This window comes from Pseudomonas sp. KB-10 (assembly GCF_018221585.1).
In the GTDB taxonomy this organism is placed as follows: Bacteria; Pseudomonadota; Gammaproteobacteria; order Pseudomonadales; family Pseudomonadaceae; genus Aquipseudomonas; species Aquipseudomonas yangonensis.
Map to the genome: position 1 here is coordinate 444996 of NZ_QYYB01000004.1, position 55503 is coordinate 500498.

Here is a 55503-nt window from a genome sequence, read left to right on the forward strand (position 1 = left end):
TGCGCGCGCAGGGATTTTTGCAATAACATGATGGGGGTGCCTCGGAAGCCAGGCGTGGCGGGACGCGCTCAGCCTAGTGGGCAAATGTTGCAGATTTGTGAAAGGTCTAGACGACTTGTCACGATGCCGGGATGCGTCTGGTGTCGGTGAATACCAATGCTTGAATGATTGCGCAATCATCTTAATCTGGCTCGGGTTGCCCATTTTCGGCGGCCCGAGAGGGGCGCCGAGTCATCACGAGGAAGCAGTCATGACCGATAACGCCGCCCCATCCGCCGACGACGACCGCATTGCCTGGCTGAGCATGCGCTCCGTGGCGCTGCCGCTGGCCAACCCGATTAGTGATGCCAAGGTACTGACCGGCCGGCAGAAGCCGATGACCGAGATCGCCATCCTGATCGCTGAAGTCGAGACCCGTGACGGCCACCGTGGTCTGGGCTTCAGCTACTCCAAGCGTGCCGGTGGTCCCGGCCAGTTCGCCCATGCCTTGGAAGTGGCGCCGAACCTGATCGGTGAGAACCCCAGCGATATCGCCAAGTTGTGGGACAAACTGTGCTGGGCCGGCGCATCGGTCGGTCGCAGCGGCCTGGCGACCCAGGCTATCGGCGCCTTCGACGTTGCCTTGTGGGACCTCAAGGCACGGCGCAGCGGTTTGTCGCTGGCGCGCCTGCTCGGCAGTCATCGCGATTCGGTGCGCTGCTACAACACCTCTGGCGGCTTCCTGCATACACCGCTCGACCAGCTGCTGAAGAACACCGATATCTCCCGCGAAAAGGGCATCGGCGGGATCAAGCTCAAGGTCGGCCAACCCGACTGGGCACTGGATATCCACCGCGTCAGCACGGTGCGTGAGCATCTGGGTGAGGGTTTTCCGCTGATGGTCGATGCCAACCAGCAGTGGGATCGCCCGACCGCACGGCGCATGTGCCGTCGCCTGGAGCCCTTCGATCTGATCTGGATCGAGGAGCCGCTGGACTGCTACGACGCCGAAGGCCACGCCGAGCTGGTGCGCCTGTTCGATACGCCAATCGCCACCGGCGAGATGCTCACCAGCCCGGCCGAGCACTGGGAGTTCATCCGCCAGCACGGTGCCGATTTCCTCATGCCCGATGCGCCGCGCGTAGGCGGCATCACTCCGTATCTGCGCGTGCAGACCCTGGCCGAGCAGGCCGGCATGACCCTGGCGCCGCACTTCGCCATGGAGCTGCACGTGCACCTGGCCGCCAGCCATACGCGCGAGTCCTGGGTCGAGCATTTCGAGTGGCTGGAGCCGCTGTTCAACGAGCGCCTGGAAATTCGCGACGGGCGCATGCTGGTCCCGGCCCGTCCTGGCCTTGGGCTGAGCCTGAGCGAACAGGTCGCCGGCTGGACGGTGCAGCAGGCGGAGATTGGCAAGCGCGGCTGATCTTCAGCTCTGCGGATAGATGTCGCGGGCAGCCTGGCGCACGGCTTCGATCACTGCCGGCAGTGCGGGGTTGTCGTTGTCATCGCGCCAGAGCAGATGCAGCTCGCCGCACACGCCTGTAGGTAGCAACAGCTCGCGGAACCGCACCTGCTCGAAGCGAATGGCGCTGGCGCTACGTGGCACCAGCGCCAGCCCCATGCCCGCGTTGACCAGCGACAGGATGGTCAGGGTCGAGCCCAGCGACTGCACGAATTCCGGCTGGATGCCCCTGGCGCGAAACAGGCCGGTGTGAAGTTCGTTGAAGGGCTGCCAGGCGGTATGTGCATAAAGGATGAATGGCTGGCCGTGGAGCATCTCCAGGGTCGGCCGTTCGTGCTGCGCCAGCGGATGTTCGGCAGGTGCGGCCAGCACGAAGGGCTCGCGCAACAGGCATTCGCTGATCAGCCCCGTTTGCTGCAAGGGCGCCCGCACGATGGCCAGGTCAACACGCCTGGCGCGCAGTGCCTGTACCTGTTCGAAGGTGCTCATTTCCAGCAGCGCGATGTCCACGCCAGGGCGTTCACGCTTGGCAGTGGTGATCGCGCGCGGCAGTACGTCATACACCGCGCTGGCGACGAAGCTGATGTTCAGCGAACCGCTTTCACCGATGGCTGCCAGTCGGGCGCTCTGTGCCGCGCGGTGGGCCTGATCGAGCAGAGCCTGGGCTTCTACGAAAAAGGCGCGACCGGCCGCTGTCAATGCAACAGAGCGGGTATTGCGGGTGAACAGCGTGACGCCCAACTGATGCTCGAGCAGCTGAATCTGCCGGCTCAGCGGGGGCTGGGTCATGTGCAGGCGTTCGGCGGCGCGGCGGAAGTTCAGTTCGGCGGCCAGGCTGGTGAAGCAGCGCAGCTGCGCCAGGTCGAACATTGATTCATTCCGGGTATCAATCAAGTGGATGATTAGATTAGACCTGGATCAATGCAAGCGTCCATCATCTGCCACGAGTCGTTGTAGATGGCGTGCCAGAGGGTTGGGCACGGAAAGAGGCGGGAGAGGAAAAAGAACCGCCCCCTGAGCAGAGGGGGCGGTGGAGTGGATCAGGTACGCAGGATCTGGTTGATCGCGCTGGGTTTGGGACGCAGCGCGCTGAACACCTGCCAGAGCACGAACACCAGCGCCATACCGAGGAAGGTCCCGGCAATTGGGTTGGTGAAGAAGTCGACGAAACTGCCGTCCGACAGCATCAGCCCGCGGCGCAGGTTGGTTTCCGCCATGGGGCCGAGGATGAAGCCGATGATGAAGGGGGCCGCCGGCATACCTGCCTTGACGAAGGCGTAGCCGAGCAGGCCGAACAGCAGGATCGACCAGACGTCGAACAGGCGGCTGGACAGGCCAAAGGCACCGACTACGCAGAGCACCAGAATGATCGGCAGCAGGATGTGCTTGGGCACGTCGAGCAGCTTGATGAACAGGCGCAGGCCGTAGAACTCCATGAACAGCATCATGCAGGTGGCGACGATCAGCGCGGCAAAGATGGTGTAAACCAGCGGTCCCTGGCTGATGAACAGCAGCGGTCCGGGTTGGATGCCGTGAATCAGGAAGCCGCCCAGCAGGATCGCGGTAACGGTGTCGCCGGGGATGCCCAGGGTCATCAGCGGCATCATGGCGCCGCCGACGCCGGCGTTGTTGGCGGTTTCACTGGCGACTACGCCACCAATGTTGCCCTTGCCGTAGGTGTCCCCATCCTTGGCGCGCTTCTTGGCAATGATGTAGGAAACCAGGTTGGACGTACCGGCGCCGATGCCCGGCAGGATACCGATGCCGAGGCCGATCAGACCGGAGCGGCCAGCGTTGGGCAGTTGCTCGCGGAACTCCTTGAGCGAAAAGCCAAAGCCCTTGATGTTCTTCATGCTCACCGACTTGGCTTTGCCCTGCACGGCATGGCGGCCGGTTTCAGCCAGCTTGATGATCTCGGCCACGGCGAACATACCGATCATCACGGTCAGCATCGAGAAGCCACCGTTGAGCTCGCTGAAGCCGAAGGTGAAGCGGCGGATGGCCTCGACCGGTGCGATGCCGACGGTGGATACGGCGATACCCAGCGCACCGGCGAACAGGCCCTTGACCATGGAGCCGGCCGACAGGGTGGCGATCAGGGTCAGGGAAAACACCGCGATGGCGAAGTATTCATGCGGGCCGAAGCTCAGGGCCACCTTGGCCAGCTGGGGTGCGATGAACATCAGCGCGACGATACTGAAGATGGTGCCGAGGAAAGAGAACACGATACCGACGCCAAGGGCCTTGACGCCGTGGCCCTGCTCCATCAGCGGACCACCGTCGAACACCGTGGCGATGGAGGAGGGGGTTCCGGGAATTTTCAGCAGGATCGCCGAGATCAGACCTCCGGACGTTGCGCCGATGAACAATGCCACCAACAGCGACAGGCCGGCCTGCGGGCCCATGGTGAAGGTCAGTGGCAGGCACAGGGCGACGGCCATGGTGGCCGACAGGCCGGGCACGGCGCCGAAGACGATGCCCATGGCCACGCCAACGGCCATCAGCATCATGATGTTCAGTGAAAAGACGGCACCGAAGCCTTGCTGCAGTAATTCGAGCATGGTCGATCCTCAGATGTAGTCGTTCAGCAGGCCAGCGGGCAGCAACAGGTCGAAGGCCTCGCGGAACAGCAGGAAAATGAGCGCCGAGCAGCTAACGGCGATCAGCAGATAGGTCAGGTGTCTGGCTTTCTGGTTTGCCGGGGTCAGCACGAGGAACTGCAGATACAGATAAACCACGGTCATGATCGGGAAACCCACAGGGCCGAGCAGGGCCATGTAGCCAAGAATCAGGCCGAGGGTCTTGAAAACGGTCTTGGGTTCGACGATTTCGGCAGCCGGCTCTTCAGCCTCTGTCTGCGCGGGGGCCGGGGTGCTGGACTCGGCGGCAGCCTTGGGCTTGGCGAAGGCGCTGGCCAGTTGCATCAGACCAAGCAAAGACAGGAAGCCGGCCAGCAGTTTGGGCACAGTGGCCGCATCGACGCCAGCATGGCCGGGCAGCTGTTGGGCCAGTACCAGATAGGCAAGGCTGGCGACGAGCATGGCAATGCCGATGATCAGTTCTTTCTTGTTCAGGGTGTTCATCGCGTACCTCGATGTTCTGAGGTGCAGCGCCGGCACGAATCGATCGGGCCGGCGCTGCGTTGTGGCTTACTTGGACTTGCGCAGTTCATCTTTGAACTGCATGAAGTCTTCGCGGGTCTTGGCCAGGATCTGCTTGGCTTCTTCGGTAGGGAAGAAAGCGACGGGTTGCTTGAATTTCTTCAGGTCTTCGGCGTACTCAGGCTTCTCGGTGATCTGCTTCATGATGTCGGACATCTTCTTCACGATGGCCGGATCGGTGCCTTTCGGGAAAGCCACTACGTACGGTTTGTCCATGGTGATGTCGAGGCCTTGCTCCTTGAGGGTCGGCACGTCACCCAGCATGGCGTTGCGCTCGTCGTTAGGCTGGCCCAGTGCGACCATCTGCCCGCCCTGCACATAGTCTTGTACGGAACCATAGGTGATGGCTCCCATGTCCAGACGACCGCCGAGCATGCCCACCACGCGGTCGGATACGGTGCCGCCGTCGACCATCTTCAGTTTGGCGCCGCTGAGTTTCTCCAGCATCAGGCCCTGAATGTGCGAGAAGCTGCCCATTTCGGTGCCGTAGGTGATGCTGCCCGGGTTGGCCTTGGATTTGTCGACCAGGTCTTTCATGCTGGTCACGCCGGACTGCTTGGAGGCGACGAACACGGTGCTCTTGTCGACACCGGCGATGCAGGACACGTCGAAGGCCTCATAGCTGTCTTCGGTCAGGCCGGCGACTTCGTTGACGATCAACTGGCCCGGGTGGGTGAAGAGGATGGTGTTGCCATCGGCCGCAGCGCCCTTGACCTGTTCGGCCGCCAGGGTGCCCCCGCCGCCAGCGACGTTGGTCACCACCATGCTTTTGCCGGTGATTTCGTTGAAGTACTTGGCCATGGTGCGGGCATTGAAGTCGGTATCGCCGCCGGGGTTGGCGATGACCACCACCTGGACCGGGCGAGTTGGCCACTTGACCTCATCGGCGAAGGTGGCGGCGTGGGTGACCAGGGCACCCATTCCGACCAGGGCAGAAAGGAGGGAGGCGCGGAATGTTTTTTTCATTGGAATACTCCGGGTTGGGATGAAAGCCGCGCGAGTCAGTCGCGGCCGAGGCTGGGACGTTTCGGGTCGTACTGCCAACCCGGAACCAGGTACTGCATGGCCATGGCGTCGTCACGCGCGCCGCTGGCCACCTTCTTGTAAAGCTCGTGGGCGGCCATGATCCGCTCCATGTCCGGCTCGATACCGAGGCCGGGCTTGTCCGATACCTGCACCTGGCCACCGATGATCTGCAGCGGTTCGCGGGTCAGGCGCTCCTCGCCTTCCTGCCAGATCCAGTGCGTGTCGATGGCCGTGACGCGGCCCGGTACGGCCGCGGCAGCATGGGTGAACATGGCCAGGGAAATGTCGAAGTGGTTGTTGGAGTGCGAACCCCAGGTCAGGCCGAACTCCTCGCAGACCTGACCGAGGCGCACGGCGCCCTGCATGGTCCAGAAGTGCGGGTCGGCCAGCGGAATGTCGACGGCCTCGAGACGCAGCGAGTGGCCCATCTGCCGCCAGTCTGTGGCGACCATGTTGGTGGCGGTGGGAATGCCGGTGGCGCGCTTGAACTCGGCCATCACCTCGCGCCCCGAGTAGCCGTTTTCCGGGCCGCAGGGGTCTTCGGCATAGGCCAGTATCTGGTTCTGGCCCTGGCACAGGGCGATGGCTTCATCCAGTGACCAGGCGCCATTGGGATCGAGGGTGACGCGTGCATCGGGGAAGCTTGCCTTGATCGCGCGGATCGCGTCCATCTCTTCGGCGCCGCGCATCACTCCGCCCTTGAGCTTGAAGTCGTTGAAGCCGTAGCGTGCATGGGCCGCGTCGGCCAGGCGGGCGATGGCCGCCGGGGTCAGCGCGGCCTGGTGGCGCAGGTGGTACCAGTCATCCGCCGCGCCATTGCCGGCGAGGTAGGGCAGGTCGGTACGCTGACGATCACCTATATAGAAGAGGTAGGCGAGCATCGGCACATGATCGCGTTGCTGGCCGCTGCCGAGCAGCTCGGCAACCGGAACGTCCAGATGCTGACCGAGCAGATCGAGCAGGGCGGCTTCGACCGCGGTAATCACGTTGTCCAGGCGCAGGTTGATCTCGTGCGGTTGCTTGAGTACGCGTGCTTCGGATTCGGAGGTGACCTGATGCTGAGTGGTCTGCGGGCCCTTGGCCGGGCCGGAGATGGCCTGGCGCAGGCGATTGAGCACGCGGTTGTAACGGCCGATCGACTGGCCGATCACCAGTTCACGACAGCGCTCCAGCGCCTGACGGATGCCTTCGCCGCCGGGGACTTCGCCACAGCCGATACGCCCGGCATTGTCCTTGAGCAGTACCAGGTTGCGGGTGAAATAGGGGGCATGGGCGCCGCAAAGGTTGAGCAGCATGCTGTCATGGCCGGCGACCGGAATGACCTGCATCTCGACGATCTGAGGTGTGCTGCTGCGGGGGGCTTCGTACATCTTGGCTGGGGCTCCGAAACTGGCGCGGCCCTTGGCCGCAAAGGCGAAGGTACGGTTCAGTCGTGCACCGGGGTCAGGCGATCCTCGCTGCAGCGAGTGAGAGCATGGGCAAAGACGGCAACGAAGCCCGCGCGGGCAGCGCGGTTCGGGCAGCTGCTGGCATCGTTGCAATGACCCGCACGAGGGCAGGGCAGGGCGGCAGTGAAGGTCTGAGACATGACCTGGGCCTCGTTTGTTTTTATTGGAATGTCATAGGTTGTCGTATGACTTGGTGAAATTAGTACCAGCCTGTTCCTGGCCTGTCAACGCTGCTCAAGGCGAATGATGATTGCGCTGCCATCTCAACTGGCGCCATGATCGAGCCTGCTCTACGCTTGGCTCTAGCGCTTGAGGTCCGGTTTTGTGCTCAGGTCGGGCGACGGTGAAAAAAACTTCGACGAACGGACGATGCGAAAACTGGTGTTTTTTTTGTTGTTGTACGATAACGTATCTCTACAGCTGCGGCTGACGTCATTCCTCACAACTCGCTTTACAGGGTGTTCGCATAATGAATCCACAAGAACTTAAGTCCATCCTCTCCTCCGGTCTGCTGTCTTTCCCGGTAACCGACTTCGATGCTGCCGGTGATTTCAATAAGGCCAGCTACGTGCGCCGCCTCGAGTGGCTGGCACCTTACGGTGCATCGGCGCTGTTCGCAGCCGGTGGTACTGGCGAGTTCTTCTCCCTGGCGCCGGACGAATACAGCGCCGTGATCAAGACGGCCGTCGACACCTGCGAGAAGTCCGTACCTATCCTGGCCGGCGTTGGCGGCCCCACCCGCGTGGCCATTCAGATGGCTCAGGAAGCCGAGCGCCTGGGCGCCAAGGGCCTGCTGCTGCTGCCGCACTACCTGACCGAAGCTTCGCAGGACGGCGTTGCCGCTCACGTCGAGCAGGTGTGCAAGTCGGTGAACATCGGCGTGGTGGTTTACAACCGTAACGTCTGCCGCCTCAATGCCAACCTGCTGGAGCAACTGGCCGAGCGTTGCCCGAATCTGATCGGTTACAAGGACGGTCTGGGTGACATCGAACTGATGGTCTCCATTCGCCGCCGCCTGGGCGAGCGCCTGACCTACCTCGGCGGCCTGCCGACCGCTGAAGTCTACGCCGCCGCCTACAAGGCGCTGGGCGTGCCGGTTTATTCCTCGGCCGTGTTCAACTTCATCCCGAAAACCGCCATGGACTTCTACAAGGCCATCGCTGCGGAAGATCACGCCACCGTTGGCAAGCTGATCGACGACTTCTTCCTGCCGTACCTGGATATCCGTAACCGCAAGGCCGGTTATGCCGTGAGCATCGTCAAGGCCGGCGCCAAGATCGTCGGTTACGATGCCGGCCCGGTACGCGCGCCGCTGACCGATCTGCTGCCGGAAGAGTACGAGGCCCTGGCCAAGCTGATCGAAGCGCAAGGCGCGCAGTAACCGATCGGCTCGCCGCTCACCCCGGTGAGCGGCCAGACCTGAGTGTCGCGTTCGCAGAGTCGGGCGCGACAGTCTGCAACATTTGTCGAACCCATAAGAACAACAGGGTAACGCTCATGAATTCATCAACCCCTGCCGCTGTCGGCACTCCGCTGATCACCGAGCTGCAAGTCGTACCGGTCGCCGGTCAGGACAGCATGCTGCTCAACCTGAGTGGTGCCCACGGCCCTTATTTCACCCGCAACATCCTCATTCTCAAGGACAGCGCCGGCCACGTCGGTGTCGGCGAAGTCCCCGGCGGCGAGGGCATCCGCAAGACCCTCGAAGACGCCCGCTCGATCCTCGTCGGCCAGCCGGTCGGCAACTACAACGCCTTGCTCAACCAGGTACGCCGTGCGTTCGCCGATCGTGATTCCGGCGGCCGTGGTTTGCAGACCTTCGACCTGCGTATCACCATCCATGCCGTCACCGCGCTGGAGTCGGCGCTGCTCGATCTGCTCGGCCAGCACCTGGGCGTGCCGGTGGCCGCCCTGCTCGGCGAAGGCCAGCAGCGCGATGCGGTGGAAATGCTCGGCTACCTGTTCTTCATCGCCGACAAGGACAAGACCGATCTCGGCTACCGCGACGAGCGCGACGCCGATGACGCCTGGGAGCGCGTGCGCAACCAGACCGCGCTGACCCCCGAGGCCATCGTCCGCCAGGCCGAGGCTGCGCATGCGCGTTACGGCTTCAACGACTTCAAGCTCAAGGGCGGCGTGCTGCATGGCGAGGCCGAAGTCGAGGCGATCCGCGCCCTGGCTGCGCGTTTCCCTGACGCCCGCGTGACGCTCGACCCCAATGGTGGCTGGTCGCTGGATCAGGCCATTGCCCTGTGCCGCGATCTGCATGGCGTGCTGGCTTATGCCGAAGACCCGTGCGGTGCCGAGAACGGCTACTCCGGCCGCGAGGTGATGGCCGAGTTCCGCCGCGCCACCGGCCTGCCCACGGCGACCAACATGATCGCCACCGACTGGCGGCAGATGGGCCACACCATCTCCCTGCAGTCGGTGGACATCCCGCTGGCCGACCCGCACTTCTGGACCATGGCCGGCTCCGTGCGCGTGGCGCAGATGTGCAACGACTGGGGCCTGACCTGGGGTTCGCATTCCAACAACCACTTCGACATCTCTTTGGCCATGTTCACCCACGTCGCCGCCGCGGCTCCGGGGCGCGTGACCGCCATCGACACCCACTGGATCTGGCAGGACGGCCAGTACCTGACGCGCAATCCGCTGCGCATCGAAGGTGGTCTGGTACAGGTGCCGAAAACGCCGGGCCTCGGCGTCGAGCTGGATTGGGACGCGCTGGCCAAGGCGCACGAGCTGTACCAGGCCAAGGGCCTGGGTTCGCGCGATGACGCTATCGCCATGCAGTACCTGATCCCCGGTTGGACCTTCAATAACAAGAAGCCCTGCCTGGTACGCTGACGGAGAAGGTCGCCATGCGACCTTCATGTTGACTCTATGGCCCGGTGCACTGCGCCGGGTCTGTCATATCCCTGTGCGAGCCTTGCCGATGCCAGATGCCAAACCGGGGCGGGTGCGCTACAGCATCCTGCTGATGCTGTTTCTGGTCACCACCATCACCTTCGCCGATCGCTCCAGCCTCTCCGTCGCCGGTTCGGCGATGCAGGCCGGCCTGGGTATCGACGCGGTGACGCTCGGCTACATCTTCTCGGCATTCGGCTGGGCCTACGTGATTGGACAGATTCCGGCAGGCGCGCTGTTCGACCGCTTCGGCACCAAGCCGGTGTATACCCTGGCGCTGTTCGTCTGGTCCTCGCTGACCCTGCTGCAGGGCTTCGTCGGCTGGCTGCCGGCTACCTGGGCCGTAACCTCGATGTTCCTGCTGCGGCTGCTGGTGGGGTTCGCCAGCGCGCCGTGCTTTCCCGGCAATGCGCGGATTACAGCCTCCTGGTTTCCCACAGCCGAGCGCGCTACCGCCACGGCTATTTCCAGTTCGGCGCAGTACGCGGCCACGGCATTGTTCGCGCCGTTGATGGGCTGGGTGGTGCAAACCATGGGCTGGCAATCGGTGTTCGTCGTGCTCGGTTGCCTCGGTCTGGCGCTGTCGTTGCTGTGGTTGAAACAGCTACACGGGCCGCGCCAGCACCCGCGTATCGAGGCGGCCGAGCTGGCCCATCTGGAGCAGGGTGGGGCGCTGATCGATCTGGAAGGGCAGCGTGGCGGCAGTGGCGGTTCGCAATGGCGCTACCTGGGCCTGCTGTTGCGCCAGCGCACCATGATCGGCATCTACCTAGGCCAGTACTGCAACAACGCCATCACCTACTTCTTTCTCACCTGGTTCCCCGTTTACCTGGTGCAGGCGCGCGGCATGAGCATTCTCGGCGCCGGTTTCGCCGCCGCCTTGCCGGCCATCAGCGGTTGCGTCGGAGGCGTACTGGGCGGCTTGCTGTCCGACGGCATGCTGCGCCGTGGCCATTCACTGACTCTGGCGCGCAAGGTGCCGATGGTGCTCGGTCTGCTGCTGTCGAGCGCCGTGGTGCTGTGCATTTTCGTCGAGAGCGACACGGCTGTGGTGGCGCTGATGGCCCTGGCGTTCTTCGGCAAGGGCCTCGGCTCGCTGGGCTGGACGCTGGTGGCCGACACCTCGCCACGGCAGATCCTTGGCCTGTCCGGTGGGCTGTTCAATACATTCGGCAACCTGGCGGCGATCACCACACCTATCGTTATCGGCTACCTGGTCAGCCGTACCGGATCATTCGACTGGGCATTGGCCTATGTTGGCCTCAATGCCCTGCTGGCGGTCGTGAGCTTCGGCCTGATCGTCGGCCGTATTCACAGGGTCGAGCTGGACGCCGCGTCTGGCTCGGCACCCTGAACGCACAACAGGAGCAAGCGTCATGCAGTTGATTCCCCATCAGGATTCGCCCCGTTACATCCGCCTGCACCCGAGCGACAACGTCGGCGTGGTGGTCAATGACCAGGGCGTGGCCGCTGGCGGTCAGTTCGATGATGGTCTGACGGCTATCGAAGGCATCCCGCAGAGCCACAAGGTGGCGCTGGTGGATATCGCCGAAGGGCACGAGGTGGTGCGTTATGGCGAGGTCATCGGTTATGCGCTCAAGTCCATCGCCGCCGGCAGCTGGGTGACCGAGCAGGTGCTGCGCATGCCGGAGCCGCCCGTGCTGGACAACCTGCCCAAGGCGACCATCAAGGCCACGCCGGGCGAGCCGCTGCAAGGCTATACCTTCGAAGGTTTCCGCAATCCGGATGGCAGCGTCGGCACGCGCAATATCCTGGGTGTGACCACCACCGTGCAGTGCGTGGTCGGTGTGCTCGATCACGTGGTCGAGCGCGTGCGCAAGGAAGTGCTGCCCAAATACCCCAACGTCGACGATGTGGTGGCGCTGTCGCACAGCTACGGCTGCGGCGTGGCGATCAACGCGCCGGACGCCGTGGTGCCGATCCGCACCCTGTATAACATCAGCCGCAACCCCAACCTGGGTGGCCAGGCACTGGTGATCAGCCTCGGCTGCGAAAAGCTGCAGGCCAGCCAGTTGATGGATGGCGACCAGCTCACCAACGGCATGGACGAGGAAGACTGGCTGTTCCGCCTGCAGGATTCCGGCACCGGCTTCGCCGGCATGGTCGAGCAGATCATGGGCATGATCGAGGAGCGTCTGAAGGTGCTCGATCAGCGTCGCCGCGAGACCGTACCGGCTTCCGAGCTGGTGGTCGGCATGCAGTGCGGCGGCAGCGACGCCTTCTCCGGCATCACCGCCAACCCGGCTTTGGGTGTGGCCGCCGACCTGCTGGTGCGCGCCGGCGCCACCGTGATGTTCTCCGAGAACACCGAAGTGCGTGACGGCATCCACCTGCTCACGCCGCGCGCCGCCAGCGTCGAGGTGGCCGATGCGTTGATCCGCGAGATGGACTGGTACGACCGCTATCTCGCGCGCGGTATGGCCGATCGCAGCGCCAACACCACGCCGGGCAACAAGAAGGGCGGGCTGAACAACATCGTCGAGAAGGCCATGGGCTCCATCGCCAAGTCCGGTAACGGCACCATCGCCGGCGTCGTTTCGCCGGGCGAACGCATTCGCGGCAAGGGCTTGTGGTTCTGCGCCACGCCGGCCAGCGACTTCATCTGCGGCACCCTGCAACTGGCAGCGGGCATGAACCTGCATATCTTCACCACCGGCCGTGGCACGCCCTATGGCCTGTCCATGGTGCCGGTGATCAAGGTGGCCACGCGCACCCAGCTGGCCGAGCGCTGGCCGGATCTGATCGATGTCGACGCCGGGCAGATCGTTTCCGGGCGCATGACGCTGGAGGAAATGGGCTGGCACATCTTCCAGCTCTATCTGGACGTGGCCAGCGGGCGCAAGCAGACCTGCGCCGAACACCTGCGTCTGCACAACGATCTGGTGCTGTTCAACCCGGCGCCGGTGACCTGAGATGAGCGGCCTGTCCGATGACCTGCTCCAGGCCTTGCGCGACGCAGTCGGCGAGGCTGGCCTGATCCTTGACGCCGAGCGCATGCAGAGCTACCTCAGCGACTGGCGCGGCGCCTACCGTGGCCAGGCGGCTGCCGTGCTGCGCCCGGCCTCGACGGAGGAGGTCGCTGCCGTGGTACGCCTGTGCGCGCAGGCTGGCGTTGCTCTGGTGCCACAAGGCGGCAATACCGGCCTGTGCGGCGGCTCGATTCCGGATGATTCCGGGGCGCAGATCGTGCTGTCGCTGACGCGCATGAAGCGCATCCGCGAAGTGGACGTGGCCAACGCCACCATCACCGTCGAGGCCGGCGTGATCCTGCAGCAGCTGCAGGAGGCCGCCGCCGAAGTCGGCCGGCTGTTCCCGCTGTCGCTGGGCGCTGAAGGCAGCTGCACGGTTGGTGGCAATCTGGCGACCAATGCCGGCGGCACCGCGGTGCTGCGCTACGGCAACATGCGCGACCTGACGCTGGGGCTGGAAGTGGTGCTGCCCGACGGGCGCGTCTGGGACGGCTTGCGTGGGTTGCGCAAGGACAATACCGGCTACGATCTCAAGCATCTGTTCATCGGCAGCGAAGGCACCCTGGGCATCATCACCGCTGCCGTGCTCAAGCTGTTCCCGGCCGTGCGCAGCCTGACCACCGCCTGGGTGGCACTGCCCAGCCCGCAGGCGGCCGTCGAGATGATCGGGCAGATGCGCGGGCTGTGCGGCGACCGCCTGACCGGCTTCGAGCTGATGTCGCGGCAAAGCGTCGAGTTCGTCCTGCGTCATGTCGCCGGTGTCAGTGATCCGTTCGCCGAAACGCATCCCTGGTACGTGCTGATCGAGCTGAGCGACACCCAGCCCAATGCGCCCCTGAACGAACTGCTCGAGCAGGGCCTCGGCGCCGCCTTGGAGCAGGGCGTGGCGCTGGATGCCGTGGTCGCCGCCAGCGACGCGCAGGTGCGCGCCTTGTGGGCGCTGCGCGAAGGCATCTCGGAGGCGCAGAACCATGAGGGGCCGAGCCTCAAGCACGACATCAGCGTGCCGGTCAGCCGTATCCCCGACTTCATCGAACGTACCGATGCCGCACTGCAGCAAGCCTTCCCCGGTGTGCGCATCGTCGCCTACGGCCACGTTGGCGACGGCAACCTGCATTACAACATCAGCAAGCCAGCCGGCGCCGAGGATGGGGCGTTCAAGGCGCAGGGCGAAGCGATCATGCGCGTGATCTACGACCAGACCCTGCGCTATGCCGGCAGCATCAGCGCCGAACATGGCCTGGGCCAGGCCAAGCGCCTGCCCGCGCAGCATTACAAGGCGCCACTGGAGCTGGAGTTGATGACCCGCGTCAAGCAGGCGCTGGATCCGGCCGGACTGATGAATCCGGGCAAATTGCTGTAAATCGCATGTTTGAGACAGGAGGTTCCATGAGCAAACCCAAGGTGCTGCAGGTCGGCCCGCTGAGCGAGCGCTTCAACCGCGAGCTGGCCGAGCAATACGAGGTCAGCGCGCTATGGCAACAGGCCGAGCCGCTGGCGTTCCTGCGTGAGCACGGCGAGCAGTTCATCTACATGGTGTCCTCGGCGCGGTTCGGCTGTACGGCCGACCAGCTGGCGCTGCTGCCGAACCTGCGCGCCATCTGCAGTTTCGGTGTCGGCTACGACCCCTATCCGCTGGATCTGCTGCGCGATCGCGGCATCGTGCTCAGCACCACGCCGGACGTGCTCAACGATTGCGTCGCCGACCTGGCCATGGGCCTGATGATCGACAGCGCGCGGCGCCTGTCCGAGGCCGATCGATTCGTGCGCAGCGGTGCCTGGAGCAGCACCACGGGGTTCCCGCTGGCGCGCCGGGTCAGCGGTAAGCGCCTGGGTATCGTTGGTCTCGGGCGCATCGGCGAGGCGGTGGCACTGCGTGCCTCGGGTTTCTCCATGCCGGTGCGTTACCACAATCGCCGTGCGGTCGAGGGCAGTCCTTACCAGCATGAGCCGGATCTGCTGGCGCTGGCGCGCTGGGCGGACTTCCTGGTGCTGACCTGCCCGGGCGGCAAGGCCACCCACCACCTGATCAACGCCGAGGTGCTCGAAGCGCTGGGCCCGGATGGTTTTCTGATCAACGTGGCACGTGGCTCGGTGGTCGATGAGGCCGCGCTGATCTTGGCGTTGCAGCAGAAGGTGATTGGCGGCGCCGGGCTGGACGTCTTCGAGCGCGAACCCCAGGTGCCGGCGGCGCTGCGCGAACTGGACAACGTGGTGCTGCTGCCGCACGTCGGCAGCGCCAGTGTCGAGACGCGCCAGCAGATGGCCGATCTGGTGCTGGACAACCTGCGCGCCTTCATCGCTACCGGCAAGCTGCTGACCCCATTGTAGAGCGGGGCAACCCACCAACCCTAGGGCGGTTTACAGCCGCCCTAGGGTTCTGTTCACCACTGAATATGTCGGGTAGCACGCGCTGTCTGGCCTATCGTTACATCGCCACAAGCGCTGTAATCGTTCCCAACTCACCTGCAGCATCCCCGGCGCACCACAAGTGCGCCGTTTTTTTCTCTCATGCGCTGATGTCGGTGCCTGTAAACTGTGGTGTTTTCTGCAGGCAAGGGGCCATCCACCGTGCAGTCGGTCATTTCCATTTCGCAATTGAACAAGATCTATGCGTCCGGGCATCCGGCCCTGCAAGGCATCGATCTGGATATTCGCCAGGGCGAGATCTTCGCCTTGCTCGGGCCCAACGGCGCCGGCAAGACCACCCTGATCAGCATCATCTGCGGCATCGTCAATCCGGGCGAGGGCAGGGTACTGGTCGGCGGCAAGGACATCGTCCGTGACTACCGCGCTGCCCGCTCGCAGATCGGCCTGGTGCCGCAGGAGCTGGTCAGCGACGTGTTCGAAACCGTCTGGGCGACGGTCAAGTTCAGCCGTGGCCTGTTCGGCAAGAAGCCCGATCCGGCCTACCTCGAGCAACTGCTCAAGGACCTGTCGCTGTGGGACAAACGCAACGCCAAGATCATGGAGCTGTCCGGCGGCATGAAGCGCCGGGTGATGATCGCCAAGGCGCTGTCGCACGAGCCGCAGATTCTCTTCCTCGACGAACCCACAGCCGGTGTCGACGTGGAGCTGCGCCGCGACATGTGGAACATGGTCCGGCGTCTGCGTGAGCGTGGCGTGACCATCATCCTCACCACCCACTACATCGAAGAGGCCGAGGAAATGGCCGATCGCATCGGGGTGATCAGCAAGGGGCGGATCATTCTGGTGGAAGACAAGCAGGTGCTGATGCACAAGCTGGGCAAGAAGCAGTTGACCCTGCAGTTGCAGCAGCCGCTGTCCTGCGTGCCGGCCGAGCTGGCGCGCTATGGCCTGGAGCTGGCCGATCAGGGCCATGCCCTGGTGTTCACCTTCGATGCCCAGCACGAGAACACCGGCATCGCCGAATTGCTGCGTGATCTGGCCCAACACGGCATCGACTTCAAGGATTTGCAGTCGAGCCAGAGTTCGCTGGAGGAGATTTTCGTGTCACTGCTGGAGGAGTCGCGCGCATGAACCTGTACGCCATCAAGGCCATCTACCTGTTCGAGCTGGCGCGCACCTGGCGCACCCTGCTGCAGAGCATCGCCACCCCCGTGATCAGCACCTCGCTGTACTTCGTGGTGTTCGGCTCGGCCATCGGTTCGAGCATGACCCAGGTGCAGGGCGTGAGCTACGGCGCTTTCATCATCCCGGGCCTGATCATGCTGGCGCTGCTGACCGAGAGCATTTCCAACGCCTCGTTCGGCATCTACATGCCCAAATACTCGGGAAGCATCTACGAGATCCTCTCGGCGCCGGTTTCCTATCTGGAGATTCTGATCGGTTATGTCGGTGCGGCAGCGACCAAGTCGGTGATTCTTGGCGTTGTCATTCTGCTCACGGCAAGGCTGTTCGTCGATTTCGAAATCCAGCATCCCATCTGGATGGCGGCGTTTCTGGTGCTGACGGCGCTGACTTTCAGCCTGTTCGGCTTCATCATCGGCGTCTGGGCCGATGGCTGGGAAAAGCTGCAGATCGTCCCGGCGCTGATCGTCACGCCGCTGACCTTCCTCGGCGGCGCCTTCTACTCGATCAGCATGCTACCGCCCGCCTGGCAGACGGTGACCCTGTTCAATCCGGTGGTGTACCTGATCAGCGCCTTCCGCTGGAGCTTCTACGGCGTCTCCGACGTCAATGTCGGCTTCAGCCTGGCCATGGTGTTGGGCTTTTTGCTGCTGTGCATCGCGCTGGTGGGCTGGATCTTCAAGACCGGTTACCGCCTCAAGAGCTGAGCCTCCGCATAGCAGCATTCGCGGCTGAAGCCGCTCCTACAGTCAGAGGCGTACGCGGCCTATGTAGGAGCGGCTTCAGCCGCGAAGCGCGTGAGCGAAGGGGCGCATGAGCGCCCCTTGTTCGTTTTCAGCCTGTAGAGCATGTGCAAACCGCCAATGAATAGGTGGTGGCACGGAACCGTGGGAGGCGCTTCAGCGGCGATTGTCGAGTCGTCGCGGCTAAAGCCCCTCCCACAGAAGCAATTCCGCTCACTTCACCCGCAATTCACAGTCGAAGGTTTCCGCGGGCGGCACGTTTGGCTCCCACGGCTGCTGGTAGGTCAGCAGCAGGCGGCCCTCGCCGGCTTCGCGAGCGGTGAAGCGCCAGGTTGAAATACCGCCAGCGCCCACCACTCCGGCGTCTTCCGGGTTGCTGTAGACCTCGGGGCCGAGGCTTTGCAGCACGTTCGCCGCACCATCACGGACCTCCCAGCGAAAGCCGGTGGTGGGGTTGCTGGGCAGGCTGAGGATCAGTTGCTGACCCTTGTTCAGCGTCAGCGGGCATTGCCGATCCTTCTTCAGCTCCAGCGTGCCGGATTGATGAGCACAGGCCGTGAGCAAGGCCAGGGCGGGCAGGGTAAGCAGGCGCAAGGTGGCGTACATGACGAACTCCAGTCGACGAAACCTGGCCCAGCATAGCCGCATCGGCTTGTCGGTGGCGACCGTCGAGGCGCGCGGTTTGCTGTAGGAGCGAGCTTTGCTCGCGAAGCTTTCAGGTTCGCCGACATTCGCGAGCAGAGCTCGCTCCTACATTGGGCCTGTTTAGTCGAACAGCACTTTCGCCACATCTCCATAGCGCTTGGCGAAGTGCACGGTCAGGCCTTCCTTGAGATAGTCCGGCAACTCCTCGTAACTGCCGCGGTTGGCCTCCGGCAGGATCAGCTCGAAGATCTTCTGCCGGCGTGCCGCGATCACCTTCTCGCGCACGCCGCCGATGGGCAGCACCTGGCCGGTGAGGGTCAGCTCGCCGGTCATGGCTACGCCCTTCTTCGGCGCCTGGTTGCGTGCGAGCGAAAGCAGGGCGCTGGCCATGGTGATGCCGGCGCTGGGGCCGTCCTTGGGCGTGGCGCCTTCCGGCACGTGCAGGTGGACGAAGGCCTGGTCGAAGAAGCTCGGGTCGCCGCCGAACTGCTTGAGGTGCGAGCTGACGTAGCTGTAGGCGATCTCCGCCGACTCCTTCATCACCTCACCGAGCTGGCCGGTAAGCTTGAAACCGCGGTTGAGCGTGTGGATGCGCGTCGCCTCGATCGGCAGGGTGGCGCCGCCCATGCTGGTCCAGGCCAGGCCGGTGATGACGCCGACGCCGGCCAGCACCCGCTCGTTGCGGAACACCGGCATGCCGAGGGTTTCTTCCAGATCCTTGGTGCCGATGCGGATTTTCGCTTCGGGATCTTCCAGCAATTTGACCACCGACTTGCGCACCAGCTTGCCCAGCTGCTTCTCCAGCTGGCGTACGCCGGCCTCGCGGGCATAGCCTTCGATCACCGCGCGCAGCGCCGCATCGCTGATGGACAGGCGCGCCTTAGGCACGCCGGCCTTTTCCAGCTGCTTGGGCCACAGATGGCGCTTGGCGATGGCCAGCTTTTCCTCAGTGATGTAGCCGGAAAGGCGGATCACTTCCATGCGGTCGAGCAGCGGGCCGGGGATGGAGTCGAGGGTGTTGGCGGTGCAGACGAACAGCACCTTGGACAGGTCCAGGCGCAGGTCCAGGTAATGATCGAGAAACTCGACGTTCTGCTCCGGATCGAGGGTTTCCAGCAGCGCCGAGGCCGGGTCGCCCTGGTAGCTGGTGCCCATCTTGTCGATCTCGTCGAGCATGATCACCGGGTTCATCACCTCGGCTTCCTTCAGTGCCTGCACCAGCTTGCCGGGCATGGCGCCAATGTAGGTACGGCGGTGACCCTTGATTTCCGCCTCGTCACGCATGCCGCCGACCGAGAAGCGATAGAACGGCCGGCCGAGGGATTCGGCGATGGACTTGCCGATGCTGGTCTTGCCCACGCCAGGTGGGCCCACCAACAGCACGATGGAGCCGGCGATCTCGCCCTTGAAGGCGCCGACGGCGAGGAACTCGGTGATGCGCTGCTTGATGTCGTCCATGCCGGCGTGGTGCTTGTCCAGCACCTTGCGCGCGCGGCCGAGGTCGAGCTTGTCCTGGCCGTGGACGCCCCAGGGCAGGGCGGTAGCCCAGTCCAGGTAGTTGCGCGTGACGGCGTACTCCGGCGAGCCGGTCTCGAGGATCGACAGCTTGTTCAGCTCCTCGTCGATGCGCTTTTGCGCAGGCGCAGGTAGGGTCTTGCCTTCTAGACGGGCGAGGAATTCCTCGCGGTCGGCGCTCTTGTCGTCCTTGCTGATGCCCAGCTCCTGCTGGATCAGCTTGAGCTGCTCCTTGAGGAAGAACTCGCGCTGGCGCTCGCCGATCTGCTTGTTCACCTCGGCCGACAGCTCCTTCTGCAGGCGGCCGACTTCGACCTCCTTGCGCAGCAGCGGCAGCACCTTCTCCATGCGCTTGAGCATGGGCACGGTATCGAGCACTTCCTGCAATTCGTGGCCTGGCGCGGTGGTCAGCGCGGCGGCGAAGTCGGTGAGCGGCGACGGATCGTTGGGGCTGAAGCGGTTGAGGTAGTTCTTCAGCTCCTCGCTGTACAGCGGGTTGAGCGGCAGCAGTTCCTTGATCGCATTGATCAGCGCCATGCCGTAGGCCTTGACCTCGTCACGCGGGTCGTTGTGGGCCTGTGGGTATTCGACTTCGGCCAGATACGGGCCGCGGCGGCTGAGCCAGCCACGGATGCGTACGCGGGTCAGACCCTGAGCGACGAACTGCAGCTTGCCGCCTTCCTCGCTGACATGGTGCACGCGCACCAGGGTGCCGTGCTCGGGCAGGCTGTCCAGATCGAACTCGCCGTGCTCGTCCGGCGGGGTGTCGACGAAGAACACCGCCATGCACTTGTGCTCGGTATTGCCGACGCGCGTCAGGGTGCGGCCCCAGGGCTGCTGATTGACGATCACGGGCAACACCTGCGCCGGGAAGAAAGGGCGGTTGTGAATGGGGATGATGTAGAGCTTGTCCGGGAACTGCTGCGCGGGCAGTACCAGGCCAGTACTGCTGGCTTGGACGTGAACTTCGACAGCTTCCGGCGTGTTGTCCTGATCGTTCATGGAGCACCTTTGCGTGTACGTTGGAAGCTACATGGGGCGACCTGGGGATTTTTTCAACGCTTCACACAAGGTGGTTGCGCATTGATATCTCAAGTTGGCTAGGCGACTCGATGGCGGTCAGCTGGGGTTGGATTCAGGTTGCTATAGGTGCAACCGTTTCGCTGATAGGTGGTTGCGGCGTTTTTGTCGGGAAAGGAGTAAAGTGCAACCCTTGTTCCGTGCCGCCAGTTTTTAGCGATGCTGCAAGCCCGTGTGATTCGCCTGGATGAACAGGCTCATGAACATGCCCACGATCATCATCAGTTGGTGATGTCCCTGGTGGGCCGCGCCGAATTTGAGGTCGGCGGTCGCGGTGGGGAGGTCTGCCGGATGCGTGCGTGTCTGGTGCCGGGTGATGCCGCTCACCAGTTCGCCGGCATGGGCGACAACCGCATGCTGATTCTCGATCTGGACGAGCAGGACACCCCCAGCGAAGACCTGGAGCTGCTCCATCGTCTGTTCGAAACGCCGCGTTATCCCGCCCTCGATGTGGATTTCCAGCACCTGCTGACCTATGCCGGCGCCGAGCTGGAGCGCTATGGCAGCGATTCGATACTGGCGCGTTCTCTCGGTGGTGTCCTGCTGCGCGCCCTGCACCTGCGCCTGTTCGGCGAGCAGCGTCGGCAGCCACAGGGCACGCTGGATCTGCAGCGTCTGGACGACTACATCGGTGAGCATCTGGCGCGGCGCATCAGTGTCGCCGAACTGGCGCACGAGATGTGCCTCAGCCCCAGCCACTTCCACGCTCAGTTCAAGGACAGTGTTGGGCTCACGCCGCACCAGTATCTGCTCAAGACCCGCCTAGACCGCGCCGCGCGCATGCTGCGCGAGAGCAATCTGCCATTGGTGCGCATCGCCGAGGAATGCGGCTTTTCCAGCCAGAGCGCCCTGACTACGGCCATGCGCCGCTACATGGGGCTGACCCCGAAGCGCCTGCGCAGCGCCTGAGCGGAAGTCGAGTAGGGTGGGCTTCAGCCCGCCAGTCGCGTAGCCCGGATGCAATCCGGGGGCAAAAAACTCCCGGATTGCATCCGGGCTACGGTGTTCAGGCGTAGTTCTGCGGGCTCAGTTTGCGTTCGATCAGCTCGATCAGAATGTGCAGGGTCTTGATGTGCAGTTCCTGCACGCGGTCGGCGAAGTCGCCGCCGGGGGCGCAGATGCACACGTCGGCCAGGCTTTCCAGCAGCGAGCCGGGCTTGCCGGTCAGGGCGATCACCTTTACGCCCAAGGTCTTGGCGGCTTCGGCGGCCTTGACCACGTTGGGGCTCTTGCCGCTGGTACTGATGGCGATCAGCACGTCACCTTCGCGGCCGTGCGACTCGATATAACGCGAGAAGATGAAGTCGTAGCCGAAATCGTTGGCCACGCAGCTGATGTGGCTGGGGTCGCTGATCGATACGGCGGCGATGCCGGGGCGGTTCTTGCGATAGCGTCCGGTCAGTTCCTCGGCGAAGTGCATGGCGTCGCACATCGAGCCGCCGTTACCGCAGGAAAAGGCCTTGCCCTTGTTCTCGAAGCTCTCGACCAGCAGTTCGGCGGCCTTCTGGATATTGCCCAGGGTCTGTTCGTTGGCGAGAAAGGCCTCCAGCGCGCGCTGGGCCTCCAGCAGGCTGTTGCGGATATGTTCGATCATCGCGTCAGAACCTCAGGGGAGTTCAGGGCTGGAATAGAAAGCCGTCAACACTTTCACCAGGTGATCCAGGTCGTGGCTGCCGGCCAGTTCACGGATCGAGTGCATGGCGAAAGTGGGCAGGCCGATGTCGACCGTGCGCACGCCGAGCTGGCTGGCAGTGATCGGGCCGATGGTGGAGCCGCAGCCCATGTCGCTGCGCACCACGAAGCTCTGCACCGGCACTTCGTTCTCCAGGCACAGGTGGCGGAAGAAGCCGGCGGTTTCGCTGTTGGTGGCGTAGCGCTGGTTGCTGTTGATCTTGATCACCGGGCCGGCGTTGAGCTTGGGCCCGTGGTTGCCGTCGTGCTTGTCGGCATAGTTGGGGTGCACGCCGTGGGCGTTGTCCGCCGAGACCAGCAGCGAGCGCTGGATGGTGCGGACGAAATCGTCGCCACCCGGCAGCACGCGGCGCAGCACCTGCTCGAGGAAGGGCCCGTCGGCACCGCAGGCCGAACAGGAGCCCACTTCTTCATGGTCGGTGCAGACCAGCACACAGGTTTCATCATCGTCCGAGTCGATCAGCGCCTGCAGGCCGGCGTAGCAGGACAGCAGGTTATCCAGGCGCGCGCTGGCGATGAAGTCCTGATTGAGGCCGACGATGGCGGCGCTTTGGGTGTCGTAGAAGCTCAGCTCGTAATCCAGTACCGCGTCCGGGTTGAAGTCGTGTTCCATGGCCAACTGCTCGGCGAGCAGGGCGCGGAAGTCGGCGGTTTCGCTGCTGGCGAGCTGGGCCAGGATCGGCGGCAGTTCGTTCTGCGGGTTGATCGCCCAACCCTGATTGGCCTCGCGGTTGAGGTGGATGGCCAGGCTGGGGATCACGGCGATGGGTTGGTAGAAGTCGATCAGCTGGCTCTCGACCTTGCCGTCGCGGCGATAGGTCACGCGGCCGGCCAGCGACAGGTCACGGTCGAACCAGGGCGCGAGCAGGGCGCCGCCATAGACTTCCACGCCGAGCTGGAAATAGCCCTGGCGCTGCAGTTCGGGGCTGGGTTTGACGCGCAGGCAGGGGCTGTCGGTATGCGCGCCGACCAGGCGAATGCCCCCCTCTACCGCGGGGCGCTTGCCCAGCTTGAAGGCGATGATCGAGGAGTCGTTGCGGGTTACGTAGTAGCGACCGCCGGCCTCAACGTGCCAGGGCGCGCGTTCGTCGAGGTGACGATAACCGGCGGCTTCCAGGCGCATGGCCAGGCTGGTGGTAGCGTGGAAAGGGGTCGGCGAGGCGTTGAGAAAATCGAGCAGGCCTTGGATCAGTTCTTCGCGCATAGGGACTCCGGGCAACGATGGCGCGAGTGTAACCAATTTGCATCGCCCTGTGCCGGCCGTGCACTCGTTTGGAGCGATAGTTGCGGGCTATCTGGCACGGAGTTCAAGCTTGTTATCGTTGCGCTACCACTGAGAACAGATGCCAGTGCTTGGTATGGCCGCGAGCCGTGCTCCCCTGACGGTCAATTTCCTCAAAGTGGATCAGCTCCCAACCGGCAAAGAGGTTTTCTACCGATTGTCTGTCGAAAATGCTTAAGTCGCCGCTCGCCCAGTCGTCGTTAGGGCCGAAGAAATTGCCAGAGAAAAGCCCGTCACGCTTCAGGGCGCAGCATATGCGTTGCCAGACGCGGGGAAACTCCGCAGGAAGACAGAATGGTAAGGCGAAGGCACTGTTGATCAGGTCAGCTGGTGGTAATTCGCAGTCTTCGAATTGTTCGCAGAGCGTCGTCAGTCTTGATGCCTGATCCACTTGTATCTGCTGGTACAGGCGAGCAATAGCTTGTTCTTCGCGATCAATGGCAAGTACCTCCCAGCCTCGACGCAGCAGCTCCAAAGTATCGCGTCCGGCTCCGCAGCCTAGATCTATGGCAAATCCCGCTGTGTTACGGCTTTTCTCCAAAGCCATCAGAAGCATTGGCCAGGCAGGAGCACCTTGCGTGCGATCGTAGTACAGCTTGTCGGTCATCTCTTGGGCTCAAAACGGCGCCGGGCACTCGAAGCGCATGCGTTCGCCTGTTTGCGGGTGGGTGAGGGCGAGCATGCTGGCGTGCAGGCACAGCCGCTCATGGGCGGCCAGCGCCTGCTCGTGGGCGTAGAGGCGGTCGCCCAGCAGCGGGTGGCCGATGGACAGCATATGCACGCGCAACTGGTGCGAACGGCCGGTGATGGGGGTGAGCTCGACCTGGCACCAGTCGCCGCAGCGCTCGATGATGCGCCAGTGCGTCAGGGCGTGTTTGCCCAGTTCGTGGTCGACCACGTGGCGCGGCTTGGTCGGCGGGTCGTAGCGCAGCGGCAGGTCGATGCTGCCGCTGTCTGCCTCGGGCTGGCCCCAGCACAGCGCGGTGTAGGCCTTCTCGGTCTCACGGTCGTGGAACTGCCGGGACAGCTCGCGGTGGCTGTCGGCATCGCGGGCCAGGACAATGATGCCGGAGGTTTCCCAGTCCAGCCGATGCACGATGCGCGCCTCGGGGTAGCCGTTTTCCTGCAGGCGGGTGACCAGGCAATCCTTGTTGTCATCGGCGCGGCCAGGCACCGAGAGCAGCAGGGTGGGCTTGTTGATCACCAGCAGGGCGGCGTCCTGGTGGAGAATTTCGATCTGGCTTAGCGGCATGGGGCGTTCGCAACGGTCTGGTAGGAGCGAGCTCTGCTCGCGAAAAATGCAGGTTACCGATATTCGCGAGCAGAGCTCGCTCCTACAGGCTATCGGTGACTACAAACGAACACGGCGGCCGAAGCCGCCGTGCGTGTGGCCAGAATCGATCAGCGATCCGGCAGGGTGATGTTCAGCTCCAGGATCGAGCAGCTGCCCTGGTTCTCCAGCGCGACCTGAACCTGATCCGATTCGATGGCCACGTACTTGCGGATCACTTCCACCAGCTCCTGCTGCAGGGCAGGCAGGTAGTCCGGCTGGCTGCGCTGACCACGTTCGTGGGCAACGATGATCTGCAGGCGCTCTTTGGCGATGGATGCGGTGGTTTCCTTCTTGCGCGAACGCAAGAAGTCAAAAATATTCATTCTCGACCTCCAAATAGGCGCTGCAGGAAGCCCTGCTTCTTCACATCCAGGAAGCGATGCGGCACGTCCTTGCCGAGCAGACGGTCGACTGCGTCGCTATAGGCCTGGCCGGCGTCGCTCTGGTCATCGAGGATGACCGGGATGCCCTGGTTGGACGCCTTGAGCACGGCCTGGGATTCGGGGATCACGCCGAGCAGGCGGATGGCGAGGATTTCTTCGACGTCTTCGACGCCGAGCATCTCGCCCTTGGTGACGCGCTCGGGGTTGTAGCGGGTCAGCAGCAGGTGCTCCTTGATCGGCTCCTCGCCTTTCTCGGCGCGGCGCGATTTGCTCGCCAGCAGGCCGAGCATGCGGTCGGAGTCACGTACCGAGGACACTTCCGGGTTGGTCACGACGATGGCTTCGTCGGCGAAGTACATCGCCAGGTGAGCACCTTTTTCGATACCGGCTGGCGAGTCGCAGACCACGTATTCGAAATTCTGCGACAGCTCGTTGATGACCTTCTCGACGCCTTCGAGGGTCAGTGCGTCCTTGTCACGGGTCTGGCTGGCGGCCAGCACGTAGAGGTTTTCGAGACGCTTGTCCTTGATCAGGGCCTGGGTCAGGGTGGCTTCGCCATTGACCACGTTGACGAAGTCGTACACCACGCGGCGTTCGCAGCCCATGATCAGGTCGAGGTTACGCAGGCCGACGTCGAAGTCGACGATGACGGTCTTGTGCCCGCGCAAGGCGAGGCCGGTACCGATGGCAGCGCTGGTGGTGGTTTTACCGACGCCACCCTTGCCGGAAGTGACTACGAGGATCTTGGCCAAGGTGATTCACCCCAAAAAATGAATAAAACGCGGGAATCCGTCAGCCATTCGAGGCTTCCAGATGCCTTTTTTGTGTCCGTAAAAAGTGGCCGCAGTATCCGTTAAAGGCGGGTGATGTTCAACACGTCACCCGACAGGCTGACGTGCACCGCATCGCCCCAGAGCGGGTCGCGGCGCAGGTCTTCGGCGACCTTGTAATGGCCGGCGATCGACAACATTTCGGCGCCCATTTGCTGACAGAAAATCCGTGCCTTGGTGTTGCCCTTGATCCCGGCCAGGGCGCGGCCACGCATGGGCGCGTAAACATGGATGTTGCCATCGGCGAGAAGTTCCGCCCCGGCACTGACCGGTGCCAGCACGATCAGATCGCCGCCCTGGGCGTAGACCTGTTGGCCGCCGCGTACCGGGGTGGTGACGATACGGCTGGGTTTGTGCTCGGGCTCGGCCGGCTTTTCCTCGACCTTCTTCGGCGCCGGGTCGATGGGGCGCTCGCGGGCGCCGGAGGGTGGCAGTACCGGCAGATCCATGGCTTCGGCGGCGGCGATGTCGCCCTCGCGCGAGGCGCGAATGGCCAGCGTGCGCAGACCGTGGCGGCGGCAGACCGCCATCAGCTCGGCCAGGTCCAGATCACCTTCGCCTTCCGGCAGTTTGTCCAGGGCCAGTACCAGCGGCGTATTGCTGAAAAAGGCGGGGGCCTGGGCGACTTTTTCCGTCAGTTGCGCGTCGAGGCGCTCCAGGTCGTTGTGCGCCAGTTCCATCACGGTGATGGCGAGCATGCTGCCCTTGAGCTGGAATACGGGATCTTGGGCGAGGAGGTCGGCTTGGCTCATGGTGATGCGATGGGCCTTCTGGCGAGTCGAAAGATGCCCGGACTTATAACGACATAGCCCGCATGCCGCAAGCCGCCTGAGCAGACGCGGCCGACCGGAGGCGATGTTATCGCCTGCACGGGTTGGCCATCGCGACCTGCACGGCGCGCAGCGAAGCCGCCGAGTGGCCGGGAAAACTGCGTTAGAATGCGCGGCTTTGTATGTGATCGGAAACGCCTCATGGATCGCCCCCGCTTTCGCGCCTATTTCCTTCATCCGCGCTTCTGGCCGCTGTGGCTGGGGTTCGGGCTGCTGTGGCTGGTGGTGCAGCTGCCTTATAGCCTGCAATTGAAGCTGGGGCGGGCGTTGGGCTGGCTGATGTATCGCGGCGCGAGTTCGCGCCGGCAGATTGCCGCACGCAATCTGGAGCTGTGCTTCCCCGGCAAGAGCGTTGCCGAGCGTGAGCGTCTGCTCAAGGAGAACTTCGCTTCCACCGGCATCGCCTTCTTCGAGATGGCCATGAGCTGGTGGTGGCCCAAGGCGCGCCTGGCAAAGCTGGCGCATGTCGAAGGCCTCGAACATCTGCAGCAGGCGCAGGCCGAAGGGCAGGGTGTGATCCTCATGGCGGTGCACTTCACCACCCTGGAGATCGGCGCGGCGCTGCTCGGTCAGCTGCACACCATCGACGGCATGTACCGCGAGCACGACAACCCGTTGTTCGACTACATCCAGCGACGTGGCCGCGAGCGCCACAACCTCGACGCCACCGCCATCGAGCGTGAGGACATTCGCGCCATGCTCAAGGTGCTGCGTGCCGGTCGCGCCATCTGGTACGCGCCGGACCAGGACTATGGCCGCAAGCAGAGCATCTTCGTGCCCTTGTTCGGCATCCAGGCGGCGACGGTCACCGCCACCACCAAGTTCGCTCGTCTGGGCAAGGCGCGTGTGGTGCCTTTCACCCAGCAGCGTCTGGCCGACGGCAGCGGTTATCGTCTGGTGATCCATGCGCCGCTCGAAGGCTTCCCCGGCGAGAGCGAAGAGGCCGATTGCCTGCGCATCAACCAGTGGATCGAGCGGGTCGTCAGCGCCTGCCCAGAGCAGTACCTGTGGGCGCATCGGCGTTTCAAGACGCGTCCCGAGGGGGAGCCGAAGCTGTACGGTAAGCGCAAGTAGCGCATCTATACTGCAACGAAAAACAGGACCGTTCGATGACAGTGATTGCCCGCCCCGATGCGCCCGTTACCGGGCTGATCCTTTCTGGTGGCGGGGCGCGGGCGGCCTATCAGGTCGGTGTGCTGGCGGCCATCGCCGATCTGTTGCCGGACACCTCGCACAATCCCTTTCCGGTGATAGTCGGCACCTCGGCCGGGGCGATCAATGCCGTTGGCCTGGCCTGTGGCGCGCTGCAGTTCGGCGAGGCGGTGCGGCGCCTGACCTCGGTCTGGCAGGGTTTTCACACGCACATGGTGTACCGCAGCGACTGGCCAGGCGTGCTGCGTCAGGCGGCGCGCTTCATCGGGCACAGTTTGCTCGGCCTGGGCCGTGACGTTCCGGTGGCCCTGCTCGACAGCTCGCCGTTGCGCGAGCTGCTGGAGCGCGAGCTGGATTTTTCCGGCATCGCGGCGGCGGTCCGGCATCGTCAACTACGGGCTGTCGCGGTGACGGCCTTCGGCTACGAAAGCGGGCAGGCCGTGACCTTCTACCAGGGCCGCGCCACCATCGATCCCTGGTTTCGTCATCGCCGTGTGGGCGTGCCGACACGTCTGCAGCTTCACCATCTGCTCGCCAGCGCGTCGATTCCGCTGATCTTCCCGCCGGTGAAGATCAACCGCGAATACTTCGGTGACGGCGCGGTACGCCAGGCGGCGCCGATCAGCCCGGCGCTGCACCTGGGCGCCAGCCGCGTGCTGGTGATAGGCGTGAGCGGCAATGCCCAGCTCGAAGCCTATGCCGCGCTGCCGCGCGTGGCGAGCACGCGGCCGCCGAGTCTGGCGCAGATCGGCGGACACATGCTCAACAGCACTTTTATCGACAATCTGGAAACGGATATCGAACTGCTCGAGCGCCTCAATCAGATGAGCGCGCTGGTGCCACCGGATCGCCGTCCGCGTGGCCTGGGGCTCAATCCGGTGGAGGTGCTGGTGATCGCGCCGAGCCAGCCGCTGGATCAGATCGCCGCCCGCCATCAGCGTGAGTTGCCCAGGGCGCTGCGTCTGTTCCTGCGTGGTCCGGGAGCGACCAAGGCCGGTGGTGCCGGCGTGCTCAGTTATCTGCTGTTCGAGCCCGGTTACTGCAGCGAGCTGATCGAGCTGGGGTATCAGGATGCGATGACGCGCAAGGCCGACCTCTGTCGTTTTCTCGGCTTGACCGAGGTCGTCCAGCCCGCCTGATTCAGCTCAGGCCAGTACGCCATCGCGAAAATCACGCAGGGCCTGCTCGATTTCCTCGCGGCTGTTCATCACGAACGGCCCGTACTGCACGATGGGCTCGTTCAGCGGGGTACCGGCGATCAGCAGCGCTCGCGCGCCATGACTGCTGGCCAGGTGCAGTTCGCCTTGATCCGACAGCCGCACCAGGCGTCCGGCACTGACGGGTTGTGCACCGGCCTCGGGCAGTTCGAGCAGGCCTTCGTAGACATAGAGCATGACCCGCTGACCGTCGGCCAGGCGCGGCGCCACCTGGCTGCCTGCCGGCAGATGCAGGTCGAACAGTTGCGGCTCGGTATGCGGGCGCTGCACGGCGCCGGCCTGACGAATTTGGCCATCGTCGAACTCGCCGGCGATCACCACCACCTCGACGCCGGACGCCGTATTGATGCGTGGAATGTCGGTGGCGGGGATATCGCGGTAACCCGCTTCGCCCAGCTTGTCCTTGGCCGGCAGGTTGAGCCAGAGCTGGAAGCCGCGCATGGCGCCGGACTCCTGCTCGGGCATCTCGCTGTGGATGATGCCGCGCGCGGCGGTCATCCACTGCACGCCGCCGCTGCCGAGCAGGCCGACATTGCCCAGATGATCCTCATGACGCATGCGCCCTTCGAGCATGTAGGTGATGGTCTCGAAGCCGCGATGCGGATGCGGCGGGAAGCCGGCGATGTAATCGTCGGGGTTGTCGGTGGAAAACTCGTCGAGCATCAGGAAAGGGTCGAAACGCTCCAGCCCCGGCCCGCCGATCACGCGGTTGAGGCGCACGCCGGCGCCGTCGGAGGCAGGTTGGCCAGGCTGAATGCTGATGACGCGGCGATGTGAAGTCATGACGGGCTCCTTGATAGCGAGGAATGACGCCATGCTAGACGCATCGAATCGATGTTTGGGTGGAAAATTCTCGCGCCATGCATCGAATTATTCGATGCATGGCGCATCTCAGTCGGCGATCCGCAGCTTGCGCGACTCCGTGTAGAAGTAGCGCAGTTTCTCGTACTCGAAGGGCGAGTTGAGTTGGCCGTAGCGAAAGCCCGTGTTGGCGCGGGTATCAATGATTCTCAGGGTGGTGATACCCGGGTTGCTGCGCCCGACCTCGGCTACGTCGAGGTAGTTGACGGCGTTCTCCAGGCTGAAGTCGGCCACCAGCCCGCCCGTGTCGCGCAGGTTCGATGGGCCGAGCAGCGGCAGCATCAGATAGGGGCCGGCAGGCACGCCGTAGTAGCCCAGTGTCTGGCCGAAGTCTTCGTTGAATCTTGGCAGGCCCATTTTCGTCGCCGGGTCCCAGATACCACCGACACCGAGAATGGTGTTGAACAGCAAGCGCGCCGTGGTGTTCATCGCCCGCTTGCCCTTGAGCTGCAGCACGCTGTTGGCCAGCGTGGGGATTTCACCAAGGTTGTTGAAGAAGTTGTGCACGCCGGTCTGCACCGGGTCAGGCGTGACATAGCGGTAGCCGTCGACCACCGGCAGGAACACCCACTGATCGAAACGGTAGTTGAAGTGGTAGACGCGGCGGTTCCACGACTCCAGCGGGTCATAGACCTGCAGGGCGTCGCTGGAGGCGCGCTCGAACTCCTGCTGATCCAGCCCCGGGTTGAACTGCAGGTTCTGCAGCGGGTTGGTGAAGCCGTCAGGGTCGACCTGGTTCTCGGCCAGTGCCTGCCCGCTGGCCAGCAGCAGGGCGATGATCAGAGTACTGTGCTTAACCACGGAAGAACTCCAGCATGGCGTCGGCATTGACGCGATAGTTGAGGTTGCCGCAGTGCCCGCCGCGCGGGTAGAGGGTCAGGCGGTCGCCAAAGGTGCGGCGCAGGAAGCCGATATCGCCCTGGCCGAGAATCAGGTCATCGGCGTTGTGCATCACCGCGACCTTGTCGCTGCCCCTGAGGTAGTCCTCCAGTGCATACAGGCTGCTCTTGTCGATCAGCTGGTTGAGGCTGCCGCCGTCATAGCGCGCGCGCCACATGGGCATCAGTTGCTCGGCGATGTAGCAATCGAAGTCGCAACGCAGAGCCATCTGGAAGAAGGGCGTGAGGCTGGTGCTCTCGGTGATCCGATAATCGCGCGGGGTGATCAGGCCGCGGCGGTTGAGCAGGTCCGAGGTGAAGACGATGTCGGCGGAGGAGAAGCGGAACGAGGTGCCGATGAGCATGGCCATCTGTTCGTCCGAGAGGCGCTCGGTGGATTGCTGGAAGTCGTAGAGCATCGCCTCGTTGATATCCAGATAGCCCTTGTCGTTGAAGTAACGCGTCAGCTTGCCCAGCACCAGGTCGTAGAAGTTGGTGCTGTTGTCGATGCCCTGCACCTTGGTCTGCACCAGCTTGTCCAGGTTGCTAACGGAGGTGTAGAGGTTGACCGGCGGGTTGAGCAGCAGTACGCGCTTGAAATCGAAGGCGCGGCGGGTCTCGTCGATCTGGCTGACGAAGGCGGCATGCAGCGCGCCGAGGCTGTAACCGGTGAGCAGGAATTCGCTGACTTCCAGCCTTGGATGCTGCGCCCGCACCGCCTGCATGACGCGGTACAGGTCGTCGGCATCATCCGGACTATAGCCAGGTGTGGCGAAGCGTGAGGCGGCAGCCATGAAGTCGTAGCTGGTCGGCGAGGACAGCTGCACGACATGGAAACCGGCGCCGTAGAACAGCTTCTTCAGGTATTCGTTGGTGCCGTTTGCGTAGTGCGCGCCGGTACCGGCGATGATGAATATCAGCGGCGCACGGCCTTTCTGCTCGGCCAGGCGGTAGCGCAGCTTGGTCACTGGCCAGAAATTGTCCAGCAATTCGAATTCGCGGTCAGGACGCAGGCGTACCGAGTAGTCGCGCTGCCTGATATCGCCATCAGCCGGCAGCTCCGGGCGCAGCTCGGGCGGCGTGGTCGCGATGGTCGCCTCGAACGGGTTGGCCAGCGGATAGCCGTAGCTTTCGGCATCCACATCGGCGGCCATCGCCGAGGCACAGAAGACCAGGCCGCCGAGCAAGGCGGCGAGACGGGCAAGGCTGGGCATGTGCTAAGTCCCTTTGAATCAGAGAGCGTCTGGATTGAACAGCTGGCTTATGACAGCAGCAAGAGGGGCAAAGTGCCAGACTATCCTGACTTATCGTGGGGAACTTGAGTATCAGGGCTATGTGGCCAGGCGTATCGGCCGCGGCGCTGGTTTGTTCAGTCAGGCCTGATGGTGCAGCCAGGCGTGCTTGGGTCGCTCCGGTGCAGGCTGACGATTACGTTCGAAACGCTGCCAGATCTTCTCGTGGAAGTAGAAACCCACCGAGTTGCACAGCGGCTCGATAGCCGCCACCAGGCTGCTGGCTGCAACGCTGCCGGTCAGCACGTAAGTGACACCGAAGGCAATGCAGAAGTGCATGATGGTGAAGGTCAGGGTCTTGAGCATGATGCGCCTCGTTGAGAATCATTTCGTCTTGCATGAAAGGCTAGTCCTGTTCTTTCGGCTCGGGAAATGTGGCGTTTGCATGGCTTCGATAGGCATGCCTAATTAAGTTTGTTTTCATATAAGCTTTTTTCTATGTTGGTTCGGGAAGGACATCAATGATTTGGCGCACGGCCGCCGATGCACTGGTGCTGGTGCATCTGGGCTTCATTCTGTTCGTACTGTTCGGCGGCTTGCTGTTGCTGCGCTGGCCGCGGTTGCTCTGGCTGCACGTGCCGGCGGTGGCCTGGGGCATCGCGGTGGAATGTTTGCACCTGGGGTGCCCGCTGACACCCTGGGAAAATCAGTTGCGCCGCGCGGCGGGGCAGGCGGGCTACGAAGGCGGCTTCATCGAGCATTACCTGATACCGCTGATCTACCCGGCCGGGCTCACGCCGCAGATTCAACTCTGGCTGGGCGCCATCGTCGTGCTGGTCAATCTCACCGTCTATGCCTGGCTGATCTGGCGTTGGCGCGCTGTGGCACGGGCCTGATTTGCCTTGCCTATTCATAAGCCTGATGAAGGCTCGGTCGCTTTATTTCCTTCGCTACACTGCCGCCAATGCAACCAAACACTGAAGGCAGGCTGTTATGCAAAACCGCATGATGATCACTGGCGCGGGCTCCGGCCTGGGACGCGAAATTGCCCTGCGTTGGGCGCGCGAAGGCTGGCGCCTGGCACTGGCCGATGTCAATGAAGCCGGCCTGGCAGAAACCCTGAAAATGGTGCGCGAGGCGGGTGGTGACGGGTTCACCCGGCGCTGCGACGTGCGCGACTACAGCCAGCTGACCGCCCTGGCGCAGGCCTGTGAAGAGCAGTTCGACGGTATCGATGTCATCGTCAACAATGCCGGGGTCGCCTCCGGTGGTTTTTTCAGCGAACTGTCGCTGGAGGACTGGGACTGGCAGATCTCGATCAATCTGATGGGGGTGGTCAAGGGCTGCAAGGCATTCCTGCCGCTGCTGGAAAAGAGCAAGGGCAAGATCGTCAATATCGCCTCCATGGCCGCGTTGATGCAGGGCCCGGGCATGAGCAACTACAACGTGGCCAAGGCCGGCGTAGTGGCCTTGTCGGAAAGCCTGCTGGGGGAGCTGCGCCAACTGGGGATCGGCGTGCATGTGGTCTGTCCGTCCTTCTTCCAGACCAACCTGCTGGATTCCTTCCGTGGTCCGACCCCGGCGATGAAGGCCCAGGTGGGCAAATTGCTGGAAAGCTCGCCGATCAGCGCGGCGGACATCGCCGACTATATCTATGATGAAATGGCCAAGGGCAGCTTCATGATCCTGCCGCACGAAATGGGCCGCATGGCCTGGGCGATCAAGCAGAAGAACCCGCAGGCGCTGTACGACGAGATGGCCAGCATGGCCGAGAAAATGCGCGGCAAGGCAAAATCCGCCAGCTGACCGATAGGTCAGTTATTCATGTCTGCAGGCTTGCCTGGCGTGGCCTGCAGGGGTAGGGTGGCCGCCCCGGCCTGCCTGCCGTCATGACCATGGAATATCTGTGAAACCAGTCCCTCGGGCCCTGCTGCTAGTGGCCCTGGTGCTGGCGGCGATCAATTTGCGCCCCGGCATCACTTCCCTCGCGCCTTTGATCGAACGCATCGCTGCGGAGTTGTCCCTGAGCCGCAGTTTCATCAGCCTGACCACCGCCCTGCCGGTACTGTGCATGGGGCTGTTGGCGCCATTGGCGCCGCGCCTGGCCGTGCGCTGGGGGCTCGAACGCACCATCGTGCTCTGCCTCGGGCTGATCGGCCTGGCGCTGCTGGCGCGTCTGGCCGCGCATCAGAGTGCAGTGCTGATCGGTAGCGCCATTGCGCTGGGCGCCGCGATTGCCGTAGCCGGCCCTTTGCTGTCGGGCTTCATCAAACGCCATTTCGCCAGCCAGATGGGGCGCGTGGTCGGCTGGTACTCGCTGGGCATGGCCATCGGCGGTGCCGGCGGAGCGGTGCTCACGGCGCCGGCCACCGCACTGTTCGGCGATGCCTGGCACCTGGGCCTGGCGGTGTGGGCCGCGCCGGCGTTGCTCGGCGTGATGCTCTGGTTGTGGTTGCCCAATCAGGTGGGCGCTGCCGAGGCGCAGGAGAGCGCCGGCCTGCCCTGGCGGCAGCCACGCGCCTGGCTGATCAGTTGCTTCTTCGCCATTCAGGCGGGGCTGTTCTATGCCATCGCGACCTGGGCCGTGGCGCGCTACCACGAAGCCGGGCTGAGTGTGCTGCGCAGTAACTCGCTGCTCAGCCTGGCCATGCTGATGGGGCTGCCCAGCTCCTTCCTGCTGCCCTGGCTGGCGCAGCGCTACAACGCCCGTTACCCGCTGCTGCTGGCTTGCGGCGCGGTTACCTGCGGTTGTCTGGCGATGGTCACCTTCATGCCGCGTTTCGTTCCGGAGCTCTGGGCGCTGATCCTGGGCTTTTCGCTGGGCGGCTCCTTCGCCCTGTCGCTGGTATTGCCGCTGTACGAAGCCGGCTCGCCGATGGCGGTCAGCCGCTGGACGGCGATGATGCTCTTCACCGGGTACTGCCTCGGCTGCCTGACGCCGATTCTGACCGGCCTGGCGCGCGACCTGTCCGGCAGCTATCGCCTGCCGTTCGCGGTACTGACAGGGTTGGCATTGCTGATGACGCTGGTGGCCTGGATGCTGGGGCGCAGCCGACGGCAGACGCGTTGAGGAATTCGCACCAGTTCCTTTCTTGCCCGGGTGTGCTGTGTTAGAAGGCTTTCTGCTTTTTCAGGAGTGCCGGTGTGGAATCCGAATCCATCGTCTATGGCTGCATTCGCGACTGGCCCTCGGATGATCCCGAGCTGCGTCGTCTGCGCCGTGAAACCAACCGTGGCGTATTGGCCGAATTGCCGTCGGGAGATCTCTGGCCCTTTCTTGGGCGTGAGATGTTCTCGTTCTGCGAGTTGCCGGGGGCGGGCCTTTACCAGACCCAGGTCATTCACTTCGGTGCCAGCTACGGCGCAGTGGAGTATGAATGGAACCTGTGGATCGAAGCGTTCGAGGCGCTACTCAAGCGCCTGTACTGGGCCAGTGCCGTGGTTCACCTGGAAACCGAACTCAATGGCATGCATACCTTTCGCTGGGAATCCGATAACGGCTTTCACAGCCCGCAGGAAGGCGCGCTGCGTGTGCGCTGCGCCTGGGAGCGAGAGGGTGCCCTGCGTGTTTAGGCAGCCGTGATGCTCAGCTACCTGTGGTTTCTGCTGGCGGCGCTGTTCGAGATCGCTGGCTGTTACGCGTTCTGGATGTGGTTGCGGCTGGATCGCAGCGCCTGGTGGATAGCGCCTGGGCTGCTGAGTCTCGCGCTCTTCGCCCTGATCCTCACGCGGGTCGAGGCCGCCTTTGCCGGGCGCGCCTATGCCGCCTACGGTGGCGTATACATCGTCGCTTCGCTGGCCTGGCTGGCACTGATCGAAAAGACCCGACCGATGCTCAGCGACTGGCTGGGTGCTGCACTGTGCCTGGCAGGTGCAGCGGTCGTCCTGCTGGGGCCTCGGCTACATTCCTCCTGAATGGCTTATAAGCAGTAGAAGTAAAAAGTTCCGCTGTCATCAAATCTTTATATATCAGCAACTGCGCTGAAATAACCCCTCGCCAAGATTCCCCCAGCACGAACGAGCCCAGCTCGGGTGTTTTCAACACTAAAAGTCCAACAGGGGAATTTCTCGATGATCCGTAAGCACTTCGCCGGTTTCGTAGCCAGCGCCCTGGCTCTGGCCGTCTCCGCCCAGGCTTTCGCCGGTACCGTCACCACTGACGGCGCCGATATCGTGATCAAGACCAAAGGTGGTTTTGAAGCTTCCACCACCGACAAACAGTTCGGTTTCAAGATCGGTGGTCGTCTGCAGGCAGACTTCGACCAGTTCGACGGCCTCTACACCCGTAACGGCAACACCGCCAACGAAGCCTACTTCCGTCGCGCCATCCTGGAAATTTCCGGTGTTGCCTACACCGACTGGAAATATGCCTTCAACGTCGACTTCGGCGAGAGCGGCAGCAGCAAGTGGGACGAGGCCTCGATCACCTATACCGGTTTCAAGCCGGTCAACGTGAAGATCGGCCGCTTCGATCCTGACTTCGGCCTTGAGAAAGCCACCAGCTCCAAGTGGATTACCGCCATCGAGCGTTCCGCTGTCTATGACCTGGCTGACTGGGTGAACGACAAGCAGGACGGCATGGGCGTGCAGGTCAGCGGCGTCGCTGGCGACATGTTCTACGGTTCGGCTGGTTTCAATCGCGCCAAGAACAACGAAGACACAAACGGCAAGAACAACAACACCTACAATCTGCGTGGTGTGTTCGCCCCTATGGCCGAAGCCGGTAACGTCCTGCACTTTGGCGTCAACTACGCCAAGCGCAACACCGAAGACTTCGATGGCCGCATCCGTTCGCGTCTTAACGTACGCGGCACCACCGAAGACGGCGTAAACGGCAACCGCCCTGACTTCGCTCCGGCCGTGGCTGGCCAGTTCGACGGTGATAGCGCCTGGGGCCTGGAAGCTGCCTTCGCAGCAGGTCCGTTCTCGGTTCAGAGCGAATACCTGCGCCGCGACATCGATGCCAAGTCCGGCTCTGCTCGCAACGACCGCGAAGCGACCGGCTACAACGTTCAGCTCGCTTACACCCTGACCGGTGAGGCGCGTGGCTACAAACTCGACGGCGGCAAGTTCGACAGCATCAAACCGAACGACAAGCAGTTCGGCGCCTGGGAAGTGTTCTACCGCTACGACAACATCAAGGCTGAAGAGTCGAGCATCATCGACACCAAGGCCAAGATCCACACCGTCGGCGTGAACTGGTATGCCAACGAGGCGGTCAAGGTTTCCGCCAACTACCTGAAAGCGTCTGCTGACAACGTGACCAACGCTGCTGGCGACGACGATGGCGATGCCGTAAGCCTGCGCCTGCAGTACGTTTTCTAATAGCTAACTGATTGTGCTCCTGTTTGAGCCCCGCCACTGGCGGGGCTTTTTTGTTTTTGTCGGGCCTGATTTCCGCACAAAAAAGCCCCGGACCTGCCGGGGCTATCTGCCTGCTGCGATCAGCTCTGCTTTTCGAAGCGCTGCATGGCTTCTTCGATCAGCTTGCGCGCTTCGGCTGCATCGCCGTAGCCATTTAGCTCGATCTTCTTGCGGCCTTCGGGCAGTTGCTTGTAGACGCGGAAGAATGCCTCGATACGTTGGCGCTCGATCAGCGGCAGATCCTCGACATCGCGAATCTTGTCGTAGGTCGGGTCGACATCGCTGCTGGGGACGCCGATGATCTTTTCATCCGCCTCGCCACCGTCGATCATTCTCAGCACTGCGACAGGGCGGAACTTGATCAGAACCCCAGGGTGCAGCGCTTCGCGGGTAAGTACCAGCGCATCGAGCGGGTCATTGTCGCCACCCAAGGTGCGTGGCAGCGAACCGTAGTTGGCAGGGTAGGCTACCGGCATCGACTGGAAGCGGTCGACGAAGACCAAGCCCTCCTCGTTTATCTCGTATTTGGTGATACTGCCGGCGGGAATTTCCACCGCCATGTGCACTTCGTTCGGCGCGTCCTTGGGCTGTGCGGCATGGAAGGGATGGACGATGCCCGGGGCGGCGAACGAGCAGGGGGCCGCGAGGCCGATAGCGATGCCGAGGGCGAGCAGGGATTTACGCATGATGACTCCGTTGGGTTGATGGTTGATAAACCGGCAGTCATCTTGCTGAGGCCTTGTTAGAGATATATTGCAGTCTGGCTTCTGGGATTCAGTTCATGCCCGTCACCATCATCGACTCGCTTCATTCATTGCAGGCAGACGTCTGGGACGCTCTGCTGGTGCAGGCGCAACCATTCTTGCGCCATGCCTTTCTCAGCGCACTGGAAGACAGCGGCAGCGTCGGCGATCGCACTGGCTGGCTGCCTTCGCACCGACTCTGGTGCGATGAGCAGGGACAGGTGCAGGCGGCATTGCCGGCTTATGTGAAGCAGCACTCCTACGGCGAATACGTATTCGATCACGCTTGGGCCGATGCCTGCCGCCGCGCGGGTATTGCCTATTACCCCAAGCTGCTGGGCGCCGTGCCGTTCTCTCCGGTGAGTGGGGCACGTTTGCTTGGTGATGCCGCGGCGGCTGCCAAGCTGCTCGACACGCTGGCAGCTGAATTGAGCGCAGAGGGCTTGTCCAGCCTGCATATCAATTTCACCAGTCCGGCCTGCGATGCCGTGATGGCGCAGCGGCAGGGCTGGTTGGAGCGCCTTGGTTGTCAGTTTCACTGGCACAACCGCGGTTATCGGGACTTTCAGGATTTTCTCGATGCGCTCAGCTCACGCAAACGCAAGCAGATGCGCAAGGAACGAGAACAGGTCGCGGGGCAGGGCATCGAATTCTCCTGGCACCCTGGCCACGAGTTGAGCGAGGTGGACTGGGATTTCGTCTACCACTGCTACGCCAATACCTACCATGTGCGCGGCCAGGCGCCCTACCTGACGCGGGAGTTCTTCAGCCTGCTGGCCGAGCGCATGCCGGAAATGATCCGCGTGGTATTCGCCCGGCAGCATGGGCGGCCGCTGGCCATGGCCTTCAGCCTGGTCGATGGCGATACCTTTTACGGTCGCTACTGGGGCTGCCTGGCCGAGTTCGACCGCCTGCATTTCGAAACCTGCTTCTATCAGGGTATGGAATTGGCCATCGCCGAAGGTCTTGGACGCTTCGACGCCGGGGCCCAGGGTGAGCACAAACTGATCCGCGGTTTCGAGCCGGTGATTACTCGTTCATGGCATTATCTCTGCCACCCGGGGCTGCATGCCGCGGTCGTCGAGTTTCTCGAGCAGGAGCGCTCTGGCGTGCGAGGCTATGCTGAGCAGGCGCGCAGCTATCTGCCTTTTCGCCAGTCTGGCGAAGCCTGATCGAACGAGCAGATTACCGACCGCGAGCCGAAACGGTTGTTTGCCGGAAGTTCCCTGTGTCGGAGATTTCTGTAAAAACTCCAGAGCTTTCAGCAAGAAGCCCGTTCACCTCTGCCACTAAATTCCGCCCTTCACTTTCGTTACGACCTTTTTGTCTGCGCCGATTGCTCAGGCCAGCGTTGCTGGGCTGGACCGATCACTGCGGTTCCTGCAATGGAAGTAGGGTGGTAACGCGATTCGGTGGCCGCAGGCGCAAGCCAGGGAGGTCAGGGAAGGTGCTCACGCACATGCCGATGCGATGACGAAGTGGTGAAGGTTTCATTGCACCGGTATCTGTCCCTGATCGTGCTCGCCAGGCATCGGCGTGACGAGAAAGAGAAACCGGAGCCCCGCATCCGCAAACACGGGTGCACTTTGCCAAGCTGGGCACGGTGCCCGAGAACAACAAACGAGAGGGGAGCCCCCCAAAAATGACAGCTAGTACTCCAATGCTCGTCACCTTCGTGGTGTACATCGCAGCCATGGTGCTGATCGGCTTGATCGCCTATCTGCGCACCAAGAACCTTTCCGACTACATTCTCGGTGGCCGTAGCCTCGGTAGCTTCGTTACCGCGCTGTCCGCCGGTGCTTCCGACATGAGTGGCTGGCTGCTGATGGGCCTGCCGGGCGCAATCTTCGTCGCCGGCATCTCCGAAAGCTGGATTGCCATCGGTCTGGTGGCTGGTGCCTACCTCAACTGGTTGTTCGTTGCCGGCCGCCTGCGCGTACAGACCGAGCACAATGGCAACGCCCTGACCCTGCCTGACTACTTCACCAATCGCTTCGAAGACAACAGCCGCATCCTGCGCATCTTCTCGGCCTTGGTGATCCTGGTGTTCTTCACCATCTACTGCGCGTCCGGCGTGGTGGCCGGTGCCCGTCTGTTCGAGAGCACCTTCGGCATGTCCTATGAGACCGCGCTGTGGGCCGGCGCCGCTGCGACCATCGCCTATACCTTCATCGGTGGCTTCCTGGCCGTGAGCTGGACCGACACCGTGCAGGCCACGTTGATGATCTTCGCGCTGATTCTGACTCCGGTCGTGGTGATGACCGCCACCGGCGGTTTCGATCCGGCCATGGCTGCCATCGAAGCGGTCGATGCCACCAACTTCGATATGCTCAAGGGCGCTACCTTCATCGGCGTGATCTCGCTGATGGCGTGGGGCCTGGGTTATTTCGGCCAGCCGCACATTCTGGCGCGCTTCATGGCCGCCGATTCGGTCAAGTCGATCCCGGCGGCTCGCCGCATCTCCATGACCTGGATGATTCTGACCCTGGCCGGCGCGGTGGCCGTGGGCTTCTTCGGCATCGCCTACTTTTCGGCTCATCCGGAAGTCGCCGGCCCGGTCGGCGAGAACCCGGAGCGTGTGTTCATCGAACTGGCCAAGCTGCTGTTCAACCCCTGGATCGCCGGTATTCTGCTGTCGGCCATCCTGGCCGCGGTGATGAGCACCCTGAGCTGCCAACTGCTGGTGTGCTCCAGTGCGCTGACCGAGGACTTCTACAAGGCCTTCCTGCGCAAGGGTGCTTCGCAGACCGAGCTGGTCTGGGTCGGCCGCGCCATGGTGCTGCTGGTCGCACTCATCGCCATCGCCCTGGCGGCCAATCCGGACAATCGCGTACTTGGCCTGGTGTCTTACGCCTGGGCCGGTTTCGGCGCCGCTTTCGGTCCGGTGGTCATCCTGTCCCTGCTGTGGAAGGGCATGACCCGCAACGGCGCGCTGGCCGGCATGCTGGTTGGTGCGGCCACCGTGATCGTATGGAAGAACTGGATCGGTCTGGGCCTGTACGAGATCATTCCTGGTTTCATCCTCGCCACCCTGGCCATCGTGATCTTCAGCCGTATCGGTCAGGCACCCAGCCAGTCGATGCTCAATCGTTTCGACAAGGCCGAGAGCGAATACAAGTCGGTGTAACCCTGTCGGCTTGACCAAAAAAGGCGGTGACTGCTCGGCAGTCATCGCCTTTTTCGTTTACGGCTCTAAGATATGCTCACCTTTTTCGACGGATGCCTACATGACCAGCAATGACCCGCTTCACGGCCTGACCCTGCAGGCGATACTTACCGCTCTGGTCGAACGCATCGGTTGGGAGGGACTGGCCCGTCAGGTCGATGTGCGCTGTTTCAAGCATGAGCCGAGCATCAAGTCGAGCCTGACCTTTCTGCGCAAGACCCCTTGGGCGCGGGCCAAGGTCGAGCAACTCTACCTGCAGCAATTCAAGTCCTGATCGCGCGGATCAGTTGATCTCCAGCCCCAGTGCCTGCAAGGCCTGCCGGTAGCTGTTGCCGGCCATGCGCAGGCCGTTGTTATGGTTGGCGCCCTCGATCAGCAGCAGCTGCTTGGGTTCGCTGGCCGCCTCGAACAGTGCTTCGCTGAAGCGTGAGGGCACATAGCGGTCGTCACGCCCATGAGCGATCAATACCGGAATCCCGACCTCGCCGATCTTGCTCAGCGAATCGAACTCCTGCGACAACAGCCAGCGTACCGGCAGCGAGGTGTTGGTCACCGCCGCAGCCACATCGCCCAGATTGGTGAAGCTGGATTCGACGATCAGGCCTGCTGCCTGTGCTCGATCTTCGTCAGCCAGTTCGTGCGCCAGGTTGACCGCCACCGCGCCGCCGAGCGAATGGCCGTAGATGAAGCGTTTGTCGGCTTCGGGCTGCAGACGAGCCAGATGCTCCCAGGCAATCAGCGCATCCTGATAGACGCTGCGCTCGGAGGGCAGGGCCCCACGGCTCTGGCCGAAGCCGCGGTAGTCCACCGCCAGGACCGAAAAGCCCATGGCGTGCAACTGTTCGATGCGAAACAGCTGGCCGGTCAGATTCCAGCGTGAACCATGCAGATAGAGCAGTGCCGGGGCGTCCTGGCGTGCCGCCGGCCACCACCAGGCATGCAGGCTTTCATCGGCGCTCAGCTTCGGTGATTGCAGCTGCACGTCCTCGATGCCGGTGGGCAGGCCACTGAACCAGCGGGCGGTGCCGGGCTCGATGCGGAACACCAGTTCGCGTTCGGTCTGCTCCAGCTTGGCGCAGCCGATAGGCAGCAATACTGCCAGGCATACCAGGAACAGCAGGCTCAGGCGACGACGGCGTAGCAGGGCGAACCAGGAGGAGCGCATCGACAATACTCATGAAGGGCAACGGATGATGCTGCCATGGACTGCATATCCGATGCCGGGTTTCCCCAGGCGCTGGCCGCTGTGGTTACCGGGTATTACCGCCTGCTGATCTGCACCGGACTGAGCGCTGTATCGCAGAGCGTGGCGCTACCCGGTTCGAGATAGGGCGCCAGTATCGGCGCCATGCCCTTGAGCACCTGTACCGGCAATGCCGAGGTGAAGGTGAAACGCTCGGCATCACGCCCCGGCACGAATGCGGTGAGGGTGCCGTAGTGCCGCGGGCCGAGGAAGAATACGAATGTGGCCGTGCGGTTCATCGCCCTGGAGCTGATCACCCGCCCCCCCGCGCCCACGCTTTCGATGCGGTTGTCGCCGGTACCGGTCTTGCCGCCGAGCGTCAGGCTTTGGCCGTCCTGCAGCTGGAAGGTACCTTGCAGGCGCCGGGCGGTGCCGCCTTCGACGACCTGGGAAAGGGCATTGCGCAGCGCCGCGGCGACCTCGGACTGCATCACCCGTTTGCCGCCATGAATATCGCGCTCGACCCGTGTTTCGTAAGGCGTGCCGGCGGCGAAATGCAGTTCGTCGATGCGCAGTACCGGCTGCCGGATGCCGTCGTTCTGGATGATGCCCATCAGTTCGGCCAGCGCTGCCGGCCGGTCACCGGAGCTGCCCAGCGCGGTAGCCAGTGAGGGAACCAGATGCTGGAAGGGATAGCCGAGGTTCTTCCAGCGGCGGTGGATGTCGGAGAAGGCCTCGACCTCCAGCATGATGCGGATGCGGCTGTCACGAGCGCTCTTGTGTCGGCTACGGAACAGCCAGCCGTAGACTTCCTGGCGTTCGTCGATGCTGGCGGCCACGGCGTCGCTGAAACTCGCCTGCGGGTTGTCGATCAGGTAACCCAGCAGCCACAGCTCCAGCGGATGCACGCGTGCGATATAGCCCTGATCCGGCAGGCTGTAGGCGCCGGGGCCGTAATCCTTGTACAGGCGGGCGATCCGCTTGTCGGTGAGCTTTTCCTGCGGCAGTTGCGCCCGCAGGAACGCGGCGAAGGTGGCCTCGTCGGCCTGCGGCAGCAGGTAGCGATGCACGGCGCCCAGGCGTACCGGCGTCTGACGCAGGCCGCTGATGAAGGTCTCCAGACGCTGCTGCTCTGCCTGACCCTGATACTTGCGCCAGAAACGCAGCAGGAAGGTGCGCCCCTCGCGGTCAGCGAAGCGCTGCAGGTACTCCTGGCGGCGCGGGTCCTTGTCGTCCTTGAGCAGTTCGGCGCTGCTTTGATAGGTGCTGTAGCGCACCAGGTCGCGCATCAGGCGGACGAAGGGCAGATTGATCGATTCGCGCAACGACTCGCGCAGGGTCGGGTTGCGGCCGTTGTCCTCGCGACGGAAGTTGCCGAAGGTGTGCAATCCGCCGCCGGTGAAGAAACGCTCATTCGGGCTGGCGGAGTAGCGCCGCTCCAGTGCGTCTTCCAGCATGCTGGCCAGGTCGGCTTCGGGCTTGGCTTGCAGGTAGCCCACGGCCCAGCGGCTGAGGTAGTCCTGCTCGGCGATGTCCACCTGGCGCAGCTCGGCCGGGCTCTTGCCGGCATGGCGCTGATGCAGTTCGGCGATAATTTCCAGGTAGGTGGCCAGCACCCGCAGTTTGGCAGTGGAACCGAGCTCCAGCTTGCTGCCCTCGTTGATGTCGAAAGGCTGGTCGGTGCTGTCGGTCTGTACGCGCACCCGGCTGCCGGTCGGGGTGCGCTCGAACAGGGTGAAGCTGTAGCGCACCTCCGCGGTTTTCTCGGGCGATAGCAGGCGCTCGCCGAACAGACCGATCTTGCCGGCGAAGTCCGGATCGGCCAGGTTCTGCAGATAAGTGCTGGCCTGTTGCTGCAGGTCGCGCTGCAGCGTGCTGCGTGCGGAGAGGTCGAGACGATCCAGGTCGTAAAGTGGCATGCCCAGCAGATTGGACAGGCGTGAGCGTGCCACGCTGATGCCTTTGTCGCTCTCCACCGCCCGCAGGTTGGGTTCCTGCTGCCAGTCGCGGTATTGCAGTTTCTGCGCGAGAGCCGCATCGCGCAGGTCGGCATCGATCAGGCCTCCGCTGGCGAGCAGGCGGATATGGCTTTCGGTCAGGGCCTCCATGTCGTGCCGCCCTTGCGCGAGGTAATAGGAGGGACGGCGCTGGGCGATCATCAATGACAACATCTGTCGCAGTGCCAGGCCGCGCTCGGCGAGGCTGGCATCCGGCGAACGGCTTGGATCGAGCAGGGCATTGCTGCGCTCGAAGTCCGCGCCATACCAGATGCGCAGACCGTCGGCCAGACCGTGAACCTCGCCATGGCCGGGCGCGGCGGACAGCGGCACGCTGTTGAGGTAGTCGCGCACGATGCGCTGGCGTGCTTCCAGCGTCTGTGGCCCTTGCTGGTAGGCGCGGACACTGGCGGAGATCATCTGCCGCAGCTTTTCTCCGGCAGACAGGGTCAGCCCGTCAGGAGAGTGGCGGTATTTCTCCAGCTGAGTAGCGAGGGTGCTGCCGCCAGCGGACTGATCCTGCACGTCGAGCATCTTGCCGAGTTGCGACAGCGCTGCCATGGCGAAGCGTGGCCAGTCCACGGCCGGGTTGGCCAAAGGTTGCGACGGGTCGAGCAGGTGCCGGTTCTCGATGAACAGCAGGCTGTTGACCACCAGTGGTGGGATGCTGGCAAAGTCGGCGTAGCCTTGCTGAGGGTAGCGAAACTCGTAGAAGGGTGTTCCACGGCAGTCGCTGATGCTCAGACCGCTCTGGCTCTTCTCGGTAAAGGGTGGAAACAGCCCGCGGCGGCTGTAGGCCATCAGCTCGTCGGAGAAGCGCGACTGCTCGGTAATCTGGTAATCGCGTTGCTGCAGGCGCTCCAGCATCAGCGGCAGGTAGGCGTAGCCCTGGCGCTTGTCGAAGGGCCCGTCGGTCGGGTAGATGATTCGTTCGCTGGGGCCGGGTTCGACCTGGTAGGTGAGGCTCGCGGCATAGCGGCTCAGTTCGCGCGACTGAAAATGTGCGCTGCGCGATTCGAACACCGCCAGCGCGGTGGCAGCCAGTACCAGCGATACCAGCAGCAGATACAGGGTAAGGCGCCAGTGACGGCCTGCCGAAGCCGGCTTTCGCTGAGCCCTGGCATCGACCGAGGCGGCCAGCTCACGCTGCTGCGTATTCACTTGCCATGATGCGCCCATAAATCACCGGCCTGGTCTGTCAGCATCATATAAGCCGCGAGATTGCCTCTTGCCGGATGCTGACCCTCGGTCGGCCGGGCTGCGGTCGTCTCGTCTGTCTCACTATCAGCTTAGACGCTGGCACGGTGTCTGGCTGGCGGTTTTTGCGGGTTGTACCGGGTTTACCTCGATTGAGGCCAGGCCTGCTAGACTCGCGGGATGCATCGATACAGGTGATCAGCATGCAGCGCGACCATCGTGAACAGCTTCAGCAAAGCTGGCAGGCCAACGCCGATGCCTGGGCTGCCGCTGTGCGCGAACAGCGCATCGAAAGCCGGCGGTTGGTCACCGATGCCGCCATCCTTCAGGCCGTACTGGCGCTGCAACCCAAGCGCGTGCTGGATATCGGTTGTGGTGAGGGCTGGCTGTGCCGTGGTCTGGCCGAACATGGCATAGAGCCGGTCGGGGTGGATGCCTCCGCACCCCTGATCGAAGCGGCTCGAGCAGCGTGCGATGGGCGTAGCCAGTATCGCGTCTGTGGCTATGCCGAGCTGGAAGAGCACGCCGAGCAACTTGGGCGTTTCGAGGTGCTGGTGTGCAATTTCGCGCTACTCGAAGAGCCGCTGCAGCCGGTTTTGCGTAGCTTGCACACCTTGCTGGCGCCTGGTGGCAGTCTGCTGATCCAGACCCTCCACCCCTGGCGCGCCAGCCACGGCGAGCCCTATCAGGACGGTTGGCGGGTCGAGGATTTCGTCGGTTTCGGCGAGGGCTTTCAGGCGCCGATGCCCTGGTTCTTCCGTACCCTGCAATCCTGGCTCACGCTGATAGGTGAAACCGGCTGGCGGCTCGAATGGCTGCAGGAGCCGCTGCATCCCGAGAGCGTTCAACCGGTTTCCCTTCTACTGTTGCTCAAACCGATCTGACCATGCAGCTGCTGCTCAACCTCGACGTTCCCGATCTTCCGGCTGCGGTGACCTTTTATCAGCAGGCATTTGGGCTGACAGTCGGGCGTGAGCTGTTCGACGGTACGGTCGTCGAGATGCTCGGTGCAGCCGTACCGCTCTATCTGCTGCACAAAGCAGCCGCCACTCGTCCTTGTCCACAGGCAGACCTGCAGCGTCACTACGGCCGGCACTGGATGCCGCTGCACCTGGACCTGGTGGTCGCTGATCTGGATCTGGCGCTGGCTCGGGCGCTCGGTGCGGGCGCGCAGCAGGAAGGTGAAATCCATGAATATGACTGGGGGCGCCTGGTCACGCTGAGTGATCCCTTTGGCCACGGGCTGTGTCTGGTGCAGTGGCGTGGCGAGGGATATGACCTGGTCGCAACCCATGGGAGAGCTATCGATGCGCAGAATTGAATTGGCCGGTAGAGAGGTACCGGTGATCGGCCAGGGAACCTGGCGCATGGGCGAGGACGGTCGCCAGCGCTCACGAGAGGTCGCGGCGCTACGTGAGGGCCTGGACCTGGGGCTGAGCCTGATCGACACCGCCGAGATGTATGGTGAGGGCGGGGCAGAGCAGGTGGTGGGCGAGGCCATCGGCGGGCGCCGGGACGAGGTGTTTCTGGTCAGCAAGGTGTATCCGCACAACGCCAGTCTGGACGGGGTCCAGGCGGCCTGTGAGCGCAGCCTCAAGCGCATGGGTTGCGAGCGTATCGACCTGTACCTGTTGCACTGGCGCGGCCGCTACCCGCTGGCGGAGACCGTCGAAGGCTTCGAGCGACTGCGCGAGCAAGGCAAGATCGCCGCCTGGGGCGTCTCCAACTTCGATCTGGACGATCTGCTGGAACTGGACCAGCCGGCATGCCAGACCAATCAGGTGCTGTACAACCTGGAGGCACGAGGCATCGAGTATGACCTGCTACCCTGGCAGCAGCGCGCCGGCATGCCGCTGATGGCCTACTGCCCACTGAGCCAGGCGGGGGGCTTGCTGCATGAGCCGGCGCTGCGGCAGGTGGCTGAGCGGCATGGGGCTACGCCAGCGCAGATCGCGCTGGCCTGGACGCTCAGGCAGGACGGCGTGATTGCCATTCCCAAGGCGGTGAGCAGTACGCATTTGCGCGACAACGCTGCAGCGGCTGCCATCGCGTTGAATGCGGATGATCTGGCCCTGCTGGATGAGGCCTTTACGCCGCCACGTGGCAAGCGACCGCTGGAGATGGTCTGAAAGGGCGTGACTGACCGCGTACAGTGACAGGGTCGTGGTGCTTAATCAGTTGGCCGGATCGGCGGCCAGGCGTCCGGCGTCCTTGAGCAGCGCCTTGAGAAAGGCGTCCTGCAATTCGGGATCGTTGCGCGTCAACTCGATCAGGCTCTGCTCCAACTCGCTGGCTTCCTCTTCCAGGCCGAGGTCGGACAGGCGCTTGACCCGGTGCACCCACTGCGCCACGTCGTCCCCTTCGAGGTCGTCGAAGATCAGGTCATGCGCCTCACGCAGCTTGCCGCGAAGGGTGTGGCTGACCATCAGAGTCGTTTCGGCGCGGGCAACGTCATCGCCAAGGCGATCCTCCACGCTCAGCTGCAGCATGTTCAGACGAGTGATGTCCTGCTCGGTGAAAGGGCTGTCCAGCAGATTGAGACGCAGGACCCCGGTGCTGTCGGTGAGCATCTCGAACTGCTGATCGCCCGCCCTGACCTGAACCGGGCGTTCGGCCCAGGGCAGGTTGGTGTATTCCATGCGGCGATCGCGCTGCACCTCGTCGATGCTGGCCAGATTCTGCTCGGCACGACCATTGGACTCGACGTTCATGAACGGGTTGAGGCCGGCCATGCCGTAGCTGATCCAGTCGCGGGTCGCGGTTTCCGGCAAGCTGCCGAGCAGTACGACGTTGAGGATGTTGGCACCGACACCGGCTACTACCGCGACCGCCCCCATCGGCACTTCATAGATCTCGCGCCAGGCCTGATAGGGGGTATAGCGGTCGTAACGCCGAGTCACCTCGAACGCTGTGACTTCGAAGCTCTTCTGGTCATGCACACGCACCCGGCGTTGTGGCAGCTCCAACACCTTGGGTTCGCCGGCATCGATCTGCAGCTGGTGATCCAGCAGTTTGCGTTCGACGCGCTCCTCATGCTCGCTACGTTGCGGCAGCTGGTTGGCGCAGCCGCTGAGGAAGAGGGCGCCGCACAGGGCGGCGCCGATGAGGCGAAGGTTGCTGCTCGTGTACATGATGTCTCGGTAGGGCGTGATCAGCGTTTGATGCGGGCTTGCAGGAACGACAGAATCTCGGTCAGCGGTACGGCTTGCGCTTCGGTTTCTGCGCGGCTCTTGTACTCGAGATTGCCCTCGGCCAGGCCACGGTCACTGACCACGACGCGGTGCGGGATACCGATCAGCTCCATGTCGGCGAACTTGATGCCGGGGCTGGTCTTCTTGTCGCGGTCATCCAGCAGCACTTCGAAGCCTGCCGCGGTGAGTTCGGCGTACAGCTTGTCGGTGGCCTCGCGGACCTGCTCGGTTTCATAGCGCAGCGGCACGAGAGCAATGTGGAACGGGGCCAGGGCATCGTTCCAGCGAATGCCACGTTCGTCGAAGTTCTGCTCGATGGCCGCGGCCACCACACGGGAAACACCGATGCCGTAACAGCCCATGGTCAGGGTTACCGGCTTGCCGCTTTCGCCCAGTACCTGGCAATTCAGCGCTTCGCTGTACTTGGTGCCGAGCTGGAAGATATGACCGACTTCGATACCGCGCTTGATCACCAGAGTGCCCTGACCATCCGGGCTCGGGTCGCCTTCGACGACATTGCGCAGATCAGCCACGGTCGGAACCGGCAGGTCGCGCTCCCAGTTGACGCCGAAGTAGTGCTTGTCGTCGATGTTGGCACCGATGACGAAGTCGCTCATCAGCTCTACGGAGCGGTCGATAATGACCGGCAACGGCAGATTCAGCGGGCCGAGAGAGCCAGCGCCGGCACCGATGGCTGCACGTAGCTCGGCGTCGGTAGCCATGGTCAGCGGGTTGGCGACCTGCTCCAGATTGGCGGCCTTGATCTCGTTGAGCTCATGGTCGCCACGCACCACCAGCGCGATCAGCTTGCCTTCCTCGGCTGCGTGAACGATCAGGGTCTTGATGGTCTTCTCGATCGGCAGGTTGAAGCCTTCGACCAGAGCCGCGATGGTTTTCGCATCAGGCGTATCGACCAGGCGCAGCTCTTCGGTCGGCGCCGGACGGCTCTTCTCGCGCGGCAGGGCTTCGGCCTTCTCGATGTTGGCGGCGTAATCGGAAGTATCGCTGAAGGCGATATCGTCTTCGCCGGAGTCGGCCAGCACGTGGAATTCATGCGAGCCGGTACCGCCGATGGAGCCGGTATCGGCCTGCACCGGACGGAAATTCAGGCCCAGGCGGGTGAACACGTTGCAGTATGCCTGATGCATGCGGTCGTAGGTTTCCTGCAGGGAAGCCTGGTCGGCATGGAAGGAATAGGCATCCTTCATGATGAACTCGCGGCCACGCATCAGGCCGAAGCGCGGGCGGATCTCATCACGGAACTTGGTCTGGATCTGGTAGAAGTTGATCGGCAGCTGCTTGTAGCTGTTCAGCTCGTTGCGGGCCAGGTCGGTGATGACCTCCTCATGGGTCGGGCCGACACAGAACTCGCGGTCATGGCGATCTTTGATGCGCAGCAGCTCGGGGCCGTACTGCACCCAGCGTCCGGACTCCTGCCACAGCTCGGCCGGCTGGATGGCCGGCATCAGCACTTCCAGAGCACCAGCGGCATTCATTTCCTCGCGCACCACATTCTCGACCTTGCGCAGCACACGCAGGCCCATCGGCAGCCAGGTATACAGGCCGGAGGCCAGCTTGCGGATCATGCCGGCACGCAGCATCAGCTGGTGGCTGATCACCACGGCATCGGAAGGGGTTTCTTTCAGGGTCGAGAGCAGGAACTGACTGGTACGCATGTTTGGCCGTTCTGTCGGTTGCTAGGGCTTGGAGTAGGCCGGCATTGTACGGTGCCTATACAGTGGCGTACAGGACGGGCGCAGGGCTACGAGTGCTGCTGCGTTCACCAGGAGGAATAATAGTGGGGCTGACTGCACTTGAGGTTCAAACCCTGATTCGGGATGGGCTGCCGATGGCCGAAGATATCGACCTGCGAATAGACCGTCTGGATGAGCAGGGCGTGCTGGCGCGCGTGCCCTTTCATGCCAAATTGGTGCGTCCCGGCGGCACGCTGTCAGGCCCTACCATCATGGCTCTGGGGGACGCGGCGATGTATGCGGTGGTGCTCGGGCGTCTCGGTCGAGTGGAGATGGCGGTGACGTCCAATCTCAATATCAACTTTCTGATCAAACCCAAGCCGGTCGACTTGCTGGCCGAGGCGCGCATATTGCGCTTGAGTCGACGTCAGGCGGTCTGCGAAGTTTCGTTGTATTCGGCGGGTAATGAGGATGAGTTGGTTGCGCATGTGACGGGGACGTATGCGCTGCCTCTTTAAATCGCCCGCGCAGAAATAAAGAAACCCGGCCGAGGCCGGGTTTCTTTTTTACCGCTATCGAGTAGCGCTGAGGTTACAGAACGCTCAGCGGGTATTCGACGATCAGGCGGAAGTCGTTGACGTCGCCTTCGAACGAGTTGCGGTAGAACGCTTGACGAACGCGGAAGGACAGGTCCTTAGCGGCGCCGTCCTGGATCACGTATTTAGCTTCAACGTTGATTTCGCGCTCTTTCTCGTCGCTACCAGTACCGACATCCATATCTGTACCGCGGATGTAACGGGTCATGAAGCTCAGACCAGGTACGCCGTACTCGGCCATGTTGATGTCGTAGCGAGCTTGCCAGGACTTCTCGTCTTTGGCGTTGAAGTCGGAGTACTGAACCGAGTTGCTCAGCCAGATGGTGCCGCCGCCGTCGATGTCACCGTAACGGTAGCCGGTGTCACCGCTGGAACGCTGGTGCGCCAGAGTAAACTTGTGGGCACCCAGGGAGTAAGCAGCTGCCAGGCTCCAGATGTTGTTATCCATCTCGCCCAGTTCTTCCTTGCCGTCACCGCGGGTGCGATAGCCGTTCAGGTCGAAATTCAGAGCCTGATCTTCCGCCAGCGGCAGATTGTAGTTCAGGTTGGCGTAGGTTTTCTTGAAGTTGTCTTCAGCATCGGAGTAGTGCACGGCGCCGCTGAGGTTGTCGGTGAAGCTGTAGCTTGCGCCGTAAATATTGATTTCTTGCAGACCGAAGGTGTCACGGTCAGTACTAGTCTGGCTGCTCATGGCAGTGAAGCGACCAGCGGTCAGCTCCAGACCTTCAATCTCATTGCTGGTGATCAGGGTACCGGTAGCGACTTCAGGCAGAATACGGCTGTCGTCAGTGGAGAACACCGGGCTGGTAGTCACTTGGTTGCCGTATTTCAGAACGGTGTCGGAAATACGGAACTTGATGGCACCGCCTACTTCGGTCTGAGTGTCGTCGCCACGGCCATCGCCGGTTTGGTCGAACTGGCCGGTGCCGTAACGACCGCGACCGCTGTCGATCTTGATGCTGCTCAGGGAGTGTGCGTCGAAGCCTACGCCTACGGTGCCTTGGGTGAAGCCGGATTCGTACAGCAGGCGAATGCCCAGGCCGGTTTCTTCACGATAACCCTTGTCGCCTGTGCCTGCAGTGTTCGGGCCGTTACGGAAATCGCGGTTCATGTACAGAACGCGGTTGAAGATGTTGAAGCTGCTGTCTTCGATAAAGCCATTCGACTCGGACTGGCTGGATGCCACGGCCATCTGGCTGGTGCCCGCGGCGACTGCCAGGGCGATTACGCTCCACTTCATCACTTGCATCGTGATTGCTCCTTGGGTTTAGAAGAGTTGCGCTACCCACTGATTTTTATATGGGTGGCTCTTTCTTTTTGTGTCGGCGCTAACTTATAGCACGCAGCCAATGTTGGCGATAGTTGTAGTCTATTCATTGCGGCTTCGATCATGCTGGTGTCGCATCGCGTGAGGGAGAATGTCGCAAATCTATAGTTCTGCACTTGCGTTTCGTTGCGCCAACGTTTTCGCGGTGCTTCAGGTGCCTGGGACCGCTGTCCTCGGTCTGCTGCACGGTTTACCGGGCATTGGTTTTACAGGTAGCAAAAGTCATGCTCAAAACCTGGTTTTCATCTTAAAACCTTGATTTTTCGGGTGCTCATTACGGCGCTCGCACCGCAGGCAATGCGCTTGGCGCGGTTTTGCAAGGCGGTGGGACGATGCTCGGGTTCGGTTACCAGCACAGGATGTCAGGAGCCTGCCGGGCATCTCGCCGGTAACGCTTGGCACCGCCTATTACGGGAGGAAACAAAATGGTGCGCACCTGTGGTGCATATCTGCTCGGTCTGCGTTGGCGTGGTGCGCGATCGCCGGGTGAATTGTCCGCTGGGCGCGCGTATGCTGCGCGCCATCGCGTTGGGCCTCAGGGCGCTACGCTTGATTGATCTGAATTGAATGAAGGAGGACAGCCTGATGTTCACCCTGGATTCCCGGCTGCAGCAGGATTGCCTGCTGATCGGGGACTTTCCCCTCTGCCATCTGCTGCTGATGAACGATGCCAGCTATCCCTGGTTCATCCTCGTGCCCCGGCGTGACGAGGTCAGCGAACTGTTCCAGCTCGACGCGACTGACCAGCGCCAGCTCTGGCACGAAACCACATTGCTGGCCGAAATCCTCAAGGACACCTTTGCCGCCGACAAGATGAATGTGGCCACACTTGGCAATGTGGTCAGTCAGCTGCATATGCATGTGATCGTGCGCCGCCGTGATGACGCCGCCTGGCCCGCGCCCGTCTGGGGGCGGCACCCTGCGCAGCCATATGGCGAGCAGCAGGTGGTGCAGATCATCGACAAGCTGCGTTTGGTACTGACCGAGGATTTCCAATTCGCCGGAGCGTTCGCATGAGTCTAGAGTCACGGATCATGGAATTGGAGAGCCGCCTGGCTTTTCAGGATGACACCATCCAGGCGTTGAGCGATGAGCTGGTCGAACAGAATCGCCGCATCGAGCGGATGCAGTTGCAACTGACCGCTCTGGCGCGGCGCCAGGAAGAATTGAACGGACTCGCGGGAATCGCCGAAGACGAAGCGCCGCCACCGCACTATTGATACGAAAAGCCCGGTTTCCCGGGCTTTTCTCTGTGTGCCGCTCAGCGCCGCGAAGGCGCAGCTGCGATCACATCTTCCGCCTGCAGGCCTTTGTCACGCTGCATGACCGAGAACTCCACGCGTTGGCCCTCGATCAGCACGCGATGACCTTCGCCGCGAATGGCGCGAAAGTGCACGAAGATGTCTTCGCCCGAGTCACGGGAAATGAAGCCGAACCCCTTGGAGGTATTGAACCACTTGACCGTCCCGGTCTCGCGATCTTCCTGAGGTGTGCTGGAACTGGTTTGCGCAAAAGGCTGCTGCTCTTTGGATTGCGGTTGTGTGCGCAGCTGGGCGGCAAGGCTCAGTACCACGGCGAGGACCGAGGTCAGCAGCGGTAGCCAGATGGCCGGTTGGCCGCCGATGCTGGGTAGCGGTGCAAGCAGAATCAGGCTCTGGACCACGGCGGCCAGGATCAGCAGTGCGGACGACAGCCCCAGCAACTGCTGGCGTGCCGCTGGTGCATTTTGCTGTTGCGCTGCAGCAAGCAGGTTTAGCAGGCCGGTCATAGCCAGGTAGATGGCATCCGGGGTGGTCAGGAACGAAGTGGAAATACCGGGGACGGCGGACAGCAGCAGGGCGGCGAACCCTGTCACGAGATGGGCAATCTTAAACATCTTCGACGAACTCACTGATTGAATGATGACTCAAGGTGTCGCGGAGGGAGCGCGCTTCACGGGTGGCCAGCTGAACGGCCATGGCGCGCGCCGGTATACAGGGTCGGCGACGCCGCGGGATGGTAACGCGGCGCGCGAACCTATTTAACAGCAAAGGAGTGGGCTTCTCAAATCAAGCGGTTAGCATCTTTTCGCTGGCAACAGGGTGGACCTGATTGCGGCCGGCGCGCTTGGCTTGATAAAGCGCATCATCGGCGCGGGTCAGCAGCGATTCGAAGGTGTCGTCTTGTTCGGCCATGGCGCAGCCGAAGGATGCAGTGATGCTGTCCAGAACCTGGTCGGTACGGCGCACCTTGACTCTCAGCGACTGGATCTTGTGGCGCAATTGTTCGGCGAAGTCGAGCGCCCGGTTAAGGTCGGTGCAGTTGCGCAGCACCACGCAGAACTCTTCGCCTCCGTAGCGTGCAGCGAAGGCATCCGGCGGCAGCAGATCGCGCAAGAGCTGCCCGACGTGTTGCAGTACGCGATCACCCAGCGGGTGGCCGTACTGGTCGTTGAACTGCTTGAAGTGGTCGATATCCAGAATCACCAGGGCCAGACCCTGTTGCGATTCCTGCAGGGCACGCTCCAGCAGGCGAGTAAAGGCATGGCGGTTGAACACGCGGGTCAGGCTGTCCAGCGTCGCTGCCAGGTGCGCACGCTCCAGTTGGCTGCGCAGATGGGTGATCTCCTGTTGCGCGGCGCGCAGGCGATAAAGAAATTTTTCCTGCTGGTCCTGCATGAGCTGGGTGCTTTCCTGCAGTTCGCTGAGGACGCTAGGCAGGTCATCGATGATCGGTTCCTGCAGGGCGCTGAGGCCTTGCGTGAGGCTCTGCTGGTAGTGCTGGCTGCCGATCACGCTGCGTGAAACGTCGCTTTCGATATCGTCGACCAGTTCGATGACCTGTTGCTGGCCGGCGCGTGCCTCG

General features: G+C 62.9%; 54 protein-coding genes and 2 pseudogenes (2 of these 56 running past the window's edge). 27 read left to right on the forward strand and 29 right to left on the reverse strand.

The annotated features are described in order from the left end of the window. A protein-coding gene (locus DXK50_RS13910; protein ID WP_212630722.1) for a methyl-accepting chemotaxis protein crosses the window boundary here: on the reverse strand, positions 1-29 show its start. The gene continues 1597 nt to the left of window position 1, outside the view; the window shows 29 of its 1626 coding nt (coding positions 1-29); its start codon is at positions 27-29; the stop codon falls past the left edge of the window. Positions 30-250: 221 nt separating this feature from the next. On the opposite strand from DXK50_RS13910, the gene DXK50_RS13915 reads away from it, so the two are divergent. Next, complete coding sequence (locus DXK50_RS13915; protein WP_212630723.1) at positions 251-1405, forward strand: L-talarate/galactarate dehydratase; 1155 nt, start codon at positions 251-253, stop codon at positions 1403-1405. A gap of 3 nt (positions 1406-1408) precedes the next feature. On the opposite strand, the gene DXK50_RS13920 is transcribed toward DXK50_RS13915, so the two are convergent. The 6 genes from DXK50_RS13920 to DXK50_RS13945 form a co-directional block, all read right to left on the reverse strand. Then, positions 1409-2314, reverse strand: coding sequence for a LysR family transcriptional regulator (locus tag DXK50_RS13920; protein ID WP_212630724.1), 906 nt, complete (start codon positions 2312-2314; stop codon positions 1409-1411). A gap of 170 nt (positions 2315-2484) precedes the next feature. Beyond that, complete coding sequence (locus DXK50_RS13925; RefSeq protein ID WP_161864586.1) at positions 2485-4005, reverse strand: tripartite tricarboxylate transporter permease; 1521 nt, start codon at positions 4003-4005, stop codon at positions 2485-2487. 9 nt (positions 4006-4014) lie between these two features. Continuing rightward, positions 4015-4527 (reverse strand): tripartite tricarboxylate transporter TctB family protein, encoded by a 513-nt coding sequence (locus tag DXK50_RS13930; RefSeq protein ID WP_212630725.1) that lies wholly within the window; start codon positions 4525-4527, stop codon positions 4015-4017. A 66-nt stretch (positions 4528-4593) separates the two neighbouring features. After that, positions 4594-5571, reverse strand: a complete 978-nt coding sequence (locus DXK50_RS13935) for a tripartite tricarboxylate transporter substrate binding protein (RefSeq protein WP_161864584.1) — start codon at positions 5569-5571, stop codon at positions 4594-4596. 35 nt (positions 5572-5606) lie between these two features. After that, entirely contained in the window at positions 5607-7001 is a 1395-nt protein-coding gene (locus tag DXK50_RS13940) for an enolase C-terminal domain-like protein (RefSeq protein WP_212630726.1), read from the reverse strand. Between the two features lie 56 nt (positions 7002-7057). Then, the gene (locus tag DXK50_RS13945; RefSeq protein ID WP_212630727.1) at positions 7058-7219 is read right to left on the reverse strand and encodes a hypothetical protein; all 162 of its coding nucleotides are present in this window, start codon (positions 7217-7219) and stop codon (positions 7058-7060) included. A 329-nt stretch (positions 7220-7548) separates the two neighbouring features. On the opposite strand from DXK50_RS13945, the gene kdgD reads away from it, so the two are divergent. The 8 genes from kdgD to DXK50_RS13985 all read left to right on the forward strand — a co-directional run bounded on the left by kdgD (position 7549) and on the right by DXK50_RS13985 (position 17235). Continuing rightward, positions 7549-8460, forward strand: coding sequence for a 5-dehydro-4-deoxyglucarate dehydratase (gene kdgD / locus DXK50_RS13950; RefSeq protein ID WP_161864582.1), 912 nt, complete (start codon positions 7549-7551; stop codon positions 8458-8460). Positions 8461-8576: 116 nt separating this feature from the next. Continuing rightward, positions 8577-9926 (forward strand): glucarate dehydratase, encoded by a 1350-nt coding sequence (gene gudD / locus DXK50_RS13955; RefSeq protein ID WP_212630728.1) that lies wholly within the window; start codon positions 8577-8579, stop codon positions 9924-9926. A gap of 88 nt (positions 9927-10014) precedes the next feature. After that, the gene (locus tag DXK50_RS13960; protein ID WP_212630729.1) at positions 10015-11340 is read left to right on the forward strand and encodes an MFS transporter; all 1326 of its coding nucleotides are present in this window, start codon (positions 10015-10017) and stop codon (positions 11338-11340) included. Positions 11341-11362: 22 nt separating this feature from the next. Further along, positions 11363-12919, forward strand: coding sequence for a galactarate dehydratase (gene garD / locus DXK50_RS13965; protein WP_212630730.1), 1557 nt, complete (start codon positions 11363-11365; stop codon positions 12917-12919). A gap of 1 nt (position 12920) precedes the next feature. Next, positions 12921-14339 carry an FAD-binding oxidoreductase gene (locus tag DXK50_RS13970; protein WP_212630731.1) on the forward strand — a complete coding sequence of 473 codons (1419 nt, stop codon included), beginning with the start codon at positions 12921-12923 and terminating at the stop codon, positions 14337-14339. 26 nt (positions 14340-14365) lie between these two features. Continuing rightward, complete coding sequence (locus DXK50_RS13975; RefSeq protein WP_212630732.1) at positions 14366-15307, forward strand: 2-hydroxyacid dehydrogenase; 942 nt, start codon at positions 14366-14368, stop codon at positions 15305-15307. Between the two features lie 240 nt (positions 15308-15547). After that, the gene (locus DXK50_RS13980; protein WP_161864576.1) at positions 15548-16477 is read left to right on the forward strand and encodes an ABC transporter ATP-binding protein; all 930 of its coding nucleotides are present in this window, start codon (positions 15548-15550) and stop codon (positions 16475-16477) included. After that, complete coding sequence (locus DXK50_RS13985; protein WP_161864575.1) at positions 16474-17235, forward strand: ABC transporter permease; 762 nt, start codon at positions 16474-16476, stop codon at positions 17233-17235. Before DXK50_RS13980 ends, DXK50_RS13985 begins: the two co-directional genes overlap by 4 nt. A 249-nt stretch (positions 17236-17484) precedes the next feature. Here DXK50_RS13985 and DXK50_RS13990 read toward each other — a convergent pair whose 3' ends face one another. After that, a complete protein-coding gene (locus tag DXK50_RS13990; RefSeq protein WP_161864574.1) occupies positions 17485-17877 on the reverse strand; it encodes a protease inhibitor I42 family protein in 393 nt (130 codons plus the stop codon). A 159-nt stretch (positions 17878-18036) separates the two neighbouring features. Beyond that, entirely contained in the window at positions 18037-20433 is a 2397-nt protein-coding gene (gene lon / locus DXK50_RS13995) for an endopeptidase La (RefSeq protein ID WP_212630733.1), read from the reverse strand. Positions 20434-20670: 237 nt separating this feature from the next. On the opposite strand from lon, the gene DXK50_RS14000 reads away from it, so the two are divergent. After that, entirely contained in the window at positions 20671-21420 is a 750-nt protein-coding gene (locus DXK50_RS14000) for a helix-turn-helix domain-containing protein (RefSeq protein WP_161864572.1), read from the forward strand. Between the two features lie 97 nt (positions 21421-21517). Here DXK50_RS14000 and lpcA read toward each other — a convergent pair whose 3' ends face one another. The 7 genes from lpcA to minC form a co-directional block, all read right to left on the reverse strand. Next, positions 21518-22105 (reverse strand): D-sedoheptulose 7-phosphate isomerase, encoded by a 588-nt coding sequence (gene lpcA, locus DXK50_RS14005; RefSeq protein ID WP_024307228.1) that lies wholly within the window; start codon positions 22103-22105, stop codon positions 21518-21520. Positions 22106-22117: 12 nt separating this feature from the next. Next, positions 22118-23407 carry a M18 family aminopeptidase gene (locus DXK50_RS14010; RefSeq protein WP_024307229.1) on the reverse strand — a complete coding sequence of 430 codons (1290 nt, stop codon included), beginning with the start codon at positions 23405-23407 and terminating at the stop codon, positions 22118-22120. Between the two features lie 112 nt (positions 23408-23519). Further along, positions 23520-24092 carry a class I SAM-dependent methyltransferase gene (locus DXK50_RS14015; RefSeq protein ID WP_212630734.1) on the reverse strand — a complete coding sequence of 191 codons (573 nt, stop codon included), beginning with the start codon at positions 24090-24092 and terminating at the stop codon, positions 23520-23522. A 9-nt stretch (positions 24093-24101) separates the two neighbouring features. Then, positions 24102-24737 (reverse strand): RluA family pseudouridine synthase, encoded by a 636-nt coding sequence (locus DXK50_RS14020; protein WP_212630735.1) that lies wholly within the window; start codon positions 24735-24737, stop codon positions 24102-24104. Between the two features lie 149 nt (positions 24738-24886). After that, complete coding sequence (gene minE, locus DXK50_RS14025; RefSeq protein ID WP_013714405.1) at positions 24887-25141, reverse strand: cell division topological specificity factor MinE; 255 nt, start codon at positions 25139-25141, stop codon at positions 24887-24889. Continuing rightward, the gene (gene minD, locus DXK50_RS14030) at positions 25138-25953 is read right to left on the reverse strand and encodes a septum site-determining protein MinD (protein ID WP_161864568.1); all 816 of its coding nucleotides are present in this window, start codon (positions 25951-25953) and stop codon (positions 25138-25140) included. The genes minE and minD overlap by 4 nt, the downstream gene beginning before the upstream one ends. A gap of 101 nt (positions 25954-26054) precedes the next feature. Further along, entirely contained in the window at positions 26055-26783 is a 729-nt protein-coding gene (gene minC, locus DXK50_RS14035; RefSeq protein WP_212630736.1) for a septum site-determining protein MinC, read from the reverse strand. 219 nt (positions 26784-27002) lie between these two features. On the opposite strand from minC, the gene DXK50_RS14040 reads away from it, so the two are divergent. Together DXK50_RS14040 and DXK50_RS14045 are read left to right on the forward strand one after the other, a co-directional pair. Continuing rightward, positions 27003-27935 carry a lipid A biosynthesis lauroyl acyltransferase gene (locus DXK50_RS14040; RefSeq protein ID WP_212630737.1) on the forward strand — a complete coding sequence of 311 codons (933 nt, stop codon included), beginning with the start codon at positions 27003-27005 and terminating at the stop codon, positions 27933-27935. A gap of 35 nt (positions 27936-27970) precedes the next feature. After that, entirely contained in the window at positions 27971-29152 is a 1182-nt protein-coding gene (locus tag DXK50_RS14045) for a patatin-like phospholipase family protein (RefSeq protein WP_212630738.1), read from the forward strand. Between the two features lie 6 nt (positions 29153-29158). Here DXK50_RS14045 and DXK50_RS14050 read toward each other — a convergent pair whose 3' ends face one another. From DXK50_RS14050 to DXK50_RS14065, 4 genes are all read right to left on the reverse strand, one after another. Then, positions 29159-30013, reverse strand: coding sequence for a pirin family protein (locus DXK50_RS14050; RefSeq protein ID WP_212630739.1), 855 nt, complete (start codon positions 30011-30013; stop codon positions 29159-29161). Between the two features lie 108 nt (positions 30014-30121). Then, a complete protein-coding gene (locus tag DXK50_RS14055; RefSeq protein ID WP_461818876.1) occupies positions 30122-30892 on the reverse strand; it encodes an MlaA family lipoprotein in 771 nt (256 codons plus the stop codon). After that, positions 30885-32183, reverse strand: a complete 1299-nt coding sequence (locus DXK50_RS14060; protein WP_212630741.1) for a serine/threonine protein kinase — start codon at positions 32181-32183, stop codon at positions 30885-30887. The genes DXK50_RS14055 and DXK50_RS14060 overlap by 8 nt, the downstream gene beginning before the upstream one ends. A gap of 159 nt (positions 32184-32342) precedes the next feature. Next, entirely contained in the window at positions 32343-32567 is a 225-nt protein-coding gene (locus tag DXK50_RS14065; RefSeq protein WP_024307236.1) for a DUF2061 domain-containing protein, read from the reverse strand. A gap of 155 nt (positions 32568-32722) precedes the next feature. Between DXK50_RS14065 and DXK50_RS14070 the strand changes: the two genes are divergently transcribed. From DXK50_RS14070 to DXK50_RS14095, 6 genes are all read left to right on the forward strand, one after another. Further along, a complete protein-coding gene (locus DXK50_RS14070) occupies positions 32723-33097 on the forward strand; it encodes a DUF2784 domain-containing protein (protein ID WP_161864561.1) in 375 nt (124 codons plus the stop codon). A gap of 97 nt (positions 33098-33194) precedes the next feature. Then, positions 33195-34007 carry an SDR family oxidoreductase gene (locus DXK50_RS14075; RefSeq protein ID WP_212630742.1) on the forward strand — a complete coding sequence of 271 codons (813 nt, stop codon included), beginning with the start codon at positions 33195-33197 and terminating at the stop codon, positions 34005-34007. Between the two features lie 100 nt (positions 34008-34107). Next, positions 34108-35271: an MFS transporter gene (locus tag DXK50_RS14080; protein ID WP_212630743.1), complete on the forward strand. Its 1164-nt coding sequence runs from the start codon at positions 34108-34110 to the stop codon at positions 35269-35271. 74 nt (positions 35272-35345) lie between these two features. Beyond that, positions 35346-35774: a hypothetical protein gene (locus tag DXK50_RS14085; protein ID WP_161864558.1), complete on the forward strand. Its 429-nt coding sequence runs from the start codon at positions 35346-35348 to the stop codon at positions 35772-35774. Between the two features lie 9 nt (positions 35775-35783). After that, a complete protein-coding gene (locus DXK50_RS14090) occupies positions 35784-36116 on the forward strand; it encodes a YnfA family protein (protein ID WP_212630744.1) in 333 nt (110 codons plus the stop codon). Between the two features lie 156 nt (positions 36117-36272). Beyond that, positions 36273-37526: an OprO/OprP family phosphate-selective porin gene (locus tag DXK50_RS14095; protein ID WP_212630745.1), complete on the forward strand. Its 1254-nt coding sequence runs from the start codon at positions 36273-36275 to the stop codon at positions 37524-37526. A gap of 119 nt (positions 37527-37645) precedes the next feature. On the opposite strand, the gene DXK50_RS14100 is transcribed toward DXK50_RS14095, so the two are convergent. Next, positions 37646-38251, reverse strand: a complete 606-nt coding sequence (locus tag DXK50_RS14100) for an inorganic diphosphatase (RefSeq protein WP_212630746.1) — start codon at positions 38249-38251, stop codon at positions 37646-37648. A 95-nt stretch (positions 38252-38346) separates the two neighbouring features. On the opposite strand from DXK50_RS14100, the gene DXK50_RS14105 reads away from it, so the two are divergent. The 3 genes from DXK50_RS14105 to DXK50_RS14115 all read left to right on the forward strand — a co-directional run bounded on the left by DXK50_RS14105 (position 38347) and on the right by DXK50_RS14115 (position 41748). Beyond that, complete coding sequence (locus tag DXK50_RS14105) at positions 38347-39480, forward strand: GNAT family N-acetyltransferase (RefSeq protein WP_212630747.1); 1134 nt, start codon at positions 38347-38349, stop codon at positions 39478-39480. A 470-nt stretch (positions 39481-39950) separates the two neighbouring features. Further along, positions 39951-41435, forward strand: coding sequence for a sodium/proline symporter PutP (putP, locus tag DXK50_RS14110; protein ID WP_161864553.1), 1485 nt, complete (start codon positions 39951-39953; stop codon positions 41433-41435). A 100-nt stretch (positions 41436-41535) separates the two neighbouring features. Then, on the forward strand, positions 41536-41748 hold the full coding sequence (locus DXK50_RS14115) for a VF530 family protein (protein WP_024307244.1): 213 nt from the start codon (positions 41536-41538) through the stop codon (positions 41746-41748). 9 nt (positions 41749-41757) lie between these two features. Here the strand turns inward: DXK50_RS14115 and DXK50_RS14120 are convergent, their stop codons facing one another. Both DXK50_RS14120 and DXK50_RS14125 read right to left on the reverse strand, forming a co-directional pair. Continuing rightward, a complete protein-coding gene (locus DXK50_RS14120; protein ID WP_212630748.1) occupies positions 41758-42639 on the reverse strand; it encodes an alpha/beta hydrolase in 882 nt (293 codons plus the stop codon). Positions 42640-42734: 95 nt separating this feature from the next. After that, positions 42735-45833 carry a transglycosylase domain-containing protein gene (locus DXK50_RS14125; RefSeq protein ID WP_212630749.1) on the reverse strand — a complete coding sequence of 1033 codons (3099 nt, stop codon included), beginning with the start codon at positions 45831-45833 and terminating at the stop codon, positions 42735-42737. A gap of 221 nt (positions 45834-46054) precedes the next feature. Here DXK50_RS14125 and DXK50_RS14130 point away from each other — a divergent pair, with 221 nt between their 5' ends. From DXK50_RS14130 to DXK50_RS14140, 3 genes are read left to right on the forward strand one after another with little or no spacing between them, the layout of a single operon-like run. Next, positions 46055-46735 carry a class I SAM-dependent methyltransferase gene (locus DXK50_RS14130; protein ID WP_212630750.1) on the forward strand — a complete coding sequence of 227 codons (681 nt, stop codon included), beginning with the start codon at positions 46055-46057 and terminating at the stop codon, positions 46733-46735. Between the two features lie 2 nt (positions 46736-46737). Next, complete coding sequence (locus tag DXK50_RS14135) at positions 46738-47172, forward strand: VOC family protein (RefSeq protein WP_212630751.1); 435 nt, start codon at positions 46738-46740, stop codon at positions 47170-47172. Continuing rightward, positions 47159-47980: an aldo/keto reductase gene (locus DXK50_RS14140; RefSeq protein WP_212630752.1), complete on the forward strand. Its 822-nt coding sequence runs from the start codon at positions 47159-47161 to the stop codon at positions 47978-47980. Before DXK50_RS14135 ends, DXK50_RS14140 begins: the two co-directional genes overlap by 14 nt. Before the next feature lie 45 nt (positions 47981-48025). Here the strand turns inward: DXK50_RS14140 and DXK50_RS14145 are convergent, their stop codons facing one another. Next, positions 48026-48982: a hypothetical protein gene (locus DXK50_RS14145; protein ID WP_161864546.1), complete on the reverse strand. Its 957-nt coding sequence runs from the start codon at positions 48980-48982 to the stop codon at positions 48026-48028. Positions 48983-49002: 20 nt separating this feature from the next. Then, entirely contained in the window at positions 49003-50718 is a 1716-nt protein-coding gene (locus DXK50_RS14150) for a proline--tRNA ligase (RefSeq protein WP_161864545.1), read from the reverse strand. Between the two features lie 128 nt (positions 50719-50846). Between DXK50_RS14150 and DXK50_RS14155 the strand changes: the two genes are divergently transcribed. After that, positions 50847-51254: a PaaI family thioesterase gene (locus tag DXK50_RS14155; protein ID WP_161864622.1), complete on the forward strand. Its 408-nt coding sequence runs from the start codon at positions 50847-50849 to the stop codon at positions 51252-51254. Positions 51255-51327: 73 nt separating this feature from the next. Here the strand turns inward: DXK50_RS14155 and DXK50_RS14160 are convergent, their stop codons facing one another. Further along, complete coding sequence (locus DXK50_RS14160) at positions 51328-52581, reverse strand: OprD family porin (RefSeq protein ID WP_212630753.1); 1254 nt, start codon at positions 52579-52581, stop codon at positions 51328-51330. 663 nt (positions 52582-53244) lie between these two features. Between DXK50_RS14160 and DXK50_RS14165 the strand changes: the two genes are divergently transcribed. Both DXK50_RS14165 and DXK50_RS14170 read left to right on the forward strand, forming a co-directional pair. Continuing rightward, complete coding sequence (locus DXK50_RS14165) at positions 53245-53676, forward strand: HIT family protein (RefSeq protein WP_161897710.1); 432 nt, start codon at positions 53245-53247, stop codon at positions 53674-53676. Next, a complete protein-coding gene (locus DXK50_RS14170; protein WP_161864542.1) occupies positions 53673-53879 on the forward strand; it encodes a SlyX family protein in 207 nt (68 codons plus the stop codon). The genes DXK50_RS14165 and DXK50_RS14170 overlap by 4 nt, the downstream gene beginning before the upstream one ends. 41 nt (positions 53880-53920) lie before the next feature. Here DXK50_RS14170 and DXK50_RS24955 read toward each other — a convergent pair. From DXK50_RS24955 to DXK50_RS14180, 3 genes and pseudogenes are all read right to left on the reverse strand, one after another. Beyond that, positions 53921-54139, reverse strand: a pseudogene (locus tag DXK50_RS24955) (cold-shock protein); the annotation flags it as partial. An 87-nt stretch (positions 54140-54226) separates the two neighbouring features. Beyond that, positions 54227-54535: pseudogene (locus DXK50_RS25190) on the reverse strand (cold shock domain-containing protein membrane protein); the annotation flags it as partial. A gap of 172 nt (positions 54536-54707) precedes the next feature. Next, positions 54708-55503: the 3' portion of a GGDEF domain-containing protein gene (locus DXK50_RS14180; protein WP_178101759.1), read on the reverse strand. 272 nt of this gene lie beyond the right edge of the window; the window shows 796 of its 1068 coding nt (coding positions 273-1068); its start codon lies off the right edge, out of view; its stop codon occupies positions 54708-54710.

Bases quoted from the DNA above. Each gene is read 5' to 3' on its own strand.
- DXK50_RS13915 (WP_212630723.1), top strand. From the start codon at position 251: ATGACCGATAACGCCGCCCCATCCGCCGACGACGACCGCATTGCCTGG.
- DXK50_RS13920 (WP_212630724.1), bottom strand. From the start codon at position 2,314: ATGTTCGACCTGGCGCAGCTGCGCTGCTTCACCAGCCTGGCCGCCGAA.
- DXK50_RS13925 (WP_161864586.1), bottom strand. From the start codon at position 4,005: ATGCTCGAATTACTGCAGCAAGGCTTCGGTGCCGTCTTTTCACTGAAC.
- DXK50_RS13930 (WP_212630725.1), bottom strand. From the start codon at position 4,527: ATGAACACCCTGAACAAGAAAGAACTGATCATCGGCATTGCCATGCTC.
- DXK50_RS13935 (WP_161864584.1), bottom strand. From the start codon at position 5,571: ATGAAAAAAACATTCCGCGCCTCCCTCCTTTCTGCCCTGGTCGGAATG.
- DXK50_RS13940 (WP_212630726.1), bottom strand. From the start codon at position 7,001: ATGTACGAAGCCCCCCGCAGCAGCACACCTCAGATCGTCGAGATGCAG.
- DXK50_RS13945 (WP_212630727.1), bottom strand. From the start codon at position 7,219: ATGTCTCAGACCTTCACTGCCGCCCTGCCCTGCCCTCGTGCGGGTCAT.
- kdgD (WP_161864582.1), top strand. From the start codon at position 7,549: ATGAATCCACAAGAACTTAAGTCCATCCTCTCCTCCGGTCTGCTGTCT.
- gudD (WP_212630728.1), top strand. From the start codon at position 8,577: ATGAATTCATCAACCCCTGCCGCTGTCGGCACTCCGCTGATCACCGAG.
- DXK50_RS13960 (WP_212630729.1), top strand. From the start codon at position 10,015: ATGCCAGATGCCAAACCGGGGCGGGTGCGCTACAGCATCCTGCTGATG.
- garD (WP_212630730.1), top strand. From the start codon at position 11,363: ATGCAGTTGATTCCCCATCAGGATTCGCCCCGTTACATCCGCCTGCAC.
- DXK50_RS13970 (WP_212630731.1), top strand. From the start codon at position 12,921: ATGAGCGGCCTGTCCGATGACCTGCTCCAGGCCTTGCGCGACGCAGTC.
- DXK50_RS13975 (WP_212630732.1), top strand. From the start codon at position 14,366: ATGAGCAAACCCAAGGTGCTGCAGGTCGGCCCGCTGAGCGAGCGCTTC.
- DXK50_RS13985 (WP_161864575.1), top strand. From the start codon at position 16,474: ATGAACCTGTACGCCATCAAGGCCATCTACCTGTTCGAGCTGGCGCGC.
- DXK50_RS13990 (WP_161864574.1), bottom strand. From the start codon at position 17,877: ATGTACGCCACCTTGCGCCTGCTTACCCTGCCCGCCCTGGCCTTGCTC.
- lon (WP_212630733.1), bottom strand. From the start codon at position 20,433: ATGAACGATCAGGACAACACGCCGGAAGCTGTCGAAGTTCACGTCCAA.
- DXK50_RS14000 (WP_161864572.1), top strand. From the start codon at position 20,671: ATGCTGCAAGCCCGTGTGATTCGCCTGGATGAACAGGCTCATGAACAT.
- lpcA (WP_024307228.1), bottom strand. From the start codon at position 22,105: ATGATCGAACATATCCGCAACAGCCTGCTGGAGGCCCAGCGCGCGCTG.
- DXK50_RS14010 (WP_024307229.1), bottom strand. From the start codon at position 23,407: ATGCGCGAAGAACTGATCCAAGGCCTGCTCGATTTTCTCAACGCCTCG.
- DXK50_RS14015 (WP_212630734.1), bottom strand. From the start codon at position 24,092: ATGACCGACAAGCTGTACTACGATCGCACGCAAGGTGCTCCTGCCTGG.
- DXK50_RS14020 (WP_212630735.1), bottom strand. From the start codon at position 24,737: ATGCCGCTAAGCCAGATCGAAATTCTCCACCAGGACGCCGCCCTGCTG.
- minE (WP_013714405.1), bottom strand. From the start codon at position 25,141: ATGAATATTTTTGACTTCTTGCGTTCGCGCAAGAAGGAAACCACCGCA.
- minC (WP_212630736.1), bottom strand. From the start codon at position 26,783: ATGAGCCAAGCCGACCTCCTCGCCCAAGATCCCGTATTCCAGCTCAAG.
- DXK50_RS14040 (WP_212630737.1), top strand. From the start codon at position 27,003: ATGGATCGCCCCCGCTTTCGCGCCTATTTCCTTCATCCGCGCTTCTGG.
- DXK50_RS14045 (WP_212630738.1), top strand. From the start codon at position 27,971: ATGACAGTGATTGCCCGCCCCGATGCGCCCGTTACCGGGCTGATCCTT.
- DXK50_RS14050 (WP_212630739.1), bottom strand. From the start codon at position 30,013: ATGACTTCACATCGCCGCGTCATCAGCATTCAGCCTGGCCAACCTGCC.
- DXK50_RS14060 (WP_212630741.1), bottom strand. From the start codon at position 32,183: ATGCCCAGCCTTGCCCGTCTCGCCGCCTTGCTCGGCGGCCTGGTCTTC.
- DXK50_RS14065 (WP_024307236.1), bottom strand. From the start codon at position 32,567: ATGCTCAAGACCCTGACCTTCACCATCATGCACTTCTGCATTGCCTTC.
- DXK50_RS14070 (WP_161864561.1), top strand. From the start codon at position 32,723: ATGATTTGGCGCACGGCCGCCGATGCACTGGTGCTGGTGCATCTGGGC.
- DXK50_RS14075 (WP_212630742.1), top strand. From the start codon at position 33,195: ATGCAAAACCGCATGATGATCACTGGCGCGGGCTCCGGCCTGGGACGC.
- DXK50_RS14090 (WP_212630744.1), top strand. From the start codon at position 35,784: ATGCTCAGCTACCTGTGGTTTCTGCTGGCGGCGCTGTTCGAGATCGCT.
- DXK50_RS14095 (WP_212630745.1), top strand. From the start codon at position 36,273: ATGATCCGTAAGCACTTCGCCGGTTTCGTAGCCAGCGCCCTGGCTCTG.
- DXK50_RS14100 (WP_212630746.1), bottom strand. From the start codon at position 38,251: ATGCGTAAATCCCTGCTCGCCCTCGGCATCGCTATCGGCCTCGCGGCC.
- DXK50_RS14105 (WP_212630747.1), top strand. From the start codon at position 38,347: ATGCCCGTCACCATCATCGACTCGCTTCATTCATTGCAGGCAGACGTC.
- putP (WP_161864553.1), top strand. From the start codon at position 39,951: ATGACAGCTAGTACTCCAATGCTCGTCACCTTCGTGGTGTACATCGCA.
- DXK50_RS14115 (WP_024307244.1), top strand. From the start codon at position 41,536: ATGACCAGCAATGACCCGCTTCACGGCCTGACCCTGCAGGCGATACTT.
- DXK50_RS14120 (WP_212630748.1), bottom strand. From the start codon at position 42,639: ATGCGCTCCTCCTGGTTCGCCCTGCTACGCCGTCGTCGCCTGAGCCTG.
- DXK50_RS14125 (WP_212630749.1), bottom strand. From the start codon at position 45,833: ATGGGCGCATCATGGCAAGTGAATACGCAGCAGCGTGAGCTGGCCGCC.
- DXK50_RS14130 (WP_212630750.1), top strand. From the start codon at position 46,055: ATGCAGCGCGACCATCGTGAACAGCTTCAGCAAAGCTGGCAGGCCAAC.
- DXK50_RS14135 (WP_212630751.1), top strand. From the start codon at position 46,738: ATGCAGCTGCTGCTCAACCTCGACGTTCCCGATCTTCCGGCTGCGGTG.
- DXK50_RS14140 (WP_212630752.1), top strand. From the start codon at position 47,159: ATGCGCAGAATTGAATTGGCCGGTAGAGAGGTACCGGTGATCGGCCAG.
- DXK50_RS14145 (WP_161864546.1), bottom strand. From the start codon at position 48,982: ATGTACACGAGCAGCAACCTTCGCCTCATCGGCGCCGCCCTGTGCGGC.
- DXK50_RS14150 (WP_161864545.1), bottom strand. From the start codon at position 50,718: ATGCGTACCAGTCAGTTCCTGCTCTCGACCCTGAAAGAAACCCCTTCC.
- DXK50_RS14160 (WP_212630753.1), bottom strand. From the start codon at position 52,581: ATGCAAGTGATGAAGTGGAGCGTAATCGCCCTGGCAGTCGCCGCGGGC.
- DXK50_RS14165 (WP_161897710.1), top strand. From the start codon at position 53,245: ATGTTCACCCTGGATTCCCGGCTGCAGCAGGATTGCCTGCTGATCGGG.
- DXK50_RS14170 (WP_161864542.1), top strand. From the start codon at position 53,673: ATGAGTCTAGAGTCACGGATCATGGAATTGGAGAGCCGCCTGGCTTTT.